The sequence below is a fragment of the Comamonas sp. 4034 genome (genome assembly GCF_050434545.1).
GTDB lineage: Bacteria > Pseudomonadota > Gammaproteobacteria > Burkholderiales > Burkholderiaceae_C > Comamonas > Comamonas odontotermitis.
Genome location: NZ_JBNDIT010000011.1, coordinates 1 through 55,963, shown reverse-complemented (window position 1 = coordinate 55,963; position 55,963 = coordinate 1). Strand labels below are relative to the sequence as shown.

Below are 55,963 nucleotides of genomic sequence, written 5' to 3'. Positions count from 1 at the left end.
CCGCTGTGGTGCTGGTCCAGCACCTGGATGACAAATTCTCGGCCGGCATGGCTGAATGGCTGGCACGTGAATCGGCGCTACCCGTACGGCTGGTCGAGGCAGGAGAGATGCCCCAGGCGGGTGTGGTTTTGCTGGCGGGCCGCAATGAACACCTGACGGTAAGCCGCCGTGGCGAACTGCAGTACTCCCCCAAGCCCGACGAGCAGATCTACCGTCCGTCGATCGACGTCTTCTTTCACAGCCTCGCCGAACAATGGCGAGGCGATGCCATCGGTGTGCTGCTGACCGGCATGGGGCGCGACGGGGCCCATGGCCTCAAGGCCATGCGCGAACGCGGCTTTGCCACCATTACCCAGGACCAGTCCAGCAGCGTGGTATGGGGCATGCCCAAGGCTGCCGTGGCCATCGATGCGGCCGCCGAAATCCTGCCTCTGGACCGCATACCCCATCGCCTGGCCGAACTATGTCGCTGGATAGCCGTAAAGAGAAATCCATGATTCACATTCCAACCCTGCCCGACAACATGTCCCTCCCGGAGCCGGACGAGTTCGCCGTCAGCGTTCTGCTGGTGGACGACCAGGCCATCATCGGGGAGGCCGTACGGCGCATGCTGACCCAGGAGGCGGGAGTCACCTTCCACTACTGCGGCGACGCGAACCAAGCCGTTGAGATGGCCGAGCGCATCCAGCCGACCGTCATCCTGCAGGACCTGGTGATGCCCGGTGTTGATGGACTGATCCTGGTGAGCCAGTATCGCAGCAACCCGAAACTGCGCGATCTCCCCATCATCGTGCTGTCGTCCAAGGAAGACCCCAAGATCAAAAGCCAGGCATTTGCGATCGGCGCCAATGACTACCTCGTCAAACTGCCCGATGCGGTCGAGCTGATCGCACGCATCCGCTACCACTCCCGCGCCTATCTGGCATTGAAGCAACGCGACCTGGCCAACCAGGCATTGCGCCTGAGCCAGCAGCAGCTGGTGGAAAGCAACCTTGCCTTGCAGCGCATGACCAAGCTCGACGGTCTGACCGGCCTGTCGAACCGCCGGCATTTCGATGAGCAACTGGACCTTGAGTGGAAGCGTGCGCGGCGAGAGCAGCTGGAGCTCTCCCTGCTGATCATCGATGTCGACTACTTCAAACCCTACAACGACAGCTTTGGCCATGTGATGGGCGACGAAGCCTTGCGCAGCGTAGCCCAGGTTCTCGCACAATCGTGCTCCCGCTCCGGTGACATGGTGGCCCGCTATGGCGGCGAAGAATTCGCCATCATCCTGCCCAATACCTCCCACGAAGGCGCCTGCTCGCTGGCCGATGGTGCACGGCGTGCCGTCCAGGCCCTGGCCATTGCCCATGTGCTGCCCGCACCCGGCGCCACACTGACCATCTCTGTCGGTGTAGCCACGATGGTGCCCGAGCAGGACACCACCGCACCCATTGCCCTGATACAGCGTGCAGACACCGGGCTGTACCAGGCCAAAGAAAAGGGGCGCAATCGCATCGGCGTGGCCTGAATGGCTTTGCGCCATGGCCTATCGATATTTGCAGCCACGGAATGCCCTGTGGCCTGGTAGCCGCCATTGCGCCGTATCAGGGCGCCCGGCGTACGATCAGCGCAGCATCGACACAGCCGCCGGTCGTCCGGCTAGATTCAATGTCGCCACCGGCGCTGGCGAGCTTGCAATCCGGACACCACGGCGCCAGACGCCCAGGCGGGCGGCCTTCAGGCGCAGGGCTTCAATGGGGTTGTGGGCGTGCAGCAGCACAAAGTCTGCATTGCAACCCGCTTCCAGCCCGTAGCCTTGCAGGCCCAGCAGTTGGGCCGGGTTCCGGGTGATCGCATCAAAGGCCTGCTGCATGCCGGTGCGGCTCGTCATCTGCGCCACATGCAGCCCCATGTGGGCCACATCCAGAGCGTCGCCACTGCCCAGGCTGTACCAGGGGTCCATCACGCAATCGTGTCCGAAGGCGACGGTCAGGCCCGCGGCCATCAGCTCAGGCACACGGGTCATGCCACGGCGCTTGGGATAGGTGTCGTGGCGGCCCTGCAAGGTGATGTTGATCATCGGATTGCTGACCACGCCCAGCTGGGCTTCTGCCATCAGCGGTATGAGCTTGCTGACGTAGTAGTTGTCCATGCTGTGCATGGAGGTGAGGTGCGAGCCGGTGACACGGCCGCGCAGGCCCAGGCGCTGCGTGTGGTAGGCCAGGGTTTCGACATGGCGGGAGTGCGGATCGTCCGATTCGTCGCAGTGCATGTCCACGCGCCTGCCCTGCTCGGCTGCCAGCTCGCACAGAATACGTACGCTCTCGGCACCATCGGCCATGGTGCGTTCAAAGTGGGGAATGCCGCCCACCACATCCACCCCCATGGCCAGGGCGCGTTTGAGGTTATCAAGCCCGCCGGGGGTGCGCAGCACGCCATCTTGCGGAAAGGCAACCAGTTGCAGGTCGATGTAGGGGGCCACGCGCTTTTGCACGTCGAGCATGGCCTCCACGGGCAGCAGGCTCGGGTCGCTGGTGTCCACATGGCTGCGGATGGCCAGCAGGCCGCGCGCCACGGCCCAGTCGCAGTAGGCCAGGGCACGCTCCACCAGCGCCTCGTGCGTGAGCTGGGGTTTGAGCTCGCCCCACAGCGCGATGCCTTCGAGCAAGGTACCGCTTTCGTTCACGCGCGGCATGCCGTAGCTGAGCGTGGCATCCATGTGAAAGTGCGGGTCGACAAAGGGCGGGGTCAGCAGCAGGCCCTGGGCGTCCACCACCTCGTGTGCAGGCGCCTGCAGGCCTTCGGTCACTTCGGTGATCTTGCCGCCCTGCACGGCGATGGACATGCGCTGCCGGCCATCGGGCAGCGTGGCATTGGTGATGAGGAGATCGAGCATTTTTTGTCCTTTTAAGGTGCGTCTTGGTGCCAAACCGGCTTCTGGCGCACAACTGGCAAGCGCTGATTGCTATGAAAACAATAGTTCAGCGCTCACCCTTGCGATAGGGTTTCATCAGCGCCTGCGGATAGGCTGCCTTGCGGGCCACCAGCACCAGGGCCAGGATGGACAGCAGGTACGGCAGCATCAGGTAAAACTGGTACGGCAGCAGCCCGTCGCCCGACTGCTGCAGTCGCAGCTGCAGCGCATCAAAAAACGCAAACAGCAGCGCCCCCAATAGTGCCTTGCCCGGCCGCCACGACGCAAACACGACCAGCGCCACGCAGATCCAGCCACGGCCATTGATCATGTTGAAGAAAAAGGCATTGAACGCCGAGAGGGTAAGGAAGGCGCCCGCCACGCCCATCAGCGCAGAGCCCGCAATGATGCCGCCACTGCGCACCGCCATCACCGGAATGCCCTGCCCTTCAGCCGCCTGCGGGTTTTCGCCCACCATGCGCACGGCCAGGCCCAGCGGTGTGCGCATCAGCACCCAGGCGAGCAACGGCACCAGCAGCAGCGCCAGCAAGGTAAGCGCCGTCTGCTCGCCCAGAATCGGTATCGGCAGCCAATCCATGGCTTCGAACGGCGTGATGGTGGGCGGCGTGTTCACCTTCGGAAAACTCACGCGGTAGCCGTAATACGACAAGGCCGTGGCCAGCATGGTGATGCCCAGACCCGAGACGTGCTGCGACAGCGCCAGCCCTACCGTCAACCATGCGTGCAGCGCGCCAAACACCATGCCAGCAAGCGCCGCCACCAGCACGCCAGTCCACAGGCCATGGCCCGCATACACCGTGAGCCAGCCGGTGAAGGCCCCCGCCACCATGATGCCTTCGATCCCCAGGTTGAGCACACCGGCCCGCTCGCACAGCAGCACCCCCAGGGTGCCCAGCAACAACGGTGTGGCGGTGCGCAGCACGGCCACCCAGAAGGCACCATTGGCCAGAATGTCCATCAAATCGCTCATGCCGCACCTCGCACTGCAATACTCTCATTTCGATAGCAAATAGCGCTTACCAGATGGGCGCCAGCGGCTGTTTTTTCTAAAAACATGGCGCTTCTCACTTTCTGCGCAGGCGGTATTGGGTCAGCAGGCTGGCCACCAGCACCGACAGCAGCGACGCAGCCACGATCACATCGGCAATCGCATTGGGCACGCCCACGGCACGGCTCATGCTGTCGGCCCCCACCAGCATGCCGGCCACAAAGATGGCAGACGCCACCACGCCCAGCGGGTGCAGTCCGGCCAGCATGGCAATCACGATGCCGCTGTAGCCGTAGCCGGGCGACATATCGAGCGTGAGATAGCTTGTGCGGCCCGCCACCTCGATGGCCCCGGCCAGGCCCGCAAGCCCGCCTGACAGCAGCGCCACCAGCACCACCGTTCGGGTGACCGGCACACCTGCAAATGCGGCAGCGCGCGGGTTGGCACCGGCTGCGCGGATATCAAACCCCGCCACCGTGCGTTGCAGCAGCAGCCACAGCGCCACCGCCAGTCCCACGGCTACCGCCAAGCCGGTGTGCAGGCGGGTCTGCGGGATGAGCTTGCCCAATTCCAGATCGCCCTGCAGCGCCACGCTTTGCGGCCAGCCCATGGCCATCGGGTCCTTCATCGGACCGTCGAGCAGATAGGCCACGAGCAGCAGCATCACAAAATTGAGCAGCAAGGTCGTCACCACCTCGTCCACGCCCAGGCGCGTTTTCATCAGGGCCGGGCCCAGCAGCAAGGCTGCACCGGCCAGAGCGGCTGCCAGCAGCATCAGCGGAAAGAGCAGGTACATCGGCAGCTCGAACCCGGTGCCCCCATGCATGCCGCCCACGGCAACAGCCGCCACCGCGCCGGCATACAACTGGCCTTCCGCGCCAATGTTGAACAGCCGCGCACGAAAGGCCACGGCAGCGGCCAGCCCCGTCAGAATCAGCGGCACGGCGCGGGTGAGCGTCTCCGACAGCGCAAACAGCGAACCAAACGCGCCCTTGAACAGCGCCGCGTACGTGGCCCCCACGGGCGCGCCCGCCCACAGCACTAAAAGGCCGCTGACCAGCAAGGTAAACAACACAGCGCCCAGCGGCGCAGCCACCATGGCAGCTTTGGAAGGGGTGGGTCTTTTTTCTAATCGCATGGCAATCTCTCACGCCTCGCGAGCAGCGGGCACACCAGCCCCCGCCATCGCCAGGCCAATGGTTTCGCGGCTCCACTCGGCGTGTGGCAGCGCGGGCGACAGGTGGCCTTCGTGCATCACGCCAATGCGGTCGCCCAGGGCCAGCACTTCGTCCAGGTCGTCCGATATCAGCAGTACGGCAGCCCCTGCATCGCGCGCAGCCAGCAGTTGCTGGTGCACAAAGCGCACGGCGCCGATGTCGAGCCCCCAGGTGGGCTGGTGCGCCACGATGAGGCGCGGAGCACCCTGCTCTCCACCTGGGCCTTGCGCCTGTGGCGCCAGCAAGGCCCGGCCCAGAATCAGCTTTTGCATATTGCCGCCCGACAGTGAGCGCGCCGGCGCATCAAGCCCTCCGCCGCGCACATCAAACTGCGTGGATACGTGCTGGGCCTGGCTACGCGCTGCGGCGCGCCTCACCCAGCCCAGGCGCGAGAACCAGCGGCTGCGCAGCCGTTCGGAGACGGCGTTTTCCCATACCGGCAGATCGCCCACCACGCCCGTGCTGTGGCGGTCTTCCGGAATGCGCGCCACGCCCTGTGCCACCAGCGCGACGGGCGACGCGGGCATCGGCCGCCCCTGGTAGCTGACCGTACCGCTGCCCGCACGGCGCATGCCGCACAGCACATCGGCCAGCGCCACCTGGCCGTTGCCCGAGACACCGGCGATGGCAACGATCTCGCCCGCCCGCAGATCGAGCGATACATCGACGAGGCGGTCACGCGCCGTGCTTTTCTTGCTGAGCACTGTGTGTACATGGCTCAGCTGGCACACGCTGGCACCTACGCTCTGCGCAGGGCGGCGCTCGGGCAGGGCCACTGCCTCGCCCACCATCCATTGTGCGAGTTGCGCCTGTGTGGTGCCTGCCGTGGGTGCCTCGGCCACCAGCTTGCCATGGCGCAGCACGGCTACGCGGTCGGCCACGCGCAGCACTTCGCCCAGCTTGTGGCTGATGAAGATGATCGACAGACCCTGGGCCACCATCTGCGCCAGGGTGGCGAACAGCGCTTCGCTCTCCTGGGGCGTAAGCACGGCAGTGGGCTCGTCCAGGATCAGAATGCGCGCGCCCCGGTACAGGGCCTTCAGAATTTCCACCCGTTGGCGCTCGCCAACCGTCAGGCCCGCCACTCGCGCATCGGGCTGCACCGGCAGCCCGAACTGCGCGGCCACCTGCACCAGTTTGGCGCGTGCCTGCGCGGTGGCCGATGCCGGGCGCAGCAGCGATTCGCTGCCCACCATGATGTTGTCGAGCACGCTCAGGTTGTCTGCCAGCGCAAAGTGCTGGTGCACCATGCCGATGCCAGCAGCCAGCGATGCACGCGGCTGCCCGGGCGGCAGGGGCTGCCCATGCACATCGATATGGCCTTCATCGGCCACATAGTGCCCGAACAGGATCGACATGAGGGTGGATTTGCCCGCCCCGTTTTCGCCCAGCAATGCCACCACTTCGCCCCGGTGCAGGGTGAGCGAGATGGCATCGTTGGCAACCAGCGGGCCGAAGCGTTTGGTGATGCCGTGCAGCTGCAGTACGGGCAGATCGGGCTGCGCGGCGGAAGATGATGAAGGCGGCATGGTGTGGGGCACGGGAGCGCCGGTTGTGCACCGCTGTGGTGCTGGGTGCAGCTCTCTGGTGTCGGTTCACCAGAATGAATGATCAAGCGGAAAAAGAATAGCTAGCAGCGCTTGCGGCTATTGGTTTTTCATTAGAAAACCAATAAAACCCAATGCAGAAAAGCGCTATGCGCTATTCTTTTGATACCAAAGCGTGCGCAGGCCGCTCCGGGGTTGGCCCGTCACGCCCTGTGCACTGCACGCCGCCTTACTTGGCGGTGGATTTGGGCTGGGAGTCGTCCACCTTCACGGTGAACTTGCCAGCCAGAATGTCGGCTTCCTTGGCCTTGACCTTGGTCACCAGATCGGCAGGCACCTTTTTCTCGAAGGTACCGAGCGGCGCGAGCGACGAGCCCTTGTATTTCATCATCGAGTACGGGCCGTAGTCTTCCGCCTTGTAGCTGCCGTCCTTGACGGCCTTGATCGCGCGGTCCACGCTCGGCTCCATATGCCACAGGGCGGATGCAACCACAGTGTCGGGGTACTTGTCCTGCGTATTGATCACGTTGCCGATGGCGAGCTTGCCCTTTTCCTTGGCGGCATCGCTCACGCCAAAGCGCTCTGCGTAGAGCACGTCGGCGCCCTTGTCGATCATGGCAAAGGTCGCTTCCTTGGCCTTGGGCGGGTCAAACCAGCTGTTGATGAAGGTAACGGTGAACTCCACCTTGGGATTGGTCTCCCTGGCGCCCGCCATGAAGGCGTGCATCAGACGGTTCACCTCGGGGATCGGAAAGCCCCCGACCATGCCGATCTTGCCGGTCTTGGTCATGCCGCCAGCAATCATGCCGGTGAGGTAGGCAGGCTCCTGGATGTAATTGTCGAACACGCTGAAGTTGGGCGTCTGGATCTTGCCGGACGAGCCAGCCACGATGGCCATCTTGGGGAAATCCTTGGCTACCTTGCGGGCAGCGGCCTCCACGCCGAACACCTCGCCAAACATCAGCTGCGCGCCGCCGGTGGCGTATTCGCGCATCACGCGCTCATAGTCGGCATTGGCCACGTTCTCGCTGGATTTGTACTCGATCTCGCCACGCGCCTCGGCCGCCTTCAGCGCATTGTGGATGCGGCTGACCCATTGCTGCTCGTAGGGCACGGTGTAGACCGCCGCCACCTTGAGCTTGGCCTGCGCCAGCGCCGCCACAGGGCTGCCCGCCACGATGGCCGCAGGAATGGCTGCCAGACACGCTTGAACAATACGACGCCTTGTACTCATACCGAAAACTCCTTGTTGTGTAGAACGTCCACGGGGTCGAACCAGTGGCCAGGCGGTTTGCAGCAAGTTCCGTACCGGATGGAAACAGGGTCCCCCAAGCGCATTCACGCATTCACTTCGAGCGGCTGGGTCTCCCAGAGAGGCCCTCAGAGCCGCAGGACCTGCGATGCCACACCAGTGGCCTTTTCAACCGCCTTTTTGCAGGCGAAAAAAAAGCCGCGCATCTTTCGATTGCTGCGACTTGGATTGTGAATGCTTGGCCCCGGGTCGTACCGAGGGGAAACGACAGCTTGCACGCTCAAAATGCGCCAACGCTTTGCGCATATACGCAAAGCGTTGGAATTCTAACCAGAGAAAATGGCAGTCAGGTTATTTTTTGCCTGGATACGTGCGCTCGGCCATGGTCTGAGGCTATTCAAACCTGCGGGAGCCCGGTTTGATCGGATCACTCAGCGCCGCAGTTTCATCACCAGCGGCAGCACCACGCTTGCCATGCGCAGCAGCTTGCGCGGGCCCAGCAGCAGACCCAGGCCCACAGCACCCACACAGACCACCGGGTGCTGGCGGCCAAAACCAATCACGCGCTCCACGATGGAGCCGTGGCTCAGGGCATAGTCAGGGCCTGCATCGCGCCTCAGGGCCAGGGCCTGTTCGCGGGCAAGGCGGCGTCCATAGAGGCGCTCGCGCTGGCCCTGGATGCGCTCCAGCACGGCCCGCGCCTCGGGTTCTGCATCCTGCAGCAGCACCAGGTCGATGTCTTTGGTTTGTTCTTTCATCCATTGCTCCAGGCTTGTTTCACTTCTCCGCCATCCAGCACTCTCCGCCGCGCTGCCCGCTCAACCATGTGCAGGCGCGCAAATGCAGCATAGGCGCATCAGATGCGGCGCTTGGCAGCTTGCCAGTCCTTTTTCAGCACGGCCTTGGTCAGCTGGAACGGGTTGGTGGCTTTCTTGGCCGTCACCACCAGAAAGACCAGCACGCCGATCCACAGCACCAGCCAGACCGCTGCCACCAGCCAGGTCACCAGCATGCGGCTCTGCGTATCCCAGAAGGAGATGATGATGGCGCCCGAGAGCACCGTCAGCGCCACGATGGTGAGGCCGGCTACCACCAGGCCCATCACCACCATCCAGAGCATGTTCCGTTTCTGCTCCTGCCATTCGATGGACAACAGGTCCAGACGGTCTTCCGCCGCGATGGCCCCTTCGGCCAGCAGCGTACGCCCCCTCGCGAGGGTGTCTTCGAGCCCCAGCAAAGACAACCAGTTCATTGATGCTCCTCGATGGAAACAGGGCGTAGGCGCCCTGCTTTTCTTATTGAATCACACTGCTGGATCGGGCCACCGCGCCTGGGCGCGGCGCCGTCCATCAGCGGCGAGAGAAGATGAAACCGATCAGGGCACCGACTGCCAGGGCGGCACCTGCCACGCGCCATGGCTCGTCGTGCGCATAGCGGTCGGCAGCCAGCGCTGCTTCCTTGGCCTGGCGGGCGGCATCCTGCGCGGCGCGTACGGCGCTGTCGCGGGCATTGCCTGCGGAGTCTTCCAGACGGGCGCGCAGGGCGCGGATCTCGGGCACGCCGTCCAGATCCTTGCTGGACAGGACGCTGCGCACGTCACCCACCAACTTTTCCAGATCAGCCTGGGCGCTTTCTACGGTGTCGGAAAACAGATTCGATTTACGCATATTCATCATCCTTTTCTTGATCAGGCTTGGGAAACCATAGCTTACGTCAATCAGGCAGAGACCCCAACATGGGTCATGTTCTTCGAGCCCCCCTGCTGCGCAAATCCATGAGAGATGCACTTCAGCCGCGCAAGCCCCACAGCAAGCATCTGCGGCATCAGCTGGCTTACATGTTACCGGAGAACACAGCCCCCACGCGCCCAGCATGCACCCGCGTAGGTGTCAGACAAGGCCTACCGACCGGCCGTGCGCCACGGTGTGTGCGCTACTGCAGCCGCTGCGCCACCGCTTTTCCGATGGCCATGCAGCTGGTGAGACCCGGCGACTCGATGCCAAACAGCTGGACCAGCCCGGCCACGCCGTGCGTGCTGGCATCCTGAATCACGAAGTCAGCCGCGGGCTCGCCCGGACCGCTGATCTTGGGGCGGATGCCTGCATAGCCTGCTGCCAGCGCACCATCCTGCAGGCCTGGCCAGTAGCGGCGTACCTCGTCATAGAACACTTCGCCACGCGCAGGATCCACCAACAGATCGTCTGCACTCTCCACCCACTGCACATCAGGGCCAAACTTGGCCTGGCCGCCCAAGTCCAGCGTCAGGTGCACGCCCAGGCCGGCTGCCTCGGGCACCGGGTAGATCAGGTGCGAAAAAGGCGCGCGGCCGCTCAGCGTGAAGTAATTGCCCTTGGCATAGTGCGCCGCAGGAATGTGCTCGGGCGCCAGGCCCTCGAACCGGCGCGCCAGGTCGGGGGCCCACAGGCCTGCCGCGTTGACCACGGTCTGCGCCAGCAGTTGGGTGCCATCCTGCGCAGTGAGCAGAATGCCTTTGTGGCCGTCCACCGTCGCATTGCATTGCGCACCGGCCAATGGGCTGTTGAACACCACCATGCCGCCCGCGTTTTCCAGATCACCCTGCAAGGCCAGCATCAGGCCATGGCTGTCGACGATGCCGGTACTGGGCGAATGCAGCGCCGCCACGCACTCCAGCGCAGGCTCCATGGCGCGGGCCTCGTCACGGGAGAGCAGCACCAGGTCGTTGACGCCATTGGCGGCGGCGTGCAGGGCAATGCTGTCCAGCTTGGCGCGCTGCGCTTCGGATGTGGCGACGATCAGCTTGCCGCAGCGCTGGTGGGCAATGCCCCGCTCTGCGCAGTACTGGTAGAGCATTTCCTTGCCCTGCACGCACAACCGCGCTTTGAGCGAGCCTTGCGGGTAGTAGATGCCTGCGTGAATCACCTCACTGTTGCGCGAACTCGTGCCGGTGCCGATGGCATCCTGCGCCTCCAGCACCAACACCTCGCGCCCGGCGAGCGCCAACTCACGCGCCACGGCCAAGCCCACCACGCCTGCGCCAACCACGACGCAATCGACAACATCCACCACAATGCACTCCTGAATTCTTTTGATGCAGGGAGCTTACAGGCAGTTGGAGCGCACGCATGCAAAAAGCGCTGTCCGGCGCTGAAAATTGCCTGCCCCGCTCACCGCTGCATGGGACTGCGGCCCTTTACCCGCAGCAGGCCAAGGCAAAGAAAAAGCCGGCAAGAACCGGCTTTTGCTATCTATTTTGATGCCATGGCGCCCATCGTGCGGGCGCCAGCAGCAGCAATCAATATTACTTTTTGTTGTTGTAGTTGGCGATGCCGTCCACAACTTCCTTGTGCGCTTCGTCCACGCCCTTCCAGCCCAGCACCTTGACCCACTTGCCCTTTTCCAGGTCCTTGTAGTGTTCGAAGAAGTGGGAGATCTGCTGCAGCACCAGATCGTGGATGTCGCTCAGGTGGTTGATCTTGTCGTAGCTGGGCAGCAGCTTTTGCGTTGGCACGGCCAGCACCTTGCCGTCCACGCCCGACTCGTCTTCCATGTGCAGGATGCCGATGGCGCGGCAAGGCACGACCACGCCGGTAGGCAGCGGGAATGGCGTCATCACCAGTACATCGACGGGGTCGCCGTCGCCAGACAGCGTCTGGGGCACATAGCCGTAGTTGACGGGGTAGTGCATGGCGGTGCCCAGGAAGCGATCCACAAACACGCAGCCCGAATCCTTGTCCACTTCATACTTGACGGGAGCGGAGTTGGCCGAGATTTCGATCACGACGTTGAAGACTTCAGGTGCCTTGGCGCCAGGGGTCAGTTTTTCGAAGGACATGCGATTCCTTATGAGTCAAATGGTTGGGTGTCTGGAGCACGCCAGCGCCGATGAGGCCACAGGCTTGCGACCCGCAGGCCAGTGGCCGCAGCGTGCAAAACCCGATGATTTTAGGTGCATTGGCTGACACCTGGCTGAAAAAAGCCCGGACGCCGATGTCAGCCCTTCGTCAAACCCGTGACAGACCCGGGCCATTCCCGGTAGGCGCCCTGCCCATCCTGCGCTAAGGTGAGAACTGTTTTGCCGCTGCGCCGCAGCGGCACCCATGCACCCCAAACGCCATGCAACTGCACTACATCGCCAACGCCTCCGTGCCCTCCCTCTCGGGCAAGACCATTGCCGTCATCGACCCGTCCGATGGCCAGCAGTACGACGAAATCCAGCGCGGCAATGCCGAGGACATCGACCACGCCGTGCAGGCCGCCCGCCTGTGCTACCAGAACGTATGGGGCAAGCTGCCGCCGGTGGAGCGCAGCCGCCTGCTGATGAAGCTGTCGGCCAAGGTGCTGGAGCACGCAGACGAGCTGGCCGCCATTGAGCAGCGCGACTGCGGCAAGCCCACCAAGCAGGCCAAGGCCGATGCGGCAGCGCTGGCACGCTACTTCGAGTTCTATGCCGGCGCCTGCGACAAGCTGCACGGCGAAACCATTCCCTACCCGCAGGAATTCAGCGTACTGACTTGGCGCGAACCCCATGGCGTGACCGGCCATATCGTGCCCTGGAACTACCCGATGCAGATCTTTGGCCGCTGCGTGGGCGGTGCGCTGGCGGCAGGCAATGTCTGCGTGGTCAAACCCTCAGAGGACGCATGCCTGAGCCTGATCCGCGTGGCCCAGCTGGCGGCCGACGTGGGCTTTCCTGCCGGCGCCATCAATATCGTCACCGGCTACGGCCACGAGGTGGGCGATGCGTTGGCCCGCCATCCCGGCGTGGACCACATCAGCTTTACCGGCAGCCCCCGCATCGGCACCCTGATCGAACAGGCCGCTGCCGAGCGCCACTGCCCCTGCACCATGGAGCTGGGCGGCAAAAGCCCGCAGATCGTGTTTGCCGATGCGGACCTGGATGCGGCCATTCCCACCATCATCAACGCCATCATCCAGAACTCGGGCCAGACCTGCTCGGCCGGATCGCGCCTGCTGGTCGAACGCAGCATCTATGAAACCCTGCTCGCTCGCCTGGCCTCTGCCTTCGAGGCCTTGCGCGTGGGCCCGGCCACGATGGACCTGGACTTGGGCCCGCTGATCCGCCAGACGCAGCAGCAGCGCGTATGGGATTTTCTGAGCGATGCCCACAATGACGGCATCTCCATCGTTGCGCAGGGCCAGATCGTGGACGATGCCCCTGAAGGCGGCTACTACCAGGCGCCCACCCTGCTGCGCGATGTGCCGGTTGACCACCGCCTCGCGCAGGAAGAGGTGTTTGGCCCGGTGCTCAGCTCGATGGCCTTCGATACCGAGGAAGAAGCCATCCAGATGGCCAATGCCACCGAGTTCGGCCTGGTTGCCGGAGTCTGGACGCGTGACGGCGGCCGCCAGTTCCGCGTGGCAAAGCGGCTGCGCAGTGGCCAGGTCTTCATCAACAACTATGGCGCCGCAGGCGGTGTGGAGCTGCCATTTGGCGGCGTCAAATCCAGCGGCCATGGCCGTGAAAAAGGATTTGAGGCGCTGTACGGCTTCACCACACTGAAGACCGTGGCCATCCGCCACGGTTGATTTGCCCGGCTAAACTGCTATCAGTTTTGACTACCTGGCGCGCACCACGCGCGCGCCAGCGGCCGAGATGCTCTCACCCGACACCTTGACGCGCCGCCAAATGCCGCAATGCAACATGGCGGCGCGATTGTTTTTACAATAGCGGCATTGCCCGGCGTGCTTCTGCCTGCTTTCTGCCTGTTGGCGGCTCTTCGCGCCGCACTGCCCCCTGTCACTTGCTGCACAGACAAGAAGCCACAGCCGGGCGCATAGTGTCTCTATCGGCAGCAGCCCCACGGCAACGCCACCCACGCCTACAAGAACATGCCGCTTTCCCCCGTTGCCAACCGTATTCCCAAGCACCTGCGCGATGTGCGCTTTCGCAGTTTCGAGCGCGAGGACGGGCTGTGGGACATCGAGGGCGAATTGCTCGACACCAAGGCCTATGACCTGGTGCTCTCGGGCGAGCGCAAGCGCAAGGCGGGAGACGCCATCCACCATATGTGGATCCGCTGCACCATCAACACCGACCTCGTGGTGCAGGCCATCGAAGTAGCCATGGACGCGCACCCGCTTGGCGACTGCCCCCAGGCCCTGCCTGCCATGCAGAACATGGTGGGCTGCAGCATGGCACGCGGCTGGCGCAAGGCCATCGAGGCCAACCTGGGCAATATTGCTGGCTGCACCCATATGCGCGAGCTGCTCTTCAACATGGCCACCGCCGCCTTCCAGAGCGTGCACAAGGCCTTTGTATCGGCCGATCCGAACCAGCCGCCACGCCACCTGGGCCAGTGTGCTGGCTGGGATTTCAACGGCAGCGGTGTTGCGGCCATCTACCCCCAGTTTGTCGGCTGGCAACCGCTGGTGCGCCAGACCTCCCTGGCCGAAGCCGCCAAAGCCCCTGCTGCAGCGGATATGCCATCCGACCCCGGCAAGGCCAAGGCCTGACGCCGCACCTGGCACACCGTTGCCCCTGCGGCTCCATGTGCGCTATTCATTTCCTGCCATAGCGCCTGTTCATGCGGGCTGGCGGACCATCGCCCCCTCTGGCCTGCGGTACCATTGGCCTATGCCCCACCCCATCATTCCGCTGCGCGATGAGCGTCAACAGCCCCTTCCTGCCACCCGTCCGATGGTTGTGGCAGGAAGCCCGGCAGGCGGAGCAGCGGGCACCCAAGGGCCGCGCGACCAGCGCCAGCGCCCGTTGCGGGATTTGCGCATCAGCGTGACAGATCGCTGCAACTTCCGCTGCAGCTACTGCATGCCCAAGGATGTGTTTGGCAAGGATTACCAGTATCTGCCGCACAGCGACCTGCTCAGCTTCGAGGAAATCACCCAGGCTGCGCGCATCTTCGTGGGCCAGGGCGTGGGCAAGCTGCGCATCACCGGCGGCGAGCCTCTGCTGCGCAAGAACCTGGAAGCGCTGATCGAACAACTGGCGGCGCTCACCACGCCCGATGGCCAGCCGGTGGACCTGACCCTGACGACCAATGGCTCCATCCTCGCGCGCAAGGCCCGCGCGCTGAAGGACGCAGGCTTGAAGCGCCTGACCGTGAGCCTTGACAGCCTGGACGACACGCTCTTTCGCCGCATGAACGACATGGATTTCCCGGTCGCCACCGTGCTGCAAGGTATTGAAGAGGCGCAGGCCGTGGGCTTTACCAATATCAAGGTGAACATGGTGGTCAAGCGCGGCGTCAATGACCACGAGGTGACCGCCATGGCGCGCTACTTCCGAGGCAGCGGTGTCACCCTGCGGTTCATCGAATTCATGGACGTGGGCGCCACCAATGGCTGGCGCATGGAAGAAGTGCTGCCGTCCGACGAGTTGCTGGAGCACCTGCAGGGTGAATTCGAGCTGCTGCCGCTGGACGCCACTACACCAGGTGAAACCGCCGTGCGCTGGGGCTATGCCGATGCCAACGGCCAGCACGATGCCAGCCTGGGCGAGATCGGCCTCATCAGCAGCGTGACGCACGCCTTCTGCCACGCCTGCAACCGCGCCCGCCTCTCCACTGAAGGGCGCCTGTTCCTGTGCCTCTTTGCCAGCGAAGGCTGGGATCTGCGCAGCCTGCTGCGCGGCGGTGCCAGCGACGAGGACATCGCCGCTGCCATCGCCCACATCTGGGGCGAGCGCAACGACAATTACAGCGAGCAACGCAGCCAGCACCCCGAAATCGCCCAGTTGCGCAAGCGGGTGGAGATGAGCTATATCGGCGGCTGACGAGGCTGCGGCAGGCAAGCCTGCCTATATTGCATCAGTGATTCACATCAGTGATTCCGGCTTTTCCCCGCGCTCGTAGACCACATGGGCGCGGCCCACGATCAGTGGGTCGAGCTTGCCGATCTGCCCTGCATCCTTCTGGGCATAGGGCAGCTTGTGCAGCACGTAGCGCAGGGCATTGAGCCGCGCGCGCTTCTTGCAGTTGCTCTTGATCACCGTCCAGGGGTTGTCAGCGGTGTCGGTCTCAAAGAACATGGCCTCTTTGGCGCGGGTGTAATCGTCCCACTTGTCGAGGCTGGCCTTGTCAATGGGACTGAGCTTCCATTGCTTGAGAGGGTGGGATTCGCGCTCCTTGAAGCGACGGCGCTGCTCTTCACGGCTGACGCTGAACCAGAACTTGATGAGGTGCACACCCGACTGCACCAGATGGCGCTCGAACTCGGGCGCCTGACGCACGAAATCCTGGTATTCACGGTCCGAGCAAAAAACCATCACCCGCTCCACGCCGGCGCGGTTGTACCAGCTGCGGTCAAACAGCACAATCTCGCCCGCCGTGGGCAGGTGCTGCACATAGCGCTGAAAGTACCATTGCCCCTGCTCGGATTCAGACGGTTTTTCCAATGCCACCACACGCGCGCCGCGTGGATTCAGATGCTCCATGAAGCGTTTGATGGCGCCACCCTTGCCTGCCGCATCACGCCCTTCAAACAGGATCACCACGCGCTCCCCCGTGGTCTTGACCCAGCCTTGCAGCTTGAGCAGTTCCACCTGCAGGTTGAATTTTTCCCTCTCGTAGACCGAGCGGCGCAACAGGTTCTTGTAGGGGTAACCGCCATCGCGCCAGCCGGGAGCCAGTTCTTCGTCAGGGTTGGTTTTGTCAATACCTTGTGCATCTGCGCCGCTGAATGCACGCCGCAAGGCTTCGCGGTCATCTGGCGAAGCGCCGTCGAGCAATGTACGCAGACTCTTTGCACGCTCTGCGGCGGATTGCCCGGACTTGTTGTCAGCAATGTGCAGCACAGCCGACACCAGCTCCTGCCGCGCTCCCGAGGTGGCCTTGCTTTCGACATGGGCAGCGATGGCCTGGCGAGTAAGTGCCGGCGGCGTATCACCGGCTGCTGCGGCCCGGACTTCGCCAGTGGCGCGGCGAGATGCGCGGGGTGGGCGGGAGTTGGTTGCCTCGCTATTGGCCTGGCCAGATACGGTTTGGCGGACGGAGGACGGTGTTCGTGCTTTACGCGCGGTCATGAGTAGACGCCTTTTGATATACATCTTCTATTAAAAGGCTGTGCCTGCACGCTGCAGTGCAGCAACAGCCACCCGATCAAACATCATGCTTAGCGGCAAAGGCTTGCCTTTGATTTGCATCAAACGTCACTGAGCACTTACACCCATAGGGTCTGCTCAATTTCAAATCTAGTTAAAGCATGATCCTTGTCACCAGTACGCAACCAGCTATCAAAATAAAAGCGATTGAATGAATTTATGTGCTCCAACAGGACCGTGCGAATCGCCACAGCCCGGTAACATGAAATTTCTTACAGGCAATTGCTGACAGGAGCGACTGGCAGGCACGGCAAGGCCGATGGCAGTGACGGCAGCGCGTACACTGAGCCAGTTCCGGTGGTCAGTGATTTCATGGCGTGCCTGAGCGCTCCTTGCCTGTTTTCTATCGCAGGCGGCAGGTGCTGCTCTCCAACCCAAAATCGCCCCCATTGCGCACCTACCCGTCACCTTCAGCTCCTTCATCATCAAAACAATGCCAGCCATCCCCTTGTCCATTCCCCGCGAACAGATCACCGGGCTGGTTTTGTCTGGCGGCCAGGGCTCGCGCATGGGCGGGGTGGACAAAGGCCTGCAACTGCTGGCGGGCAGGCCATTGGCTGGGTGGGCGGCAGAGCGGCTGGCGGCGCAGACGGGCCGGGTACTGGTCAATGCCAACCGGCATCTGCAAGCCTATGCGGCGCTGGGCCACACGGTGATCACCGATCTGGTGCCTGCCGCCTCAGCGACGGCAGACGCCCCCGCCGAACCCTACCCCGGGCCGCTTGCAGGGTTTGCAGCGGGGTTGGATGCCTGCCGCACCCCCTGGCTGTTGACGGTGGCCTGCGACACACCGTTTTTTCCGGCCGACCTGGCAGCCGAGCTGGCGCGGGCGGCTGTTCGCGATCAGGCGCTGGTTGCGATGGCCTGCACTCGCGGCCCCGATGGCCGCCTGGCCCAGCCTACGTTCTGCCTGCTGCATGCCAGCCTGGCGGCGAGCGTGCGCAGTTTTGTAGATTCCGGCGGCCGCAAGGTCCGTCAGTGGGCGGCGCAGCACCCGATGGTGATGGTCGAGTTCAACGATACAGCCGCCTTCTACAACGCCAACACGCTGCAGGAGTTGGAGATACTGGCCCGCCAATGCCCCGTTAACGGCGCAGAAGGATGATCCCAATCCGGCATGGGTATAAGGCCGATGCTCGCAATCTGCTATCAATTGAATAGTCGCAAATATGCTTACCCTGGAGACCGCATGACTTTCGCTAACCAGCATCTGGCGCAGGAGCCCAACCGCGCCGAAGTGGACACGCTGCCCGGCCACACCGTGATTGAGTTTGGCACCCCTTGGTGCCCGCACTGCCTGGGCGCACAGCCGCTGATCGAAGCGGCACTCTCCCCACGCGCCGATATCCGCCACATCAAGGTGGAGGACGGCCCGGGCAAGCCACTGGGGCGCAGCTATCGCATCAAGCTGTGGCCGACCCTGGTGGTGCTGAAAGACGGGCAGGAAGTGGCGCGCGTGGTGCGCCCCACCGATGCCGCCGCCATTGCAGCAGCCTTGGCCCCACTGGGCGCAGCGCTTGGAGCTACACCCTTCTCCAGCTAAACAGGCTTGATCGAAAAGGCGGCGCTGGGCGCTGTCGGGTCTTCGGGCGACACGCCAAAATACATGACTCCGGCGCCGTGCAGTTGCACGGTCTCGCGGCGCACCACAGTAGCGGGGCTGCTGCCAAAGGTCAGCCAGGTGCCGTAGCGGCTCAGATCGGTGAAGATCAGATTGCCGCCGCGCCAGTCGATGCGGCCATGCTGGCGAGAGACGCGGCGGTCCAGAACCACCCATTCCGAATCGGAGGAGCGTCCGATGAAAATCGGCATTTCGTGGGTTTCGAAGACCCTTTCGACCCCGCCGCTGGCCAGACGCAGCCGCACCTGCACCACGGTTTCCTGCCGCATGGGCAGCGAGGAGTCGTAGGCGGTGATCACTTCCTGGGCTTCGGTGTCACTCCACTGCACCTGGTAGAGCATGTGCTGCTCGGATTTGCCGCGCACCTCCATCCAGCCCATGGGCACAAAGGTGGTGTCGGCGCGGGAGCCTGATTCCATGGTCGACGCGCTGGCCCAGATTTCGCGGTGGCTGGCCTTTTCACACAGGCGCGAGGCCATGTTGACCGAGTCCCCGTAGCAGTCGCCCTCCATCAGCACCACCTCACCAGTGCTCATGCCCACGCGCACATGGAACTTCTGCGTCGGGGGCAGCGAATCCCATTGGCCGTAATGGCGGCGCATCAGCATGGTCATGGCGCTCACGGCCAGCCCGCTGCTGTTGAAAATGGCCAAAACCCCGTCACCCAAGGTTTTGACGACCCGCCCGCCCGCTTGCACGACGACTTGCTTGAATGCATCCGTCATGCCTGCGACCGCCCGCGCAGCCCGCTCATTGCCCAAGGTTTCGAACAAAGCAGTACTGCCCGAGATATCGATAAATACCACGGTGGCGACAGTTGTCATGGATAGTTCACGCGGATGCGGTCACCTCCTCCCTCGGAGCGCCTACACCCTCAAAGAATTGTTATTCCGCATATTACACCGCAAACCGGGGTCCATATCCAAGCTGATTCGCTCGCACAGCATCAACAAATCTATGCCGCAGGCCGTGCCTTGCGGTAAATCTGCAGCCGCCGCTGCATGGCGCGGTGCAGCAATGCGGCAATACCGCTACATATGCCCCCAATAGATCAGGGCGTCGCGCCCTTCCACGCTGAGCGAGACCTGCGCCCCGACCGGCAGCACCACCTTGGTCGGCACATGGCCAAACGGCAGGTTGGTGAAAATCGGGATGGTCACTTGGTTGCGTAGCCATTGCACCACGGTGGCCAGCTTGTAGCCTTTGTCGTGCGCATTGAGCTTGTAGTCGCTGAACTGACCGAGCACCACCGCCTTTTGCTGGGCCAGAACACCGGCATGCAGCAAGGTGATCAGCATGCGTTCGATCTTGTACGGCGTCTCTCCCACGTCTTCAATAAACAACACCCCATTCTTGATCTTGGGCAGGTACGGCGTGCCCGCCAGCGACGCCAGCATGGCCAGATTGCCGCCCCACAGTGTGGCTTTGGGAATGTAGGTTTCCGCGTCCGCAGACGGGCCCTGCACGGTACCCGCGCGCTCTGCCAGCGTGCGCCAGCCAGCGCCTTCGCCGTGGCCCATCAGCAGGTCTTCAAAGCAATCGAGCATGATGTCGTCCATGCCCTCTTCTGCGCCGATGTCGGCCACCAGCGACGGCCCGGCCCACGTCACCGCCTTGGTTCGGACATACAGGGCCATCTGCAAGGCCGTGAAGTCGCTCAGGCCCACCCATTGCGTACCGGCCTCGATGGAACGGGCAATCTGCTCATAGTCGATGCGGTGCAGCAGGCGCGAGATGCCGTAGCCGCCGCGCGTCATCATCGTCACGTCGGCGCCGCTGGCCGCTGCGCGCGCAATGGCCGCCAGGCGCGTGTCGTCGTCTCCGGCAAACCGTGTCCAGGAGTCGAGGGCCGCAGGGTCCACCTCCACCGTGTGTCCCAGCTCCTTGAGCCTTGCAACGCCGCGGCGAAAGCCCTTTTTGTCGCGTACTGCGCCTGACGGTGAATAGATGTAGATGCTGCGCGGGCCAGCGTGGTGGTTGTGGTCGCAATGGGCATGGTCGCATGGGCCGTCATGGTCAAGCGAGTGGTTGTCGTGCTGATGCATGGTGCGCGGTCGATAAAAGCTTGGCAGACAGGTCTGCCCGGATCATGGATAGAAGTTCGCAGCGCACACAATAGCGTAGCGCCGCGCTGCCAAAGGGGCCTGCCTTCAAGGCAGCAACCATAGGCTTGTTTCAAGAATGGCTCGCATTATGCGCTCAGGCCACCTGGCCCGGTTGCCAAAACGTGTTTGCGATCTGAGGCAACTGCCGCACGCAGCAAGCCTTACCGGATCTGGATCAGGCTGAAAACGCCGTGTACGCCGCTCACACCCTCCGTGATGGCGATGGCGCGGTCTCGCAGGTCTGGCGAAGGAAGGGTACCTTCCAGTGTCACCATGGCATTGCCAGTTTGCACCTGCAGCATGCGCAGATCGTCGTTTTGGGTAGCGGCCAGCGCATCACTCACAGCAGCAGATATCGCATCGTCTTCCGCCAGCACCCGCTGGCGGCTGGCGGTCTGCTCAACCGTCGCATTCACCCGTGCTCCGGAGCTGCGCAGCTTCTGGTGCAGGCCGTGCACCCATTGCGCCACCTGCTGGCCGGTGCCCATGGCATCCGCCTCGACAAGCCACCATGGCGCAGCAATGCCCAAGGCGACAGCCACGCACAGACCGGCACCCGCCAACCACAGACGAGCACGCCCGGATTGCCGTGTCGGATCAGCGTTGCGCAAACGGTGAGGCGGGGCCTTTCGGTGCGGAGGCATACAGTCAAAGAGAGCGGATCGTTAATGAAAGCGTTGAGTGTAGATTGTTGGCGATCCTGGCGGTCTTGCCCAGCCTTGTCAGCCAAATGCTGCAACTGAAACCTTGGCTACACATTTGTCCACGATTTCTTCATGCGGCCAGCCGCGGTACGGCTCGCCCCCTCGGCAGCGTCCCTGAATCCATAGAACGCTGTCGCATAAATCCACGGCTTGCGGCAGGCCTGCCCGCCATAAGGCGACAATGCGCCATGCTCGCGCCGCTGCTCTACCGACTTTTTCCGTTCCTCTCCTGGCCCCGCCCCACCCTGCAACTGCTGCGGGGCGAAGCCATGGCCGGCATCACCGTCGGCCTGATGCTGCTGCCACAGGGCGTGGCCTATGCGCATCTGGCAGGCATGCCGCTGATCACGGGGATCTATGCCTCCATCATTCCAGCGGCGGTGGCCATCCTCTTCAGCCCATCGCCGCGCCTGGGCGTGGGGCCCACGGCGCTGTCCGCCCTGCTGATCGGCGCTTCGCTCACCGGCATGGCCGAGCCGGGTTCGGCCCAATGGGTGGTGCTGGCGGCCTGGATGGCGATTCTGTCGGGCCTGGTGCAGCTGTCGCTCGGGCTGGTACGCGCGGGGTGGCTGCTCAATCTGGTGACCTCGCCGGTACTGGCCGGCTTCACCCAGGCGGCAGCCATCTTGATTCTGGCCTCGCAACTGCCCAGCCTGCTGGGCATGAAAAGCGACTGGGCCACCGTGTGGGACAACCCGTCGCTCGGGCTGTTCGACTGGCGCTCGATTCTGTTTGGCGTGTTGAGCATTGCAGGCCTGGTGCTGGCTAAAAAATGGCGGCCCGCGTTTCCGTCAGCCATTTTCGTCATTGGCATCACCGGCATCGTCAGCTGGGCAGGCGGTTTTGCGGACAAAGGCGGCGCCGTGGTAGGCCATCTGCCGTCGGGGCTGCCGCACTTTGTCTGGCCCGGCCTGCTGAGTTGGGACGAATTTGGCCTTCTGGTGATGCCCGTGCTGGTGATATCGCTGGTGAGCGCTTTGGAGACCGCTTCCAGTGCCCAGGTGGAGCACCAGCAGGCAGGTACCCGCTGGGACAGCAGCCAGGAGCTGATTGCGCAGGGCATGTCCAAGATGAGCGCAGGCCTGTTTGGCAGCTTTGCCACCAGTGCCTCCTTCTCGCGCTCGGCGGTCAACCTGCTGGCCGGGGCCAAGACGGGTTACTCCAACCTGTTTTCCATCCTGCTGGTGGTGGTCGTGGTGCTGTGGTTCATTCCTGCGCTCTACCATGTGCCGCAGTCGGCACTGGCGGCCATCGTGATGACGGCCGTCGCCAACCTGGTCAAGCCCCGGGCGATTCTGCGGCTTTTTGCGATCTCGCGCATCGAAGGCGGCATTGCCGTGGCCACCTTTGCCATCACCATCCTCACGGCGCCGCGCATCTACTGGGGCGTGCTGGCAGGCATTCTGCTGAGCTCCTGCTACTTTCTGTACAACCGGCTGCACCCGCGCATTGTGGAAGTGGGCCTGCACCCCGACGGCAGCCTGCGCGACCGCCACCTGTGGCATCTGCCGACCCTGGCGCCCGATGTGCTGGCGCTGCGCATGGATTCGGAGCTGGATTTCGCATCCGCCGCCGCGCTGGAAACCCGCGCCGCCAATGACTGGGCCCACCACCCGCAGTACAAGCAGCTGGCCCTGCTGGCCCAGCCCATGAACCAGATCGACATCACCGGCGTGGAAGCCTTTGTGCGGCTGGAGCGCATGGCCGCCAAGCGCGGCGGCCTGCTGCACATCGTGGGCATGAAGCTGCCCGTGGAGCAGCGCCTCAAGCGCGCCGGCCTGCTGCAGGACAACCCCCACCTGCGCCTGTACCGCACCGACGCCGAGTTTCTGCAGGCCCTGGCGCAACACACGGCCAATGCCACAATTGAGTATTCGATCTAAGTAAAATAGGCCTTTGGCGCCCACCTGGAGGGCGCCCTTCGCTATTAATTTGATAGATTCCCTGCCGTGCCCGACATTCTGAACATCTCCTGCTACAAGTTCGTTCCGTTGCCCGATGCGCAGCAGCTGCGCGAGCTGCTGGCCGAGCGTGCGGCGCAATGGGCGCTCAAGGGCACGGTATTGCTGGCAGAAGAAGGCATCAACTTCTTTCTGGCAGGCCCGGCCGAAGCCGTGCATGGCTGGGTGAACGCCTTGCGCACCGATGCGCGCTTTGCCGACGTGGCCCCCAAGGAGAGCTGGTCGAGCACGGTGCCTTTTCGCAAGATGCGCGTGGTGGTCAAGCCCGAAATCATCCGCATGGATTACCCGGCGATTCGCCCGGCCCATGGTCGCGCACCTGCCGTCAAGCCTGCAGACCTGCAGCGCTGGCTGGCCCAGGGGCACGATGATGCGGGCCGCCCCGTGGTGACACTCGACACACGCAACGACTATGAAGTGGATGAAGGCGCATTCACAGGTGCCATTGACTGGCGCATCCGCAAGTTCACCGAGTTTCCAGCCCAGTTGCGGGCGCACAAGGCCGATCTGGCGGGCAAGACCGTGGTGAGCTATTGCACCGGCGGCATCCGTTGCGAAAAGGCCGCAATCCTGATGCAGGACGAGGGCATCGAGAACGTCTACCAGCTCGAAGGCGGCATCCTGAAATACTTTGAGGAAACCGATGGCACCGGTTACCAGGGTAGTTGCTTTGTGTTCGACGAACGCCGTGTCGTGGATGATTCGCTACAAAAAACAGAGCTTAAAGCGCAAATCTGACGCTTGCCCTAAGCCATTTTCATGCATCACACATAAAAAACCCTTTGCATGGTGCAAAGGGCTTTCTTGTGAAGCCGCCTCAAGCTGCGGGCGGTAAATCCATGGCATCCGTCATGCCGCTCTGCGCTTGGCGTCCATGCTCCAGGCACCGGCGCCAAAGGCTGCAAAGGCCAGCAAACCGCCCACGATGGCAATGTTCTTGTTGAACAGCAGTTGCGTCACCATGCGTGCCTCGGCGGGTACCGACCAGTAGGCATGGAAGAAGAAGCTGGCCACCAGGGTGAAGAACGCCAGCGCCAGTGCGGCATAGCGCGTGCCCCAGCCCAGCAGAATGGCCAGGCCGCCCAGAATCTCGACACACAGGCCGATGCCCACGGCAATCTCGGGCATGGGCATGCCCGCAGAGGCGGCATAACCAACGGCGCCGGCAAAGCCCGTGAGCTTGCCAAAACCCGGAATCACGAAGAACCAGGCCACCAGAATACGGCCCAGCAAGGCCAGCGGATTTTGCAATGCATTCATTTAACGCTCCTCTGGCCTTGCCCACCCGCGGGCTGCGGGCGGGGGTAGCCTCGTTTCAGAGTTTGGGATGGATCAAGCTTCCAGGTCAAACACCAGCACTTCGGCATTTTTGGCCTGGTCCAGCTTCACGGCCGTTTCCTGGTCCATGTAGGCCGCATCGCCAGTGTGCAACGGCGTGCCGTTGACGGCAACCTCTCCCTTGACCACATACACATACGACTTGCGACCCGGGGCAATGGCCACCTCGGCGGTTTCCGCGCCATCGAGCAGGCCTGCGTACATACGGGCATCAGCCGTCATGGACAGCGAGCCATCGGCACCATCGGGTGACACCACCAGGCGCAGCTTGCCGCGCTTTTCGGCGTCGGGGAACGTCTTTTGCGCATAGCTCGGAGCAATGCCCGTCTTGCTGGGCTCGATCCAGATCTGCAGAAAGTGCGTTTCCGCGCCCTCGGCATGGTTGAACTCGCTGTGCTGCACGCCGGTGCCTGCGCTCATGCGCTGCACATCGCCCGGGGGCAGCCCTTCGATGTGGCCCATGCTGTCCTTGTGCGCCAGATTGCCTTCGAGCACATAGCTGATGATTTCCATGTCGCGGTGGCCATGGGTACCAAAGCCGGTACCAGGGGCAACGCGGTCTTCGTTGATCACGCGCAGATTGCCCCAGCCCATGAAGCGGGGGTCGTAGTAGCCTGCAAACGAGAAGCTGTGGTTGGAGCGGAGCCATCCATGGTCGGCATGGCCACGATCAGCAGATTTACGAACCATCAACATTTTTGATCTCCTTCTTGTGAAACACCGCTGAAATGCCGTGTTCATCACCATGTCCGTAACTGTAAAACTGCGCCATCCTCCTGTGAGACTGCGGGTTTGATGGCATCATTCAAAAAAACTGATGGTGTTTTCCCATCCGCCCCTCCCCACGCCGAAGGACCCTGACATGGCCGTACTGCGCGACCGCGATGTACTCACCCCCGACACCCTCGCACTGCTGCAACTGGTGGCCGACACCGGCAGCTTTGCCGCCGCTGCACGCAAGCTGGGCCTGGTGCCCAGCGCCCTCACCTACCGCATCCGCCAGGTGGAAGACGCCCTCGATGTGCTGCTGTTTGACCGCAGCGCTCGCCAGGCTCGCCCCACCGAAGCTGGCGAAGAGCTGCTGCGCGAAGGCGCGCGCCTGCTGCAGGAGGTGGATGCCGTCGCCAACCGCGTGCGCCGCGTGGCCACCGGTTGGGAGCCAGAGCTGCGCATTGCGGTCGACGGTGTCATCTCGCGCACCACCCTGCTGGAGCTGGTCGAGGCCTTCTACGCCATTGCGCCGCCCACACGCCTCAAGATCATCGACAGCATCCTGGCGGGCACGCTCGAATCGCTGACCAGTGGACGGGCCGACCTCGCCATTGGCATCGCGGTCGATGCGTCGAACGTGTCAGGCCTGCAACAGCTCGATCTGGGCGAGATCACCTTCCGCTACGTGGTGGCGCCACACCACCCCCTGGCCGACGAGATCCAGCCCATCAGCGACGATGTGCTGCGCCGCCATCGCATCATCGCGGTGGCCGATTCCTCGCGCAGCGGCCAAGGCCAGACCATCGGCGTGATGAGCGGCCAGGACGTGCTCACCGTCGACACCATGCAGGCCAAGCTGCAGGCCCAGCTACGCGGCATTGGCGCGGGTTTTCTGCCCGACAACATGACCCTGCCCTACCTGCGCAGCGGCCAGTTGGTGGAACGCGAGCTGATGCGCCCATTGCGCAAGATCAAGCTGCGCTATGCGTGGTGCAGCAATGCGCCGGGCAAAGCCCTGCAATGGTGGCTGGACAGGCTACAGTCGCAGGCAACGCGCGAGTCACTGCTCAACAACCACTACGTGGGATAAATCCTGACCAGAATTGCCTTCCACAACGTGTAGAGTGGATCGCTGAAAGCCCAGCTTTCGATTGCCACTGGAGTTTTTTGGAAACACTGATTCTTCCTTGTCCCGCTTGCCGAACCAGAACAGAAAGTCTCGCATGCCTTCTCGCATCCCTCCCAAGCCCAAACGATCCAAACAAACCCCAAAATCCGGCGCTCCGCGCCACTTTGCCGTCGTCGGTGCCGGCATGGCCGGTATCGCCTGCGCCCGCACGCTGCAGCAAGCGGGCCACCAGGTCACCGTGATCGAGGCACAGACCCAGGTCGGGGGCCGCATGGCCAGCCGCGATGGCAGCCACGGCAGCTTTGACCTGGGCGCGCAGTTCTTTACCGTGCGCGACCCGCGCTTCCAGCAGGCGCTGGACACCGCCCCCGGCGTCACCCGGCCCTGGAGCGTGAACGCCATCCGCACACTGGATTCGTCTGGCAAGGCCGTGGTCAGCCGGGCATCGATGGAGCCGCACCTGCTGGGCGTTCCCACCATGGACAGCCTGCTGCAGGTCTGGGCCGCGCCGCTGGCTGTGCGCCTGGGCGAGGAAGCCGTGGCTTTCGAGCGCGATGCGCTCAACCCCGATCAATGGCAGATCCGTACCGAAGACGCCGATGGCGGCGTGCATGTCTACGCCGGACTCGATGGCGTGGTGCTGGCCGTCCCCGCCCCCGAAGCCGAAGTGCTGCTGGGGGAAAGCGACCTCACCCCACCCGCAGACTGGAACCTGGGCGATGTGTATATTGCCCCCAGCTGGACCCTGCTGCTGAGCTTTGCCCACGCCGTGGACCCGGCCTTGACCAATATGGGCCCACAGTGGAATGCCGCCCGCACCGAGCACCCGCGCATCACCTGGCTGGCGCGTGAATCCTCCAAGCCCGGGCGCGGCAAGATGGAGCGCTGGACCGTGCAGGCCAGCCCCGACTGGGCCCGCAAGCATGAGAACGACGAACCCCAGCGCGTGGCCGCCAAGATGCTGCAGGCCTTCTCCGAACTCACCCGCATCCGTGCCACGCCGACGGAGATGCGCGTGGTGCAATGGGGCTACGCCAAAACCATCAACCCCCTGCCCAAGGATGCACAAGGCAAGCCACGCAGCCACCTGTGGGATGCGTCGCAGTGCGTGGGCCTGGCTGGCGACTGGTGCCTGGGTTACCGTGTGGAAGACGCCTTTGTCTCCGGGCTGGAACTGGCCCTGGCCATGCTTGGCGAAAAGGCCTGATACCTCGCCTGGTACCTCTTCCGTTATCTCCGCCTGATAGCGCTTCTCATAGCGACATCAGGCCGGTACCAGTGGACCCTGCAGCCGCTGGTACCTTTTTTTCGCCCGAGCAATCCATGCACCAGGACGGTCAGGTCTCGCTGGAGCCCAAGGCCAAATTGCCCACCGTGCGGCTTGCCAGCAGCGGATACGCGGTCTCCTGCCCCAGTTCCATCTGCTCTATCGACCAGGCCTGCTGCCATGGCGGCAGTTGGGCACAACCGTGGGCCAGGGGCGCCAAAGGCACCGCCTGCTGGTAGCGAAACAGCGTGATGTGCTGAATCTGCGGCCGGTGTCTGCCGGGAAAACGGTCTCTGGCATGGTGCTCGATCTCGTCACGCAGGCGATCCATTGCAGCGGATGGCGAAAACTGCAGATAAATGGCCTTGTCACCCACCTGAACCTGCCCCTGGTGCAGCACAAACGGCTCGTATCGCGAGGCGAGGGCCTGCAAGGCCGTGAATGTATCGGCCTCCAGCCCCAGCCATTCCTGCGGCCCGATGGCCACATGCTGCGTTCGCGCCCAGACGAGCTGAAAAATACTCAGGTGCAGCGTTGGCGCGGGCACCCGATGAAAGGTGCCCGCTGGCGCCAGCGCCTCGATCCGGTCCTGCAGCGCCACCAGCGCCTGCATCACATCCGGCGACGGCCTGACCACGATATTGATCGCAAAGGTGGGGTTGCCTATCTGGTGGTCGGGTACGGTCAAGCGGGACATGGAAGAAGCACTGAGGCCAAGGCGGTTGAAAACGCGCCATTCTAGCCAGCCGCCTTGTGACTTGCGCCCTGCGCCACGGGTTGCAGCTGCTTCCTGCACAGCGGACAAAAAAATGCCACCTCGGTTGGCAGAGGTGGCACAAGGCCGGTAGAGCATGGAGTGCTTGGACTACCGACGAGGAGGTAATGAAATGGGTATGTTTCCCCGGTTCGCGCAGTGTCAGAAGGCCGCAGGGCGCCACTTGAGCAAGCGCTTTTCCAAGCGAGTGAGGAGAAAATCCGCCCCCAGCGCAACGACAGCCAGCACGATCATGGCGGCAAATACACCGCTGGCATTGAAGGCGCCCTGCGCGGTGGAAATCAACAGGCCGATACCTTCCTTGGCGCCGAGAAACTCGCCCACCACAGCGCCCACCAGCGCAAAGCCAAAGCTCACATGCAGGCTGGCCAGAATCCACGACATGGCAGACGGAATGACGACCGACATCGTCACTTGGCGCGGCGATGCGCCCAGAATCTGGGCATTGGCAATCATGTACTTGTCTGCCTCACGCACGCCCTGGAATGCATTGGCAAACACCACAAAGAACACCATCACCACGGCCAGCGCCACCTTGGACGCCATGCCCAGGCCCAGTGCGATCACAAACACCGAGCCCAGCACCACGCGGGGAATCGAGTTGGCGATCTGGATATAGATGGAGAACACATCGGAGAGCAGCTTGTTGCGGCCCAGCACAATGCCGCAGATCACGCCGGCGATCGAGCCGATCAGAAAGCCGATCACCGTCTCCTCCAGCGTCACCAGCACCTGCTGCCATAGCGGGCCTTGCGATGTGCCGTCGCGCATCCATTCCACAATCTGGCTCCAGATCATGGATGGCATCGAGTAGAAGAACGGATCGATCCACTTCATGCGGGCAGAGACTTCCCAGCCGCCGAGCACCGCGACGAGCACCAGCAGGCGCAGCGCGATGATGACGGCCTTGCGGCGCTTGATGGCCGCCTGCGCAGCGATGGATTCCTGCGCCAGCGCGGCGTCGCTCACGGCAGCGGGGGTCTGCTCGGGCGCCGCCTGCGCGGAGGGAATGCCCTGGTTCAGAGTGAGTTCAGACATGGTGTGTTCCTTCCCTCGTATTACTGGATATGGACTTCTTCGCGCAGGTCATCCCAGATGCGCTTGGACAGGTCGATAAACTGCGGGTCGTAGCGCACCTCGCTCATGACGCGGGGGCGCGGCAGATCGATCTCGTACACACGCTTCAAGGTGGCGGGGCGTGCGGTCAGCACAAAAACGCGGTCGGCCAGGGCGATTGCCTCTTCCAGGTCATGTGTCACGAACACCACCGAGCCGCCAGAGCCCGACCACAGCCGCAGCAGCTCGTCCTGCATCAGGGTACGGGTCTGCATGTCCAGCGCCGAAAACGGCTCGTCCATCAGCAGAATCTCGGGCTGGTTGATGAAGGTCTGGGCCAGCGCCACGCGCTTGCGCATCCCGCCCGAGAGCTGGTGCGGGTAATGGTTGCCAAAATTGGCCAGTCCCACGCGGTGAATCCACTCGTCAGCCAGCTTGAGGGCCTGCTCGCGGGGCTTGCCCCGAAAGATCGGACCGGCGGCCACGTTCTCGCGCACCGATTTCCAGGGAAACACGGCATCGGCCTGAAAGACGAAGCCGATGCGCGGATCGATCTGCTCCACTTTTTTGCCCATGACCCGCACCTCACCCACCGTGGGCTGCAGCAAGCTGGTGATCAGGTTGAGCGTGGTGGATTTGCCGCTGCCCGTGGGGCCGACGATGGCGATGAACTCCCCCTTGGCCACGCGCATCGAAAAATTGCGCAGCGCCAGGGTGGCTGTGCCGTCGGGGGCGATGAAGCGCAGCGACACCTTGTCAAACTCAATCGCTGCATCCGCTTGTTGGGCGGGCGCTGCAGCACCTTGGGGCTGCAGAATGCTGGGCGGCTGCATGCTGGCAACCGCCTCTGTGGCGTAGGACATGAAATGCTCCTGGATGATGGTGAATAGGCGCGCAGCGGGCAGCACAGCACGCGCTAAAAAATGGATCTCAGCTTCCTACTTCGCGTTCAGGTAGGCGTTGGAATAGGTCTTGGCCAGGTCGATATGCGCGCTCTTCACATTCGGCTTGTAGGCCGACAGCACCTTGAGCACGGTCTCCGGGCCGCCTTCTGGCATCTTGCCGTCCTTGGTGTACATGGGCAGCGAGGCCTTGAGCGCCGCCACATACAGCTCCTTGTCGTTGCCGTAGTAGTCCTTGGGCATCTTCTCGGCAATGTCTTCGGCGCTGTGGCTGCTGATGTACTGCATCGTCCTGCCAAAGGCGCGGGCCAGCTTGGCTGCCTGCTCCTTGTGGCTTGCGGCCCACTCGTTGCGCACGTACAGGCTGGCGGCAGGGTAGAGGCCGCCCAGTGCAGCCTTGGTGCCCTCTTCGCTGCGCATGTCCACCAGCACCTGCGCGTCACCGGTCTTGAGCATTTGCGACACGGTAGGCTCGGTCGTCATGCCGGCCTGGATACGGTCCTGCTTCATGCCGGCGATGAAGGAATTGCCTGCACCCACAGGCAGCAGCGAATAATCCTTGCTGGCCACGCCCTGCTTGTCGACCAGATAGCGGGTCAGAAACTCGGTGGACGAGCCCAGGCCCGTGACGCCCAGCGTCTTGCCCTTGGCATCGGCCATGGACTTGAAACCCGCTGCCGCCGCCTTGGCAGAAACCAGCTCCACCTCGCCCGGCACCTTGCAGAACACCGCAATCGCCTCGATCTCCTTGCCCTTGGCCTGCAGATCGATGGTGTGGTCATAAAAACCCACCACGCCCTGCACGGCACCGGCAATCAGCTGGTTTTCGGCATCCACGCCTGCGGGCTGCGACTGCAATTCCACCTTCAGGCCCTCGTCCTTGAAGTAGCCCAGCGATTCGGCCAGCTTGGCGGGCAGATAGATGATCTTGTTGATGCCGCCCACCATGATGGTGACGGTATCGCTGTCAGCGGCCTGTGCGGCAGGGCTTGCCATGCAGCAGGCAGCGGCAGCTGCAATGGCAGCCAGCGCAGCACGGCGTGAAGTGTGGATGGTGGTCATGGTGCATCTCCTTGCGTTGTTGTCCGTGGTGCACCTTGGTCGGCTTGAGCGCCCGGTTGGGCGACCGCATAATGCACCGGATAGGAACAGAGTCTAGAAATGGCACCCTTTCAGTGCGCTTTCGCTGCACTGCAGCATTTTTAGTGGTTATCCCTGATCTCTTTTTTGGGTGCCTAGGGCGCCGCCGCATCTGATGAAAATTCTTCTGGTCGAAGACAACCTGGAACTCGCCCAATCCCTGGCGGAGCTGCTGCGCCAGCACGCCTTTGTGGTCGACCATGTAGACCGTGGCGACGCAGCCGACCAGTTGCTCACCCAGTCGCATTACGACCTGCTGCTGCTTGACCTGAACCTGCCGCAACTCACCGGCAAGGCCCTGCTGCGCCGGCTGCGCGAGCGCGGCGACAGCGTACCGGTGATCGTGCTGACGGCCAGCGATTCGCTCGATCAGAAGGTGCTGTGCCTGGAGATCGGCGCCGATGACTACCTCGTCAAGCCGGTGGAAGTGCGGGAGCTTTTGGCGCGCATGCAGGCCATTGCCCGGCGGCAGATGCCCGGGCGCGACAACCACGTGCGCTGCGGCAACCTGCAGCTGGACCTGCGCACGCGCCTGTTCAGCGTGGCAGGCGAAGAGCTGGCCCTGCCACCGCGCGAGCGCAGCGTGCTCGAAGCGCTGATGCTGCAAAACGGCAGCGCGCTCTCCAAACAACGGCTGATGGACGTGATCTACGGCATGGATGAAGAAGCCAGCGCCGACGCCGTCGATCTGTACGTGCACCGCCTGCGCAAGAAACTGCAGGCCAGCGACACCACCATCATGACCCTGCGCGGCGTGGGCTACCTGCTCAAGCAAAAGCTGCCAGGCGGCGAATAGATGTTGCAGAGCCTGCGCGCGCGCCTGGCCCTGTGGCTACTGCTGCCGCTGGCGGTGCTGGTGGCCCTGTGCGGCTGGTTTGCACACGAACACGCCGAAGACGCGGCCGACTACGTGCAGGACCACGACCTGCTCTCGTCGGCCAAGATCCTCGCCGACCGCCTGATCTGGGAAGACGGCGACGTGCATGCCAGCGTGCCGCCCTCAGCACTCAGCCTGTTCATGTCACCCGCGCGCGACCACGTCTATCTGAGCGTGACCGATGCGCAAGGACAGTTGCTGGCAGGACAGCAGAACTTCCCCCAGCCGCAGCAGTTGCAATTGAGCGGCAGCGACAACGCCCAGTGGTACGACGCGGTATGGCAGGGCCAGCCCATCCGCGCCGTCATCACGCGCCGCGCCATGTACGACGTGGCCGGGGCGCGGGAAATCACCATTGTGGTCGGCAAAACCACACACAGCCGCGACAACATGGTGCAGACACTGTGGTGGCCCACCATGGAATACCTGCTGTGGGCACTGGCCGTGGCCGTACTGGTGAGTGCCACCGCGTTGACCCTGGAGCTGCGCCCCCTGCTGCGCATGGCGCGCCAGCTGGCCGCACGCCCCGCCAAGGAGCTGGATTTCCACCTTGATTCACGTCAATTGCATCAGGAGCTGCGGCCGCTCGCCGACACCGTCAACCAGTTTGCGCGCACCATCCGCGCCCAGGTGGCACGGCAGCGGCAGTTCATCTCCGATGCAGCGCACCAGTTGCGCACACCGCTGGCCATCCAGGCCCATACGCTCGAACAGGCCCTGGGCCAGACGCCGGCAGCGCTGGCCGAGCTCTCCATCGCCCAGCGCCTGGCCATCCTGCAGCGGCTGCAGCGCAGCAACCAGCAATTGGTAAACGTGACCAACCAGCTCCTCACCTTGGCGCAGGCAGAGGCAGGCAGCACGACGCAGGCGGCGCAGTGGGTGGATTTGCGAGCCCTCTGCCTGCAGTGCCTGGAAGCCATGGCTCCGGCAGCCGACCAGAAACAGATCGACCTGGGGTGGGAGGAGAAAGAGGAAACCGAGGAAAGCGAGCCTGCACGCAATGCCACGCCTGCTATGGGCACCACGGCTACGACGAGCGCCCCCCCGTTTTCCTTGCTCACCACCAGCCGCCTGCTGCCCGAGTTGATTGCCAACCTGGTGGACAACGCCATCCGCTACACGCCGCCACAAGGCCAGGTCACCCTGGGATTGCACGCGCAGGCTGGCAGCCTGCTGCTGTTTGTTGAAGACAATGGCCCCGGCATTCCCGCCCAGAGCCGCGACCAGGTACTGGAGCGCTTTTACCGCCTGACCAGCGACACCCCCGGCACAGGGCTGGGCCTGGCCATCGTGCAGGAAGTGGCCCAGGCCAGCGGCGGTACCCTGCAACTGGCCGACGCCCAACAACCCTCCCCTCCCCCCTTTGGCCCAGGCCTGCGCATCAGCGTGCGCTTTGCGCGTAAGGCTGCGGGCTAGTCTCGCGCGCAGTACACTTTCGGCCCAATGAAACCTTCTGCCTACGTGGGCCGCTTTGCCCCTTCGCCCACCGGCCCGCTGCATGCGGGCTCGCTGGTGGCGGCGCTTGCTTCCTGGCTGGATGCGCGTGCGCATGGCGGGCGCTGGCTGGTGCGGATCGAAGATATTGATCCGCCGCGTTGCCCGCCGGGCATGGGGGAAGAAATCCTGCGCCAACTCCTGGCATGCGGCCTCGTTCCCGATGATCCGCCCGAGTGGCAATCGGCCCGCCACCCACTGTATGCGCAGGCACTGGCACAGTTGCAGGCCGGAGGCTGGGCTTACGCATGTGGCTGCACGCGGCGCGACATGGAGGCCGCGCTGACCGCCCTGGGCCATGTGCACGAGCGCCACGGCGAGCGCCCCTACCCCGGAACCTGCCGCGATGGTCTGCATGGCAAGGCCGCGCGCAGTTGGCGCTTTCATACCGTGCGCTACCAAAAAATCTTGGTTGAAACAGCCGCTAACGCAGATCAGATTGGCGCTGCAACTCCTTTTTTCATAGCAAACCAGCAATTGCACTGGCACGACCGGCTGCTGGGTGATCTGCGCCAGGACGTGGCCTCGACGGTCGGGGATTTTCTGGTGCAGCGTGCCGACGGCCTGTGGGCCTACCAGTTGGCGGTGGTGGTGGACGATGCCGAGCAAGGCATTACCGATGTGGTGCGCGGCGCCGATCTGGCCGACAACACGCCACGCCAGATGCTGCTGCAGCACGCACTGGGGCTGCCTACACCGCGCTATATGCATACGCCGCTGGTGCTGCAGGCCGATGGTGAAAAGCTGTCCAAACAGTACGGCGCGCCGTCCATTGCCACAGGCAACGAGGCGCAGGCCCTTGCCGCATTGCAGCAGGCCGGGCGCTTTCTGGGGCTGGAGAGCCATGTTGGCCAAAGCATCGGCCAGACGCTGGAACATTGGGTTCCGCAATGGGCGGCGCGCCATGTGGAGAAACCGGCGCCCCAACCGGTGCCCCAAGACGGATTGCGCGCTTAAATCCACCTACCGCCAACCACGCAGGCAGAAAACCTACAATACCGGGTTACGCACGCCTGTCTTGGCAGCGCCTGCAGATACATATCAATTTTTCCTCAGTTCTGACAAAGCAGGCAGACCGGCCCCATTCTCTTTGGCCCGCCGAGCCTGCCCCGCGCTCACCATGCAAGATTCTTCGACGCCAGAGGCGAATCCATCCGCCGCCGAACCCATCGTCACCAATGCAGCTGACGCCAGCAGCACGCCCGGCCACGCGCCAGCGGGTGTGGCGCACCCCAAGACGATCCGCTCCTACGTTCGCCGCGCGGGCCGCACCACCACCGGGCAGGCCAAGGCGTTTGAAGAGTTTGGCGAACGTTACGTGCTGGAATACACCGGCCAGCCGTTCGATGCACAAACCGCCTTTGGCCGCTCCGCACCCTTGATTCTCGAGATCGGCTTTGGCATGGGTGAAGCCACCGCGCACATTGCGCGGGTGCGCCCCGACGACAACTTTCTGTGCTGCGAAGTGCACGAGCCCGGTGTGGGCGCCCTGCTCAAGCGCATTGGCGAGCAGGACATCACCAATATCCGCATCTTCCAGCACGATGCGGTGGAGGTGCTCGAGAACATGCTGCAACCCGGCATGCTGGACGGCATCCACGTCTTCTTTCCCGACCCATGGCACAAGAAGAAGCACAACAAGCGCCGCCTGATTCAGCCGCCTTTCGTTGCCAAGCTGGTGGATCGCCTAAGGATCGGCGGCTATATCCACTGCGCCACCGATTGGCAACCTTACGCCGAGCAGATGCTGGAAGTGCTGTCGGCCAACCCGCAGCTGCGCAACACGGCAGAGGGCTATGCTCCGCAGCCCGATTACCGGCCGCTCACCAAGTTTGAGAACCGGGGCCTGCGCCTGGGCCACGGTGTGTGGGATCTGGTGTACCGCCGCGCGCAATAAACTGCGCAATCATCGTTTTAAGAACGTGTTTACGATCTCCTCGCGCCGCGACAGTGGCTTTGCGGGGCGCCCGGCCAGGGATGGGATGCGAGGGGCGCGCCTAACCGGGCGTCCCCAAACCCACTGTCCCTCCGGGTTGGAGTGAAATCGGGCGATTTCTTCGCGCTGGCCCTTGCTTGCACCCCGGTGCAAGCTGCGGCCCATCGCTTCGAACGCATCCCGATTGCACTCCAACGCGGCTGCGTAGAGATCGTAAACACGTTCTAAGGGCTGCTTTGCAGCCCTTTTTATTGCGCTGGCCCGTGGCGAAGATGCTGCCGGGTTGATAAACATCCATACAGCGTTTCCTGGTCAATTTGGCGCACAGCGCCCGCCCAGAAAGCGCTTTCAGCTATAAAAATAATGCGCCAAAGGGCGGCATCGCTGCCAATCGGGTAGGATGGCTGCTGGCGTTGCACAGGCTGCGCCAATGGCAGGCCGCCGCCCCTCTGTGCCGCACATCCGCGCGCACCCTTGCAAAGGCCCATCCTTTGCCCCGCGCACGGCGCGGACCCGCAATACCGGCGCCCGCCATACACCTACCCATTGACTTGATATGACTGTCTCCAGCTTTCAACTCCAACCCGTGGACACTACCATCTCGGCCGACCAGCCCGAAGCATTGCGCAGCTACGGCTGGGCTACGGCCACCCCTGGCCCCTCGCTGCTGATCTTTGGTGCCGTGCATGGCAACGAGCAGAGCGGCACGCACGCCATCCGCCGCTGGATCGAGCGCTTTGAATCCGGCCAGGCACGCCTCAAACGCGGGCGCCTCACCATGGTGCCAGTGGCAAACCCAAAGGCCTTCTTCAAGAACGAACGAGAAGGCGACCGCAATCTCAACCGCAACTTTGTGCCAACCGACAAGCCCCAGAACTTTGAAGACCATGTCGTCAATGCGCTGGCCCCCTTGCTGGAGAGCCACGATGCCCTGCTCGACCTGCATTCCTACAGCGGTGACGGCGTGCCATTTGCCATGACCGGCCCGCTCAACAACACCGGCACGCTGGAGCCCTTTGCCCGCCAGCTGGAGGAAGAAGCCTTTGCCAAGGCCGTTGGCCTGCCCACCATCGTGCAGGGCTGGCTGGAGGTGTATGACAAGGCGGTTCAGGCCAGCAATGGTGCCATCCGCGCCGAGCACGGCATTGGCACCAACGAATTCATGCGCAGCCGTGGCGGCTATGCGATCACGGTGGAATCGGGCTCGCACGCCGACCCCGAGGCCATCGAGATCGCCGACCGCTGCATTGCCGGTGTGCTGAATCTGCTGGACATGGCCGATGTGACCGTCGAGCCGGTCGCGCGCTACACCACGCACCACATGAAGGACGTCTTCATGCGCCAGCACAAGGACGACAAGATGACCCGCGAGTGGCAGAACTTCGACCCTTTCAAGACGGGCGATCTGCTGGCCACGCGCGCCGACGGCACGCAGATCCTGGCGCCATTCGATGGCTGCATGATCTTCCCGCAAAGCGATGCGGAAGTGAACCGTGAATGGTTCTACCTGGCGCTGACTGACCACGCGTAAATCTGCCCGCCATAGCACGCATACTAAGAAAGGCATGTTGCGCTTGCGCAGCATGCCTTTCTTGCTATCAATTCAGGATTAACCCGCAGATGCCGCGCCGGTGGCTGCAATGCGCCATGCCGCCTGCTAAGCTCGGCAGGATTGGAGACACCATGAGCGATATGAACAACGACACCATCCTGATTCCTGAGGCGCAATTGCATGACCTGTCGATGCGCGTGTTGCAGCACCTGGGCCTGAGCGCAGCGCACGCCAGCGCCATGACGCGCATTGTGGTTGCGGGCCAGCGCGATGCCTGCCAGTCGCACGGCGCCTACCGCATCTTGAGCGCGGCGCAGACCATCCGCACCGGCCTGGTGGACTTGCAGGCAGAGCCCATCGTGCAGCCCACACAGGGCGCGATCACGCGGGTCGACGCGCGCAAGGCTTTCTCGCCGCTGGCATTGGAAGCTGGCCTGCCGCATCTAGTGGCTGCCACGCGCCAGCTCGGCGTGGGCGCGCTGGTCATCAACCACTGCTTTCATTTCACCGCCCTGTGGCCCGAAGTGGAAATGCTCACCGCCCAGGGCCTGGCTGCACTGGTGATGACGCCCAGCCACGCCTGGGTGGCCCCCACGGGCGGCAAGCGCGGTGTGTTCGGCACCAACCCGATTGCCTTTGGCTGGCCGCGCCCGGGCCCATACCCCTATGTGTTTGACTTTGCCACCAGCGCCATCGCACGCGGCGACCTGGAGCTGCACCGCCGTGCGGGCAAGCCCCTGCCCGAAGGCGCTGGGGTGGATGTGGACGGCACACCCTCCACCGACCCGGTAGCCGTAGCCAAGGGCGCCATGCTGACATTTGGTGGCCACAAGGGATCGGCCCTGTCCACGATGGTAGAGCTGATGGCCGGTGCGCTGATTGGCGACCTCAACAGCCAGGGCTCAATGGATTTTGACGCAGGCAAAGGCGGTGTGCCCTACCACGGCCACCTGCTGCTGGCCTTTGACCCTCAGCGCTTTGCAGGCGGCGACTGGCCTGCCTCGCAGGAGCGCGCCGAGGCCATGTTTGCAGCCATTACCGACCAGGGCGCCCGCCTGCCGTCAGAGCGCCGCTTCGCCGCCCGCGCCCAGAGCGCCAAGCAAGGCATCAGCATGTCGCGTGCGCTCTACAACGACATTGAAGCCCTGCTGCAGTGACGCGGTGCTTGCGTTGATTCAAAAAGAAGAGCTGGAAGCGCGCGCGTTGATTGGAGTTTGACCGCTCAAGTCCTTAGAACCCAATATTCACAGACGCCAAAAGCTCTATTTTTGATAGCAATCGGTTGAAGACCTTTATAGCTGGAGCGCAGTTGCTTACTGCGCCAGTCGGCGCGCAATCTCCGCCACCAGCTGCTCGCCCAGCACCGCCTTGCTCGCGCGTGGCAGTTCCTGGTGGCCGTGCGCATCCACCAGCAGCAAGGCGTTGTCATCCTTGCCGAATGTGGCCGGGCCGATATTGCCCACCAGCAGCGGAATCTGTTTGCGCAGGCGCTTGGCCTCAGCATTGGCCAGCAGGTTTTCGCTTTCTGCCGCAAAGCCCACGCAGTAGAGCTGGCCGCTTTGCGCGCGCGGCAGTTGCGCCACGGTCGCCAGAATGTCGGGGTTCTCCACAAAAGCCATCTGCGGCACCTGGCCACCACTGCCGTCCTTCTTGATCTTCTGGTCCGCGGCTCGGGCCGGGCGCCAGTCCGCCACGGCTGCGGTGGCAACAAAGACATCGGCGCCATCCACATTGTTCAGCACGGCATCGAGCATGTTCTGCGCCGATTGCACATCGATGCGGCGCACGCCGCGCGGCGTGGGCACATGCACCGGACCAGCCACCAGGGTAACCTGCGCCCCGGCCGCCTGGGCGGCCCGCGCAATGGCAAAACCCATCTTGCCGCTGGAGAGGTTGGTGATGCCGCGCACCGGGTCGATCGCCTCGAAGGTGGGCCCGGCGGTGATCAGCAGTTTCTTGCCTGCAAGCGATTTGGCGGCAAAGAAGTACTGCAGCTCCTCTTCGATCTCGGCAGCTTCGAGCATGCGGCCGTCGCCGGTCTCGCCACAGGCCTGGTCGCCATTGCCCACGCCCAGCACCACGGCGCCGTCCGCCTGCACCTGGCGCAGGTTACGCTGCGTGGCCGGGTGTGCCCACATCTCGCGGTTCATGGCCGGGGCAAGGATGAGCGGCACCGTCCCCATGGGCCGCGCCAGGCACAGCAGGCTCAGCAGCTCGTCGGCCCGGCCCTGCACCAGGCGGGCGATGAAATCTGCGCTGCACGGCGCAATCACAATGGCATCGGCCTCACGGCTCAGATTGATGTGCGGCATGTTGTTGTGCTCGCGTGCATCCCACTGCGATACATAGACAGGCCGGTTGGAGAGCGCCTGCATGGTCACCGGCGTCATGAACTGGGTGGCCGATTCGGTCATCACCACCTGCACGGTGGCGCCTGCCTTGGTCAGGCGGCGGCACAGCTCGGCCGATTTGAAGGCGGCAACGCCACCGGACATGCCGAGGACAATATGTTTTCCATGGAGCTGGTTCATGCCCGCCAATGTAGCAGAGCCCCATGGCGCAGCGCCTGCCCAGCCATGCAAAGGCGCATGCCAGCACGGCCAATCCCATGCATTTTGCAGACCATTGCCAGCACCTCGCGCGCCGCCTTCGCAAGCGCCTTTATAATCAGAATTTCCCACCTCCCAAAAAGACATGACCAAATTTGTCTTCGTCACTGGCGGTGTGGTGTCTTCCCTCGGTAAGGGAATCGCCTCAGCCTCCCTTGCAGCGATTTTGGAATCGCGCGGACTCAAAGTCACCCTGATCAAGCTGGATCCCTACATCAACGTGGATCCAGGCACCATGTCCCCCTTCCAGCACGGCGAAGTGTTCGTGACTGACGACGGCGCAGAGACCGACCTGGATCTGGGCCACTATGAGCGTTTCATCGAAACGCGCATGCGCCAGTCCAACAACTTCACGACCGGCCGCATCTACCAGAGCGTGCTGGAGAAAGAACGCCGTGGTGATTACCTGGGCAAGACCGTGCAGGTCATCCCCCACATCACCAACGAAATTCAGGAATACGTCAAGCGCGGCGCCGGTATCGGCACCGACCATGCGGTGGACGTGGCAATCTGCGAGATCGGCGGCACGGTCGGCGATATCGAATCGCTGCCCTTCCTCGAAGCGGTGCGCCAGCTCTCGCTCAAGCTCGGCCCCAACAACTCGGCCTTCGTGCACCTGACCTACCTGCCCTACATTGCGGCGGCTGGCGAGCTCAAGACCAAGCCCACCCAGCACACGGTGCAGAAGCTGCGCGAAATCGGCATTCAGCCCGATGCACTGCTGTGCCGCGCGCAACACGCCGTGCCCGAGGAAGAGCGCGACAAGATCTCGCTCTTCACCAACGTGCAGTCGTGGGGCGTGATCAGCATGTGGGATGTGGACACCATCTACAAGGTGCCCCGCATGCTGCACGAGCAAGGCCTGGACGGCTTGATCTGCGACAAGTTGCGCCTGAACACACCGCCCGCCAACCTCAAGCGCTGGGACGACCTGGTGTACGAGACCGAGCACCCCAAGGGCGAGGTCTCGATTGCCATGGTCGGCAAGTATGTGGAGCTGTCGGACGCCTACAAATCGGTCAACGAAGCGCTCAAGCACGCCGGCATGCAGAACCATGTGCGCGTGAAGATCACGCACGTGGATTCCGAAACGGTGGACGACAAGGCGGCTGCCGAAATGCTCAAGAGCTACGACGGCATTCTGGTGCCCGGCGGCTTTGGCTCACGCGGTGTGGAAGGCAAGATTTCCACCGCCCGCTACGCCCGTGAGCACAAGGTGCCCTACCTGGGCATCTGCCTGGGCATGCAGGTGGCCACCATTGAATACGCACGCCATGTGGCGGGCCTGGACAATGCCAACTCTACCGAGTTCGACCGCCAGACGCCCCACCCCGTGATCGCGCTGATCACCGAGTGGAAGGATGCCGACGGCACGATCAAGACGCGTGACGAAAACTCCGACCTCGGCGGCACCATGCGCCTGGGCGCGCAATCGTCCGATGTGCAGTCGGGCAGCCTGGCCCACAGCATCTACGGCGACGTGGTGACCGAGCGCCACCGCCACCGCTACGAAGCCAACACCCAGTACCTGGACAAGCTGCGCGACGCAGGCCTGGTGATTTCCGCGCTGACCCAGCGCGAGCACCTGACCGAAATCGTCGAGCTGCCTGCCAAGGTGCACCCTTGGTACATCGGCGTGCAGTTCCACCCCGAGTTCAAGTCCACCCCATGGGCGGGCCATCCGCTGTTCAATGCCTTCATCAAGGCGGCCGTGGACCGCAAGAAGGTAGTTTCCAAGTAAAAAAGGCGCCAGTGCAATCACTGCAGGCGCCAGTCGCTATGAAAAACGAAGCATACAACAATGCACACCGTTTTTCATGGCGCACCCCCACCCCTTATCGCTGAGGAGCCCTCCATGCAATTGTGCGGATTTGACATCGGCCTCGACAAACGCTTTTTCCTGATCGCCGGCCCCTGCGTGGTCGAATCCGAACAGCTGCAGATGGATGTGGCCGGCCAGCTCCAGGAAATCACCGCGTCGCTGGGCATTCCTTTCATCTTCAAGAGCAGTTTCGACAAGGCCAACCGCTCCTCGGGCACGAGCTTTCGCGGCCCGGGCATGGAAAAGGGCCTGGAGATTCTCGCCAAGGTGAAAAAGGAGCTGAACGTTCCCATCCTCACCGATGTGCACACCGAGGCCGAAGTGCCCTACGTGGCCAGCATTGTCGATGTGCTGCAAACCCCGGCGTTCCTCTGCCGCCAGACCGACTTCATCCGTGCCTGCGCGCAGTCGGGCAAGCCGGTCAATATCAAGAAGGGCCAGTTCCTGGCGCCTCACGATATGAAGAACGTCATCGACAAGGCCCGTGCCGCCGCCAAGGAAGCAGGCCTGCCCGAGGACAGCTTTCTGGCCTGCGAGCGCGGCGCCAGCTTTGGCTACAACAACCTGGTGAGCGACATGCGCTCGCTGGCCATCATGCGCGAGACGAATGCCCCTGTGGTGTTTGACGCCACGCACAGCGTGCAGTTGCCCGGCGGCAATGGCACCAGCAGCGGCGGCATGCGCGAGATGGTGCCCGTGCTGGCCCGCGCCGCCATTGCCGTGGGCGTGGCTGGCGTGTTCATGGAAACCCATCCCGATCCCTGCAACGCACTCTCCGACGGCCCCAACGCCGTGCCCCTCAAGCACATGAAAGCGCTGTTGGAGACCCTGGTCGCACTGGACAACGTCACCAAGAAGAGTGGCTACCTCGAAAACAATTTTGGAGCATAAGCATGGCCTCTGCCTACATCATCGCGTCGGTCACCGTCACCAACCCTGAGCAGTACGAGGAATACCGCAAGTACAGCACCATCGCCATGCAAGCCTATGGCGCCGAAGTCTGCGTGCGCGGCGGCAAGGTGGAAGTGATCGAAGGCGACTGGAACCCTGGCCGCACCGTGATCCTCAAGTTCAAGGATACCGAGAGCGCACATAAGTTTTATAACTCCCCGGAATACACCAAGGCCCGCGCAGCGCGCGAAGGTGCCGCTATCATGCGCATGGTTCTGGTCGAAGGTGTATAACCGTTTGGGATGTTTTTAGCCCCCAGCGCACGTATATCGCGCGGCTGCAGCTCCTCTTTTTGCAGCAACGCAACCCGTTTTTCAATCTCTGAAAGGCTCTAAAGTGAGTGCAATTGTTGATATCGTTGGCCGCGAAATTCTGGATTCGCGTGGTAACCCCACCGTCGAATGCGATGTGCTGCTGGAATCGGGTGTGATGGGCCGTGCGGCCGTGCCGTCGGGCGCATCCACCGGCTCCCGCGAAGCCATCGAGCTGCGTGACGGCGACAAGAGCCGTTACCTGGGCAAGGGTGTGCTCAAGGCCGTGGAGCACATCAATACCGAAATCTCCGAAGCCATCCTGGGCCTGGATGCAGCCGAGCAGGCTTTCCTGGACAAGACCCTGATCGATCTGGACAACACCGACAACAAGAGCCGCCTGGGCGCCAATGCCATGCTGGCCGTGTCGATGGCTGTCGCCCGCGCCGCTGCCGAAGAGGCCGGCCTGCCGCTGTACCGCTACTTTGGCGGCATGGCCGGTGTGCAGCTGCCCGTGCCGATGATGAACGTCATCAACGGCGGCGCCCACGCCAACAACAGCCTGGACCTGCAGGAATTCATGATCGTGCCCGTGGGCGCGCCGAGCTTCCGCGAAGCGCTGCGCTGGGGCGCCGAGGTGTTCCACGCCTTGAAGAAGATCATCGACAGCCGTGGCATGCCCACTGCCGTGGGCGACGAAGGCGGTTTTGCGCCATCGGTCGAAAACCATGAAGCAGCGATCCAGCTGATTCTGGAAGCCATCGACAAGGCCGGCTACACCGCTGGCGACCAGATCGCGCTGGCCCTGGACTGCGCCGCCTCCGAGTTCTACAAGGACGGCAAGTACGTGCTCGAAGGCGAAGGCGGCATCAGCCTGACGGCCGAGCAGTGGACCGACATGCTGGCCGCCTGGTGCGACAAGTACCCCATCATTTCCATCGAAGATGGCATGCACGAAGGCGACTGGGACGGCTGGAAGGTGCTGACCGAGCGCCTGGGCAAGAAGGTGCAGCTGGTGGGCGACGACCTGTTCGTCACCAACACCAAGATCCTCAAGGAAGGCATCGACAAGGGTATCGCCAACTCGATCTTGATCAAGATCAATCAGATTGGCACCCTGAGCGAAACCTTTGCCGCCATCGAAATGGCCAAGCGCGCAGGCTACACCGCCGTGATCTCGCACCGCTCCGGCGAAACCGAGGACAGCACGATTGCCGACATCGCCGTAGGCCTGAACGCTGGCCAGATCAAGACCGGCTCGCTCAGCCGCTCGGACCGCATGGCCAAGTACAACCAGTTGCTGCGCATCGAGGAAGACCTGGGCGATGTGGCTGTGTACCCTGGCCGCGCCGCCTTTTACAATCTGCGTTAAGCTTGCGGCTTTAGCCATTGTCTATTGATCGATCTGCGTTCATGATTTCCCGCATTGTTCCCTTTGTGCTGCTGGCCATCCTGGTCAGCATCCATGCCCAGCTGTGGAGCGGCCGGGGAAGCGTCCCGTACGTCAAGGACATGAAAGAGCAGATCGCCAAGCAAAAGACCGAGAACGAGGCCGCCGAGCGCGAAAATGTGCGCCTGGAAACCGAGGTGAGCGATCTCAAGCAAGGCATGGACATGGTGGAAGCCAAGGCCCGCAATGAACTGGGCATGGTCAAACCCAATGAGGTATTTGTGCAGTACACGCGCAAGTAGAAACTCAAGCGGGATCGAATAGCGCAATCGGCTCCGGCCGCGCGCTGGCTGACATGTTCCCCTGAAGCGCCTTCCTACCGAAGGCGCTTTCTTTTTCGCCGTATCATCGCGCCCTATGTCTGCGTTTCCCAGCACCCGCACCACGCCTGTATCGCCGTCCATGGCATGCGTCCATGTGGTGGCCTGCGCCGTGGAAGACGCTTGCGCATTGGCTGCCAGCCTGCAGCATGCGCTGGGTGCAGAGGGCTGCTTTCACTTCCGCCCCGGCGCTGCAATGCAGCTCGATGCGCGCGCACTTGGCGCCACCGATGCCCTGCTGCTGCTCACCCCGCCTTTGAGCGCCAGCAATACCCAAGTGCAGCACGCACAGGACGCATTGATGCAGCTGCGCGCCGATCTGGTCAGCCAGCGCCAGCCGTTTCAGGTGCTGTTCAGCCAGGGTACGCGCCTGCTGGACGACGCACTCACCGCCTTGTGCAACTGGTTTCCCGATGCGCCTGCACTGCAGGCGCGGCGCAGTGCATTGCGGGAACACGGCAATCTGACACGATGGAGTTGGAGCTGCGAAAAATGCAGCGATCCGGAATGTGAATTCCGCCTCTTCAAGGGACTGACCAGCTCCGAAAGCCTGTGAGCAGAAGCCCGGGCCTGTTGATACCCAATGAAAAAACCACGCAATGCGTGGTTTTTTGTCAGGTACCGCGAAGCTTGCAGACCTACTGGTCCTACTGCATGCGCCTCGAAGCTGGCGGGTCGTTGCCGGGTTCGGTAAACAGATGCGCAGTATCCACTGCATCAAACCGGTACTGCTGGCCGCAGAACTCGCAGCCCACCTCGATCAGGCCCTGCTCCTCCAGAATGCTATCCACCTCTTCCTGCCCCAGGTTGCGCAGCATGCCCACCACACGGTCACGGTTGCAGGTACAGGCAAAGTGCGGGCCGCCTTCGCCGTCTTCCGGCACAAAGCGCAGCAGCTTCTCTTCCCAGAAGAGGCGATGCAGAATGGTTTCCACATCGAGGTTCAGCAATTCGTCGCGCGTCAGGCTGGCCGCCAGGTGGGCGATGCGGTTGTATTCCTCATTCTGGTCAATCTGGTCGTCGTCTTCGGTGTTCAGGCTACCGGCCGCCAGATTGGCTTCGCCCTTGATCGGCATGCGCTGCACCATCAGGCCCGCCGCCACCTGCTCGTTCGCAGCAAGAACCAGCACGGTGTCCAGCTGTTCGGACTGGCGCATGTACTGCTGCAGGATGGCAGCGAGGCTGTCCACCGGTTCGCCATCCAGGTTCACCAGCGGCACCACACCCTGGTAGGCTTGCTGGCCAGGGAGCTTCTCCTTGGGGTCGAGCGTGATCGCGCAACGGCCCTTGCCATGCACGTTGACCATATCGGTCAAGCTCGCGTCGGTGGACACCTCGCCGCTGATGGTCACAGTGGAGCGCACGCTCAGATTGGACTGCACCTCGGTCACCGCCAGCTTGACGGGGCCATCTCCGGAGATCTGAAACACCAGCGCGCCGTTGAACTTGATGTTGGACTGCATCAGCACACCGGCAGCCGTCATCTCGCCCAGCAGCTCCTGCACCGGCAGCGGATAGGCACCGGATGTGGTGTTGGCCGCGCGGCGCTTCAGGATCTCCTGCCAGGCTTCCGTCAGGCGCACGACCGCGCCACGCACGGGCAGGCCATCAAACAAAAATTTATGCAGTTCAGACACTCGTGATTCCCATCCTTGGTTCGCCGCGTGCATCCTGCGGTGCCCGGGCGATGGTTTGGAACATGCTTGCGACCTCTGTGCAGCCGCGTGGCGCGGAGATCGCAAACATATTCTTATTCCGGTAATTTTCGCAGACCCGCCGCAAAGCGGCTGGCATTGGCCATATATCCCTGCGCGCTGCGCTTCAAGCCTTCCATCTGCTCTTCGGTCAATTGGCGCACCACCTTGGCCGGGTTGCCGACGATCAGGCTGCCATCGGGAAACTCCTTGTTCTCGGTGACCAGTGCCCCCGCGCCCACGAGACAGCGCCTGCCGATCCTGGCGCCATTGAGCACGATGGCCCCCATGCCAATCAATGACTCGTCGCCAATCGTGCAGCCATGCAGGATGACGTTGTGGCCGATGGTGACGTGGCGGCCGATATCCAGCGGCTTGCCCTTGTCGGTGTGCAGCACGCTGCCATCCTGGATGTTGGAGCCCTCTCCCACCCGGATCAGGTCGTTGTCGCCACGCAGAATGGCACCAAACCACACGCTGCTGTCCGCCGCGAGATGCACCCGTCCAATGACCTGCGCGCTGTCGGCCACCCAGGCTCCGGCATCCACTTCGGGCTGCACGCCATCCAATTCATACTTCGCCATCATGTCTCCTGTTTTTGCTCTGAAACGCCCCTTGCCTGCAACGGCCGATGCGCTGCATCTGCGGGCTGATCCATAATTGTAGGGATGGAATTACGTCAAAGCGCCCTGCATGCCCTGTGCGTGCGCGATCCCGAAGAAAAATCTGCACTGGCGCTTGCCCTGCATGCGCAAAGCGCTTCAATATCCATAGCAATCGATGCGCAGTTGACAGCTCCGCCTGCGGCAGATTTGCCCGGCCACCCCGCCAAGCCCGAACTCAAGCCCCACACGGCAGTCGCGCGTCGCTCGCCCGCAACCCCTGAAGGGCGCGCCATCCTTCTGCATGCGATCGCACATATCGAGTTCAACGCCATCAACCTGGCACTCGATGCCATCTGGCGTTTTCCTGGCATGCCGCGCCAGTACTACCTGGACTGGCTGCAGGTTGCAGCAGAGGAAGCCAAGCACTTTCGCCTGCTGCGCGCCCATCTGCAGAAGTGGGGAGCCGACTATGGCGACTTTCCCGCACACCAGGGCCTGTGGACCATGTGCGAGAAAACCGCTGGCGATATCGTCGCTCGCATGGCTCTGGTGCCTCGCACCCTGGAAGCCCGTGGCTTGGATGCAACACCCCAGATCCAGTCCAAATTGCAACAAACCGGTGCGCCCGACGCCCTGGAAGCCGTGGCCATTCTGGACATCATTCTGCGTGAAGAGGTAGGCCATGTTGCCATCGGCAACCATTGGTACCGGCATGTCTGCGCAGCCCAGGGACTCAACCCGGAAGCCCATTACAGCGATCTGGTGGCCCGCTACGAAGCTCCTCGCCCCAAACCGCCCATCAATCTGGCAGCACGCAGCCAGGCCGGATTCAGCCCGGCAGAACTGGCCTGGCTGGAAGCACAGTTGTAACAAATAGGCGTTCATTCCTTTGTGGCAGAACGCGCAACTTGCTACAAAAACCTGTGCTTCTCATTCAATCTGTGTCAGTGCTTGCGCACAATATGGACGAAAATACTTCCAACCCCGAGACATAACGAATTGCGGATACCGCCTGCGCCGCCAACTTCCCAAGGCATCTCGCACAGACGGATATTCAGCTGTACATGCAACATACGAGCGCGCCATCCCCAGCCTCCGGTCCAGCGGCAGTCGCCATGGATTTCACCTCTCCAGCCCCCCCTATCGCATGGCAGTCCATTCGCGATGCCAATGGCATGCAAGTGGGGCACGAGATATTCAACCGTTCCCGCACAGCGTCCACCCACACCATCGACTCGGACCTGTCGCTCGCCCACTCGGTGCTCTCGCACCTCAAGCCCGCAGCGCTGCTCGATGATGGCCTTCTGTTTCTCAACACCACTTACGAGAGCCTGCGCAGCCCGCATCTCGATCTGCTGCCCTCGGACAAGGTAGTCCTGGAGATTCCTTCATTGGGCCATGCAGCATCCAGCGAAGTGGAAGCCCGCCGCCCCGCGCTTGCGGCGCTGCGCGACAAGGGTTTTGCGCTGGCCTTCAACCACTCGGTACTCGACTCCGCATATGCGCCCTGGCATGACCTGGTCAACTACCTGAAGATCGATTTTTCCGTGCTGGCTGCCGAGCGCGCCGTGCTGATGATCCGCTGGGGCCGGCGCATCCCGGGCGTCACCCTGATTGCCGACAAGATCGAGTCTGCCTCCCAGTTGCAGCTGGCGCAGGAAAACCAGGTGGACCTGCTGCAAGGCTATGCCGTGCGGCGGCCAGAGCCTGTGCCTGCACGCGTGGTGCTGCCCACCGTGAGGGAAGCCCGTGCCCTGAGGGCCCAACTGAAGGCCAACGCCGAGCCAGAAGCACTCACCCAGTTTCTGCAAGCCCAGCCCACGCTGCTTTTCAACCTGCTGCGCATGGCACAGTCGCAGGAGCTGTCCAAGCGGCACATCTACACTTCGCTTCCCCAGTTGCTCGCCAGTCTGCGTGCCGAGCAATTGCATGCCTGGTCAGGCATGCTGGACGCGGTTGCGCAGAGCAATGCACCACGCCCGCCCGATTGCATCGCCCTGTACCAGGAACATGCCATGGCACTCACTGCCGCAGCCGCCACGGCGTGGCCCGATGTGCCACATGACAGTCTGGTCCTGATTGCCCACTCCCTGCTGCTCGGCAAGCAATTGGGGCTGACGCTGCAGCAGGCCGTAGACCAGTTGCTGCCGCCACCGCTCGCTACCCCGGTACTCGCCCTGGAGTCGCAGTGGCAGGATCTGCTGCAAACCTATACATCCCCCGATTGACCTGGTCATACTGGTCTCGCCCCCAAAGCATTAGCGGCAATAAAAAACCCGGCTCGCCATCTGCGCAGCCGGGTTTTTCATGGGTGCCAGCACCTGTCTGGTTCAGCCCCTTCGTTTTTTAGCTGACCATCAGGCATCCAGATGCTCTTCATGCGCGCGTTCGCGGATGAAGAACGAGGCGATGAGGCCCAGCGTCACGCCGAACATCACATAGAAGGCGGGCGACATCGTCGAACCCGTCGTCTTGATCAGCCAGGTGACGATGAACTGCGCGAACCCGCCAAACACCATCACTGCAATGTTGTAGGCCATGGACATGCCCACCGAGCGTACGTGGGCGGGGAATAATTCGGCCATCACCGTGCTGAACACACCAAAGAACACCGAAACAAAAACGCACACCACCACCTGTACGGTCATCAGCTTCGCAATCGTCGGGCCATCGGTAAGCCACGCGTACAGCGGGTACAGCACCAGCAGGTAGCCAATGAGGGAGCCGATCATCAGCGGCCGGCGGCCGACGCGGTCCGACCATGCGCCCATGAACGGCATCAGCACCACCATCATCGCAGCGCCCACCATCTGCACCATGAACGTGTCATGCAACGGCAGCTTGAGGGTGACCGTGGAGTACGTCACCAGATAGGTGAAGGTGATGTAGATCGACACCGTGGCGGTCACCACCAGGCCCATGCCCACCAGGGTTTCGCGCGCGTGGGTGCGCAGCATCTCCAGCACGCCCACCTGCTTGATGGTGCCAGCCTTCTGCGCTGCCTGCAGCTTCAAGAAGGTTTCCGGCTCTTCCACATGGCGGCGGATGTAGATCGCCACCGGCACGATCAGCAGGCCCACGGCAAACGGAATGCGCCAGGCCCAGCCCATGAGTTGCTCATGGCTGAAAACATCAGTGATCAAGGTACCTACGGCGGCACCGATCAGCAAGGCAGCCATCTGCCCCGTCATCTGCCAGGAGCCGTAGAAGCCACGCTTGCCCTTGGGTGCCAGCTCGATCAGCAGGGCCGTCGAGGTACCGAACTCGCCCCCCGCCGCAAAGCCTTGCAGCAGGCGCGCCAGCACGATGAAGATCGGCGCCCAGACGCCAACACCCTGGTAGGTCGGCGCAAAGGTGATCAGTGCAATCGCCACCGCCATGATGGCCGTCACCATCACCATGGCCGCCTTGCGGCCCTTGCGGTCGCCATACAGGCCCAGCAGGATGCCGCCCACCGGACGCATGAAAAAGCCCACGCCGAACACCGCCGTAGTCATTAGGATCTTGTTGAGGTCGTCGCTCGGGTCGTTCGGATTGCTCGGGAAGAACAGCTTGGCCACGATGGGCGTCATGAAGGCGAAGACGAGAAAGTCATACCATTCCAGCGCATTGCCAATGACAGCGGCCAGAATATTTCTCTTGGATACAGCAGTAGATTGCACGCAGAAGTCCTAAAAACACAAGTCGCAGTCGGCGCGAGCGCAGCCGTTGCAGTTCACGAAAAAGGGCTTGGTTCTGCGCGTGGCTTTGCGTTTTCCGATCCATCGATTACGCCGATGCCTCTGGAAGGCTGCACTGTGGCGACACAGCGCGCGCCCCTACGCAAGGCAGGCGACGAAATCATGGGATCGGGAAATGAATCAAAGCAAACCAGGCGTGCGAGCAGAAGTACCGGCAAATCCACGAGACGAGCCACGCAGCAGCGGCGATCATGCAGAAAATGCATGAGACGCCATCAAGACCCGTATGAAATTGTAGTTGTACTATGCAATCACTGCTGTCGAAAACCGGACATCCGGCGGCAAAACGCGGGTAAGCACGGAAATACGAGCCCGCACATACCCAACGACTGGGAATGGCTGCCAGAAGAACCGGCCTGCGCCCGGCCTCCGGCGGCGCAATGGCACGTTGGCGCAAGCATGCAGCGAGAAGTCGGCCTCAGCGCCGGTCTGCCAAGGCATGGGCGATGGTGCCCAGATCGACATATTCCAGCTCGCTGCCAATCGGCACGCCTCGGGCCAGGCGCGTGAAGCCCACGCCACGGCGCTGCAGGGCTTCGCCCAGCACATGCGCGGTGGCTTCCCCTTCTGCCGTGAAGTTGGTGGCAAGAATCACTTCCTGCACTACGCCATCGCTGGCCCGCTCCAGCAATTGCTGCAGGCCGATGTCGCGTGGGCCGATGCCATCGAGCGGCGACAAGCGCCCCATCAGCACGTAGTACAGGCCCTTGTACGCTCCCGTGCGCTCCAGCGCCGCCTGGTCGGCGGGCGTTTCCACCACGCACAGGCGGGCCGCATCGCGCCCCGCATCCAGGCAGGTTTCGCAGATGGCGTTTTCCGTGAAGGTGTGGCAGCGCTCGCAATGGCGCACGCGGGTGCTGGCCTCATGCAATGCACGGGAGAGCAACTCGGCGCCTTCGCGGTCATTCTGCAGAAGATGGAATGCCATGCGCGATGCCGATTTGACGCCCACCCCGGGCAGGCGGCGCAGCGCTTGCACCAGGGCTTCAAGGGTGCTGGTATCAGACATGGCAAATTCCAAAAGAAAAAGCACCGCAACGCTTATCTAGCGCGCGGTGCATGCTATCAAAATAATCAGAATGGAAACTTCATGCCACCTGGGAGACCGGGCATGCCCGCAGTGATCTTGCCCATCTTTTCGTTGCTGGTCTCTTCCGCCTTGCGAACGGCCGCATTGAAGGCGGCAGCCACCAGGTCTTCCAGCATGTCCTTGTCATCGGACAACAGGCTCGGGTCAATCGTCACGCGCTTGACATCATGCTTGCAGGTCATCAGCACCTTGACCAGGCCCGCACCCGACTCGCCTTCGACTTCGATATTGGCCAGCTCGTCCTGGGCCTTTTTCAGGTTGTCCTGCATGGCCTGGGCCTGCTTCATCAAACCTGCGAGTTGTCCTTTGTTGAACATGAAAGATCCTTCTATTTGAAACTCTGCGGCACGCGAATCACTTGCACGCGGCCCAACACATCATCATAGGGGCTGAATGCTGCCTGGCACTATTTTCGCGCCAAATTGCTGTATCAGAGACTGGACATAGGGGTCATTGCGCACCACATCCTCAGCCGCGCGCTGGCGCGCCTGCTGTGCATGCGCCTTGCGCCGGGCCGGGCAGTCTTCCACCGCCCCCACACTCATCTCGATCCTGCCCACGAGGCCCGCTGCCACCAGTGCGGTGCGCAAGCGCTCCACCGTACCGGGCTGCGCCAGCGTCTCCAGATCCACCCGCAGCCACCAGCAATCGGCTTCGCGCCTGATGAGCTGCGAGCGCAGTGCCAGTTGGCGCGCCACGGCGGTAATCGCCTCGGTCTCGATCAGCTTGAGCACGGTCTCGTTCCAGAAACCGCCTTCTGGCGTATCGGCAAACTCCGGCGGCACCCGGCCCAGGTTATCGCCAAAGCTGGCGGGGCGGTCGTAATCGCTTGCCTGGTGCGCCTGCACAGGCAAGGCAATCAAGCCGGGCTGCGCAGGTGGCTCATCGGCCGCCCGCACGTCAGGCAGGGTGGGTGCAGATCCGGAAGGCGCGGCATCATCCAGGTAGGCTTCATCCGGCACGTCGTCAAAATACGGTGCATCGTCGGCGTCCACCGGCGCCACAGGTATCGCGTCCTCGTCGTCATCGCCCTCTTCCGGCGGCAGCGCTTCGTCGTCCGCGGCGACAGGCGGCTCGGCAGGGTGAGAGCGCGCAGGAATCAGGTCTTCCGCAGTGCGTACCGGCAGCCGCACGGCATCGACGGAGGTGCTGGCAGGTGTAACCGCAGATGCAAGGACAGGCGCTGCATCGGGCGCGACGGGCTGTTCCACCACGGAAGCGGGGCTGGCCTGCGCGGTTGGTGCGGCAGGCATGGCGGATGCGAGCGGAGCGGGGGCAGCAGGCATTACCGAGGCTGCAACAAAGGCCTGCGCAGGCTCCTCCGGCTTCGGCTGGGTCATAGCCGGTGCTGCGACAGGCTCTGCAGCCACGGGCGCTGCCTCCTGCACAGCCACGGGTGCGGGTGCGGACACAGATGCCGTTGGCTCTACATTTTTGATAGCTGGCTGCGCTTGCTGTACGGGCGCTACTGGTGGTTTTGGTTGTGGTGCGGCGGCAGCAACCGTGCTATTCAGAGTTTTTTTTTCAGCCGCGCCCGCAGGCTTGAAGGCCAGCAGACGCAGCAGCGCCATGGTCAGCGCTGCATATTCGTCAGGCGCCAGCCCCAGCTCGGCCCGTCCATGCAAGGCAATGCTGTAGAGCAGCTGGGTTTCGTCTGCAGGCATCAATTGCGCAAGACGCAGAACCTCCTGCTGCTCGGCATCGTCATTCGCAACGGCAGCCTGGGCCTTCTCGGGCACAGCCTGCAGCACGGCCATGCGCTGCAGCTGCACGCCCATGTCTTCCAGCGTGGATGCGGCTGACAGCCCCTGGTGGCGCAACTGATCAACGGTTGCCACCACCTCCGCACCATCACCGCGCGCCAACGCATCAATCAGGCGGAACACATGGCTGCTGTCGACCGCGCCCAGCATCTGGCGCACACCCGTTTCCTGCAACTGGCCGCCGGCGAAGGCAATGGCCTGGTCGGTCAGGCTGAGCGCATCGCGCATGGAACCACGCGCTGCGCGCGACAGAAGACGCAGCGCCTGGGTCTCGGCCGGGATATTCTCGTTGGCCAGCACGCGCCCCAGATGCTCCTGCACCGTTTCAGGCGCCATGGGCCGCAGGTTGAACTGCAGGCAGCGCGAGAGCACGGTCACCGGCACCTTTTGCGGATCGGTGGTCGCCAGCACGAACTTCAGGTACTCGGGCGGCTCCTCCAGCGTCTTCAGCATGGCATTGAAGGCGGTATTGGTGAGCATGTGCACTTCATCGATCATGAAGACCTTGAAGCGCCCTTGCACGGGTTTGTAGACTGCCTGCTCCAGCAGGCCTTGCACTTCATCCACGCCACGGTTGGAGGCGGCGTCAAGCTCCGTGTAATCAGGAAAGCGGCCACTGTCGATCTCGACGCAGGCCGGGCACACGCCGCACGGGGTTGCCGTGATGCCACCCGTGCCATCGGCCCCCGTGCAATTGAGCGACTTGGCCAGGATCCGCGAGACCGTCGTCTTGCCCACCCCACGCGTTCCCGTGAACAAATAGGCATGGTGCAAGCGCTGCTGGGTGAGGGCATTGGTCAATGCCTGCACCACATGCTCCTGGCCCACCATTTCAGAGAAATTCCGTGGACGGTATTTGCGGGCGAGAACGAGATAGGACATAGGCAGGCATTCTACGGGCAGTCGGAGGCCTCGCCAGCCCCGCACTGTTTTGTGCAACCGACAACCGGCCAGACCTGCACCGTCATCACGCATCAGGCATCGTTCTTTGGCCTTTCAAGCCAAAAGCCTCCATTTCTTTCGGTACAATGCACCCCTGACGGGCCTCCCCGCATGGGGAAGCGGCCAACCGGGTCAGGTGGGGAACCAAGCAGCCCTAACTGTGGATCCAGTGCCGGGGGTAAGGCTCGTCACCTTCGCTGAAAACCTCTTTGCAATCAAGAAGTTAGCCTCAGCCAAGGCTCTTTTCTGCCATATGTGACACACGAGTGTGACACTTTGTCCAACCAGACATGTGTTTTTCGCATTCATGGCAGCACTTCCAGGCCTCAACCTCAGAGGCGGCATTTACCAGCTCAGAACGACCATTCCGATTGCCCTTAGAACAAGGTTTGGGCGCGACCGCATCCGCAAGAGTCTTGGCACATCTGACAGGCCGGAGGCAGAGCTGCTCGCCACCATCGAAAGAGCAAGGCTTCTGGCTTTGTTCGCTGCCGCCAAGAAGACCTCCGGCGACGTGACCACCATCTCCGAGCAGACCCGAAAGGTCTTGGAGCCACTGCAAGGCATCCTCATCCCGGCAGAGGCGAATACAGGAGTCACAGGAAGCACGTACACGAGCGCAAACGCCTCACCCCTACCTCTACCCCTCCAGCCACCAAGAAAACGGCTGCCGTGGGCTCTCAAGCAGGCCCAGCCCTGTTCGCAGAGATGCCCACGCTCAGTGAGCTGTACAAGCGCTGGCTGAGGGCCAAGAAGCGCGCACGGTCATCCGAACAAGCCTGCCGGCTTGCCATCGACACCTGCGAGAAGGCATTGGGACGCCTTCCCATCAACCAATTGAGCAGAGCACATGGAGACGCTTTCAGGTCGTGGCTGCTTGACCAACCCATCTCCGCAAAGACAGGAGCCTCTTTCGAGGTCTGTGCCAAGACCCACGCTCACAGAGATGCAGTGCACCAGAAAATACTGGACAGAGACGGGGCAATGGTGCTCGACTGAAAGAGGAGCCAACGCCAGTCACTCAGCCATGGGCTCGTGCCCAGACCCTCGTCCAATACAGCCAACCAAGCCCACATTGCAGAATGGCTTTGTTGCACAAATCCGGGCCGCAGCGGTAGTAGGCTCGGATGATGAGTGAGACGAACTGGGGTCGGCGCAAGTACCGCACCACAAACT

Annotated in this window: 55 protein-coding genes and 1 other RNA gene (1 of these 56 cut by a window edge); 28 read left to right on the top strand and 28 right to left on the bottom strand. The window is 62.8% G+C overall.

Annotated elements, in window-relative coordinates; genetic code table 11:
* Together cheB and ABIE32_RS13260 are read left to right on the top strand one after the other, a co-directional pair.
* Nucleotides 1-497, top strand: partial view of a chemotaxis-specific protein-glutamate methyltransferase CheB gene (gene cheB, locus ABIE32_RS13265; protein ID WP_429016784.1) — the 3' portion only. Its footprint begins 511 nt before the window's first position; 497 of the gene's 1,008 nt are visible here — the last part of the coding sequence; its start codon lies off the left edge, out of view; its stop codon occupies nucleotides 495-497.
* On the top strand, nucleotides 494-1,513 hold the full coding sequence (locus tag ABIE32_RS13260; RefSeq protein WP_396022780.1) for a diguanylate cyclase: 1,020 nt from the start codon (nucleotides 494-496) through the stop codon (nucleotides 1,511-1,513). Before cheB ends, ABIE32_RS13260 begins: the two co-directional genes overlap by 4 nt.
* A gap of 96 nt (nucleotides 1,514-1,609) precedes the next feature.
* Here ABIE32_RS13260 and ABIE32_RS13255 read toward each other — a convergent pair whose 3' ends face one another.
* The 9 genes from ABIE32_RS13255 to ABIE32_RS13215 form a co-directional block, all read right to left on the bottom strand.
* Nucleotides 1,610-2,881 carry an amidohydrolase family protein gene (locus ABIE32_RS13255; protein WP_429016782.1) on the bottom strand — a complete coding sequence of 424 codons (1,272 nt, stop codon included), beginning with the start codon at nucleotides 2,879-2,881 and terminating at the stop codon, nucleotides 1,610-1,612.
* Nucleotides 2,882-2,966: 85 nt separating this feature from the next.
* The gene (locus tag ABIE32_RS13250) at nucleotides 2,967-3,890 is read right to left on the bottom strand and encodes an ABC transporter permease (RefSeq protein ID WP_429016779.1); all 924 of its coding nucleotides are present in this window, start codon (nucleotides 3,888-3,890) and stop codon (nucleotides 2,967-2,969) included.
* Nucleotides 3,891-3,984: 94 nt separating this feature from the next.
* The gene (locus tag ABIE32_RS13245; RefSeq protein ID WP_429016777.1) at nucleotides 3,985-5,046 is read right to left on the bottom strand and encodes an ABC transporter permease; all 1,062 of its coding nucleotides are present in this window, start codon (nucleotides 5,044-5,046) and stop codon (nucleotides 3,985-3,987) included.
* A 9-nt stretch (nucleotides 5,047-5,055) separates the two neighbouring features.
* Entirely contained in the window at nucleotides 5,056-6,654 is a 1,599-nt protein-coding gene (locus ABIE32_RS13240) for an ABC transporter ATP-binding protein (protein ID WP_429016775.1), read from the bottom strand.
* 247 nt (nucleotides 6,655-6,901) lie between these two features.
* On the bottom strand, nucleotides 6,902-7,906 hold the full coding sequence (locus ABIE32_RS13235; RefSeq protein WP_429016773.1) for a BMP family protein: 1,005 nt from the start codon (nucleotides 7,904-7,906) through the stop codon (nucleotides 6,902-6,904).
* Between the two features lie 449 nt (nucleotides 7,907-8,355).
* Nucleotides 8,356-8,682: a hypothetical protein gene (locus tag ABIE32_RS13230; RefSeq protein WP_224152310.1), complete on the bottom strand. Its 327-nt coding sequence runs from the start codon at nucleotides 8,680-8,682 to the stop codon at nucleotides 8,356-8,358.
* Nucleotides 8,683-8,780: 98 nt separating this feature from the next.
* On the bottom strand, nucleotides 8,781-9,176 hold the full coding sequence (locus ABIE32_RS13225; protein WP_224152309.1) for a phage holin family protein: 396 nt from the start codon (nucleotides 9,174-9,176) through the stop codon (nucleotides 8,781-8,783).
* Nucleotides 9,177-9,273: 97 nt separating this feature from the next.
* Nucleotides 9,274-9,591: a DUF883 family protein gene (locus ABIE32_RS13220; RefSeq protein WP_224152308.1), complete on the bottom strand. Its 318-nt coding sequence runs from the start codon at nucleotides 9,589-9,591 to the stop codon at nucleotides 9,274-9,276.
* Between the two features lie 265 nt (nucleotides 9,592-9,856).
* Nucleotides 9,857-10,972, bottom strand: coding sequence for an NAD(P)/FAD-dependent oxidoreductase (locus ABIE32_RS13215; protein WP_429016769.1), 1,116 nt, complete (start codon nucleotides 10,970-10,972; stop codon nucleotides 9,857-9,859).
* A 56-nt stretch (nucleotides 10,973-11,028) separates the two neighbouring features.
* Between ABIE32_RS13215 and ABIE32_RS13210 the strand changes: the two genes are divergently transcribed.
* A complete protein-coding gene (locus tag ABIE32_RS13210) occupies nucleotides 11,029-11,160 on the top strand; it encodes a hypothetical protein (RefSeq protein ID WP_429016767.1) in 132 nt (43 codons plus the stop codon).
* Between the two features lie 44 nt (nucleotides 11,161-11,204).
* Here ABIE32_RS13210 and ppa read toward each other — a convergent pair whose 3' ends face one another.
* On the bottom strand, nucleotides 11,205-11,738 hold the full coding sequence (gene ppa, locus ABIE32_RS13205; RefSeq protein WP_224152306.1) for an inorganic diphosphatase: 534 nt from the start codon (nucleotides 11,736-11,738) through the stop codon (nucleotides 11,205-11,207).
* Between the two features lie 281 nt (nucleotides 11,739-12,019).
* Here ppa and ABIE32_RS13200 point away from each other — a divergent pair, with 281 nt between their 5' ends.
* The 3 genes from ABIE32_RS13200 to moaA all read left to right on the top strand — a co-directional run bounded on the left by ABIE32_RS13200 (nucleotide 12,020) and on the right by moaA (nucleotide 15,656).
* Nucleotides 12,020-13,453: an aldehyde dehydrogenase family protein gene (locus tag ABIE32_RS13200; protein WP_429016765.1), complete on the top strand. Its 1,434-nt coding sequence runs from the start codon at nucleotides 12,020-12,022 to the stop codon at nucleotides 13,451-13,453.
* A 303-nt stretch (nucleotides 13,454-13,756) separates the two neighbouring features.
* Nucleotides 13,757-14,380 carry a DUF2889 domain-containing protein gene (locus tag ABIE32_RS13195; protein WP_429016763.1) on the top strand — a complete coding sequence of 208 codons (624 nt, stop codon included), beginning with the start codon at nucleotides 13,757-13,759 and terminating at the stop codon, nucleotides 14,378-14,380.
* Between the two features lie 121 nt (nucleotides 14,381-14,501).
* A complete protein-coding gene (gene moaA, locus ABIE32_RS13190; RefSeq protein ID WP_429016762.1) occupies nucleotides 14,502-15,656 on the top strand; it encodes a GTP 3',8-cyclase MoaA in 1,155 nt (384 codons plus the stop codon).
* 42 nt (nucleotides 15,657-15,698) lie between these two features.
* Here the strand turns inward: moaA and ppk2 are convergent, their stop codons facing one another.
* Together ppk2 and ABIE32_RS13180 are read right to left on the bottom strand one after the other, a co-directional pair.
* On the bottom strand, nucleotides 15,699-16,904 hold the full coding sequence (ppk2, locus tag ABIE32_RS13185; RefSeq protein ID WP_429016761.1) for a polyphosphate kinase 2: 1,206 nt from the start codon (nucleotides 16,902-16,904) through the stop codon (nucleotides 15,699-15,701).
* 210 nt (nucleotides 16,905-17,114) lie between these two features.
* On the bottom strand, nucleotides 17,115-17,426 hold the full coding sequence (locus tag ABIE32_RS13180) for a hypothetical protein (RefSeq protein WP_429016759.1): 312 nt from the start codon (nucleotides 17,424-17,426) through the stop codon (nucleotides 17,115-17,117).
* Between ABIE32_RS13180 and mobA the strand changes: the two genes are divergently transcribed.
* Entirely contained in the window at nucleotides 17,416-18,087 is a 672-nt protein-coding gene (gene mobA, locus ABIE32_RS13175; protein WP_429016757.1) for a molybdenum cofactor guanylyltransferase MobA, read from the top strand. The two genes, ABIE32_RS13180 and mobA, sit on opposite strands and share 11 nt — an antisense overlap.
* Before the next feature lie 84 nt (nucleotides 18,088-18,171).
* Nucleotides 18,172-18,525, top strand: a complete 354-nt coding sequence (locus ABIE32_RS13170) for a thioredoxin family protein (RefSeq protein WP_429016756.1) — start codon at nucleotides 18,172-18,174, stop codon at nucleotides 18,523-18,525.
* On the opposite strand, the gene ABIE32_RS13165 is transcribed toward ABIE32_RS13170, so the two are convergent.
* From ABIE32_RS13165 to ABIE32_RS13155, 3 genes are all read right to left on the bottom strand, one after another.
* Nucleotides 18,522-19,427: an adenylate/guanylate cyclase domain-containing protein gene (locus ABIE32_RS13165; protein ID WP_429016753.1), complete on the bottom strand. Its 906-nt coding sequence runs from the start codon at nucleotides 19,425-19,427 to the stop codon at nucleotides 18,522-18,524. The genes ABIE32_RS13170 and ABIE32_RS13165 overlap by 4 nt on opposite strands.
* Before the next feature lie 207 nt (nucleotides 19,428-19,634).
* Entirely contained in the window at nucleotides 19,635-20,648 is a 1,014-nt protein-coding gene (locus tag ABIE32_RS13160; RefSeq protein ID WP_429016750.1) for an LD-carboxypeptidase, read from the bottom strand.
* A 221-nt stretch (nucleotides 20,649-20,869) separates the two neighbouring features.
* Entirely contained in the window at nucleotides 20,870-21,352 is a 483-nt protein-coding gene (locus ABIE32_RS13155; protein WP_429016747.1) for a BON domain-containing protein, read from the bottom strand.
* Between the two features lie 248 nt (nucleotides 21,353-21,600).
* Between ABIE32_RS13155 and ABIE32_RS13150 the strand changes: the two genes are divergently transcribed.
* Entirely contained in the window at nucleotides 21,601-23,295 is a 1,695-nt protein-coding gene (locus tag ABIE32_RS13150) for a SulP family inorganic anion transporter (RefSeq protein WP_429016746.1), read from the top strand.
* 66 nt (nucleotides 23,296-23,361) lie between these two features.
* Entirely contained in the window at nucleotides 23,362-24,111 is a 750-nt protein-coding gene (locus ABIE32_RS13145; RefSeq protein ID WP_429016744.1) for a sulfurtransferase, read from the top strand.
* Nucleotides 24,112-24,222: 111 nt separating this feature from the next.
* Here the strand turns inward: ABIE32_RS13145 and ABIE32_RS13140 are convergent, their stop codons facing one another.
* Nucleotides 24,223-24,633: a DoxX family protein gene (locus ABIE32_RS13140; protein WP_429016741.1), complete on the bottom strand. Its 411-nt coding sequence runs from the start codon at nucleotides 24,631-24,633 to the stop codon at nucleotides 24,223-24,225.
* A 72-nt stretch (nucleotides 24,634-24,705) separates the two neighbouring features.
* Complete coding sequence (locus ABIE32_RS13135; protein WP_395025374.1) at nucleotides 24,706-25,407, bottom strand: pirin family protein; 702 nt, start codon at nucleotides 25,405-25,407, stop codon at nucleotides 24,706-24,708.
* Nucleotides 25,408-25,573: 166 nt separating this feature from the next.
* Between ABIE32_RS13135 and ABIE32_RS13130 the strand changes: the two genes are divergently transcribed.
* Both ABIE32_RS13130 and ABIE32_RS13125 read left to right on the top strand, forming a co-directional pair.
* Nucleotides 25,574-26,512, top strand: coding sequence for a LysR family transcriptional regulator (locus tag ABIE32_RS13130; protein ID WP_395025376.1), 939 nt, complete (start codon nucleotides 25,574-25,576; stop codon nucleotides 26,510-26,512).
* 133 nt (nucleotides 26,513-26,645) lie between these two features.
* A complete protein-coding gene (locus ABIE32_RS13125) occupies nucleotides 26,646-27,758 on the top strand; it encodes an NAD(P)/FAD-dependent oxidoreductase (protein ID WP_429016738.1) in 1,113 nt (370 codons plus the stop codon).
* Nucleotides 27,759-27,888: 130 nt separating this feature from the next.
* Here the strand turns inward: ABIE32_RS13125 and ABIE32_RS13120 are convergent, their stop codons facing one another.
* The 4 genes from ABIE32_RS13120 to ABIE32_RS13105 all read right to left on the bottom strand — a co-directional run bounded on the left by ABIE32_RS13120 (nucleotide 27,889) and on the right by ABIE32_RS13105 (nucleotide 31,613).
* Nucleotides 27,889-28,515, bottom strand: a complete 627-nt coding sequence (locus ABIE32_RS13120; protein ID WP_429016736.1) for a 2'-5' RNA ligase family protein — start codon at nucleotides 28,513-28,515, stop codon at nucleotides 27,889-27,891.
* A 219-nt stretch (nucleotides 28,516-28,734) separates the two neighbouring features.
* Nucleotides 28,735-29,631 (bottom strand): ABC transporter permease, encoded by an 897-nt coding sequence (locus tag ABIE32_RS13115; RefSeq protein ID WP_224152288.1) that lies wholly within the window; start codon nucleotides 29,629-29,631, stop codon nucleotides 28,735-28,737.
* 20 nt (nucleotides 29,632-29,651) lie between these two features.
* Nucleotides 29,652-30,482, bottom strand: coding sequence for an ABC transporter ATP-binding protein (locus ABIE32_RS13110; RefSeq protein ID WP_224152622.1), 831 nt, complete (start codon nucleotides 30,480-30,482; stop codon nucleotides 29,652-29,654).
* A 105-nt stretch (nucleotides 30,483-30,587) separates the two neighbouring features.
* Entirely contained in the window at nucleotides 30,588-31,613 is a 1,026-nt protein-coding gene (locus ABIE32_RS13105; protein WP_429016733.1) for an ABC transporter substrate-binding protein, read from the bottom strand.
* A gap of 193 nt (nucleotides 31,614-31,806) precedes the next feature.
* On the opposite strand from ABIE32_RS13105, the gene ABIE32_RS13100 reads away from it, so the two are divergent.
* From ABIE32_RS13100 to ABIE32_RS13075, 6 genes are all read left to right on the top strand, one after another.
* Entirely contained in the window at nucleotides 31,807-32,487 is a 681-nt protein-coding gene (locus ABIE32_RS13100) for a response regulator transcription factor (RefSeq protein WP_224152287.1), read from the top strand.
* The gene (locus ABIE32_RS13095) at nucleotides 32,488-33,984 is read left to right on the top strand and encodes a sensor histidine kinase (protein WP_429016729.1); all 1,497 of its coding nucleotides are present in this window, start codon (nucleotides 32,488-32,490) and stop codon (nucleotides 33,982-33,984) included.
* Between the two features lie 27 nt (nucleotides 33,985-34,011).
* A complete protein-coding gene (gene gluQRS, locus ABIE32_RS13090; protein WP_429016726.1) occupies nucleotides 34,012-35,019 on the top strand; it encodes a tRNA glutamyl-Q(34) synthetase GluQRS in 1,008 nt (335 codons plus the stop codon).
* A gap of 163 nt (nucleotides 35,020-35,182) precedes the next feature.
* The gene (gene trmB, locus ABIE32_RS13085; protein ID WP_429016724.1) at nucleotides 35,183-35,959 is read left to right on the top strand and encodes a tRNA (guanosine(46)-N7)-methyltransferase TrmB; all 777 of its coding nucleotides are present in this window, start codon (nucleotides 35,183-35,185) and stop codon (nucleotides 35,957-35,959) included.
* 625 nt (nucleotides 35,960-36,584) lie between these two features.
* Nucleotides 36,585-37,529 (top strand): succinylglutamate desuccinylase, encoded by a 945-nt coding sequence (locus ABIE32_RS13080; RefSeq protein WP_429016721.1) that lies wholly within the window; start codon nucleotides 36,585-36,587, stop codon nucleotides 37,527-37,529.
* Between the two features lie 161 nt (nucleotides 37,530-37,690).
* A complete protein-coding gene (locus ABIE32_RS13075; protein ID WP_377779451.1) occupies nucleotides 37,691-38,707 on the top strand; it encodes an Ldh family oxidoreductase in 1,017 nt (338 codons plus the stop codon).
* Between the two features lie 156 nt (nucleotides 38,708-38,863).
* Here the strand turns inward: ABIE32_RS13075 and coaBC are convergent, their stop codons facing one another.
* Nucleotides 38,864-40,081: a bifunctional phosphopantothenoylcysteine decarboxylase/phosphopantothenate--cysteine ligase CoaBC gene (gene coaBC / locus ABIE32_RS13070; protein WP_429016719.1), complete on the bottom strand. Its 1,218-nt coding sequence runs from the start codon at nucleotides 40,079-40,081 to the stop codon at nucleotides 38,864-38,866.
* A 163-nt stretch (nucleotides 40,082-40,244) separates the two neighbouring features.
* Here coaBC and ABIE32_RS13065 point away from each other — a divergent pair, with 163 nt between their 5' ends.
* From ABIE32_RS13065 to ABIE32_RS13040, 6 genes are all read left to right on the top strand, one after another.
* Entirely contained in the window at nucleotides 40,245-41,900 is a 1,656-nt protein-coding gene (locus tag ABIE32_RS13065) for a CTP synthase (RefSeq protein WP_224152280.1), read from the top strand.
* Between the two features lie 114 nt (nucleotides 41,901-42,014).
* Nucleotides 42,015-42,872: a 3-deoxy-8-phosphooctulonate synthase gene (gene kdsA, locus ABIE32_RS13060; protein WP_224152279.1), complete on the top strand. Its 858-nt coding sequence runs from the start codon at nucleotides 42,015-42,017 to the stop codon at nucleotides 42,870-42,872.
* A gap of 2 nt (nucleotides 42,873-42,874) precedes the next feature.
* On the top strand, nucleotides 42,875-43,165 hold the full coding sequence (locus ABIE32_RS13055) for a DUF1330 domain-containing protein (protein WP_224152278.1): 291 nt from the start codon (nucleotides 42,875-42,877) through the stop codon (nucleotides 43,163-43,165).
* A gap of 103 nt (nucleotides 43,166-43,268) precedes the next feature.
* Nucleotides 43,269-44,555 carry a phosphopyruvate hydratase gene (gene eno / locus ABIE32_RS13050; protein ID WP_184709289.1) on the top strand — a complete coding sequence of 429 codons (1,287 nt, stop codon included), beginning with the start codon at nucleotides 43,269-43,271 and terminating at the stop codon, nucleotides 44,553-44,555.
* Nucleotides 44,556-44,596: 41 nt separating this feature from the next.
* A complete protein-coding gene (locus ABIE32_RS13045; protein WP_224152276.1) occupies nucleotides 44,597-44,875 on the top strand; it encodes an FtsB family cell division protein in 279 nt (92 codons plus the stop codon).
* Nucleotides 44,876-44,990: 115 nt separating this feature from the next.
* Entirely contained in the window at nucleotides 44,991-45,509 is a 519-nt protein-coding gene (locus ABIE32_RS13040) for a hypothetical protein (RefSeq protein ID WP_429016715.1), read from the top strand.
* A gap of 91 nt (nucleotides 45,510-45,600) precedes the next feature.
* Here the strand turns inward: ABIE32_RS13040 and ABIE32_RS13035 are convergent, their stop codons facing one another.
* Nucleotides 45,601-46,590 carry an Hsp33 family molecular chaperone HslO gene (locus ABIE32_RS13035; protein ID WP_429016713.1) on the bottom strand — a complete coding sequence of 330 codons (990 nt, stop codon included), beginning with the start codon at nucleotides 46,588-46,590 and terminating at the stop codon, nucleotides 45,601-45,603.
* Between the two features lie 113 nt (nucleotides 46,591-46,703).
* Nucleotides 46,704-47,231 carry a gamma carbonic anhydrase family protein gene (locus ABIE32_RS13030; RefSeq protein ID WP_429016711.1) on the bottom strand — a complete coding sequence of 176 codons (528 nt, stop codon included), beginning with the start codon at nucleotides 47,229-47,231 and terminating at the stop codon, nucleotides 46,704-46,706.
* An 84-nt stretch (nucleotides 47,232-47,315) separates the two neighbouring features.
* Between ABIE32_RS13030 and ABIE32_RS13025 the strand changes: the two genes are divergently transcribed.
* The gene (locus ABIE32_RS13025) at nucleotides 47,316-48,122 is read left to right on the top strand and encodes a ferritin-like domain-containing protein (protein ID WP_429016709.1); all 807 of its coding nucleotides are present in this window, start codon (nucleotides 47,316-47,318) and stop codon (nucleotides 48,120-48,122) included.
* 245 nt (nucleotides 48,123-48,367) lie between these two features.
* On the top strand, nucleotides 48,368-49,480 hold the full coding sequence (locus tag ABIE32_RS13020) for a hypothetical protein (RefSeq protein WP_429016708.1): 1,113 nt from the start codon (nucleotides 48,368-48,370) through the stop codon (nucleotides 49,478-49,480).
* Nucleotides 49,481-49,609: 129 nt separating this feature from the next.
* Here ABIE32_RS13020 and ABIE32_RS13015 read toward each other — a convergent pair whose 3' ends face one another.
* The 4 genes from ABIE32_RS13015 to dnaX all read right to left on the bottom strand — a co-directional run bounded on the left by ABIE32_RS13015 (nucleotide 49,610) and on the right by dnaX (nucleotide 54,727).
* Entirely contained in the window at nucleotides 49,610-50,914 is a 1,305-nt protein-coding gene (locus tag ABIE32_RS13015) for an MFS transporter (protein WP_224152271.1), read from the bottom strand.
* A 496-nt stretch (nucleotides 50,915-51,410) separates the two neighbouring features.
* Nucleotides 51,411-52,001, bottom strand: a complete 591-nt coding sequence (gene recR, locus ABIE32_RS13010; RefSeq protein ID WP_377779431.1) for a recombination mediator RecR — start codon at nucleotides 51,999-52,001, stop codon at nucleotides 51,411-51,413.
* A gap of 65 nt (nucleotides 52,002-52,066) precedes the next feature.
* Nucleotides 52,067-52,399: a YbaB/EbfC family nucleoid-associated protein gene (locus ABIE32_RS13005; protein WP_184709307.1), complete on the bottom strand. Its 333-nt coding sequence runs from the start codon at nucleotides 52,397-52,399 to the stop codon at nucleotides 52,067-52,069.
* A gap of 63 nt (nucleotides 52,400-52,462) precedes the next feature.
* Nucleotides 52,463-54,727, bottom strand: coding sequence for a DNA polymerase III subunit gamma/tau (gene dnaX / locus ABIE32_RS13000; RefSeq protein WP_429016706.1), 2,265 nt, complete (start codon nucleotides 54,725-54,727; stop codon nucleotides 52,463-52,465).
* A gap of 156 nt (nucleotides 54,728-54,883) precedes the next feature.
* Between dnaX and ffs the strand changes: the two genes are divergently transcribed.
* An RNA gene (ffs, locus tag ABIE32_RS12995) (signal recognition particle sRNA small type) lies at nucleotides 54,884-54,980 on the top strand.
* A 114-nt stretch (nucleotides 54,981-55,094) separates the two neighbouring features.
* Entirely contained in the window at nucleotides 55,095-55,532 is a 438-nt protein-coding gene (locus ABIE32_RS12990) for a DUF6538 domain-containing protein (RefSeq protein ID WP_429016704.1), read from the top strand.
* The last annotated feature ends 431 nt before the right edge of the window (nucleotides 55,533-55,963 follow it).

Bases quoted from the DNA above. Each gene is read 5' to 3' on its own strand.
- gluQRS (WP_429016726.1), top strand. From the start codon at position 34,012: ATGAAACCTTCTGCCTACGTGGGCCGCTTTGCCCCTTCGCCCACCGGC.
- ABIE32_RS13225 (WP_224152309.1), bottom strand. From the start codon at position 9,176: ATGAACTGGTTGTCTTTGCTGGGGCTCGAAGACACCCTCGCGAGGGGG.
- ABIE32_RS13155 (WP_429016747.1), bottom strand. From the start codon at position 21,352: ATGCCTCCGCACCGAAAGGCCCCGCCTCACCGTTTGCGCAACGCTGAT.
- ABIE32_RS13120 (WP_429016736.1), bottom strand. From the start codon at position 28,515: ATGTCCCGCTTGACCGTACCCGACCACCAGATAGGCAACCCCACCTTT.
- ABIE32_RS13255 (WP_429016782.1), bottom strand. From the start codon at position 2,881: ATGCTCGATCTCCTCATCACCAATGCCACGCTGCCCGATGGCCGGCAG.
- ABIE32_RS13140 (WP_429016741.1), bottom strand. From the start codon at position 24,633: ATGAATGCATTGCAAAATCCGCTGGCCTTGCTGGGCCGTATTCTGGTG.
- trmB (WP_429016724.1), top strand. From the start codon at position 35,183: ATGCAAGATTCTTCGACGCCAGAGGCGAATCCATCCGCCGCCGAACCC.
- ABIE32_RS13130 (WP_395025376.1), top strand. From the start codon at position 25,574: ATGGCCGTACTGCGCGACCGCGATGTACTCACCCCCGACACCCTCGCA.
- ABIE32_RS13005 (WP_184709307.1), bottom strand. From the start codon at position 52,399: ATGTTCAACAAAGGACAACTCGCAGGTTTGATGAAGCAGGCCCAGGCC.
- ABIE32_RS13135 (WP_395025374.1), bottom strand. From the start codon at position 25,407: ATGTTGATGGTTCGTAAATCTGCTGATCGTGGCCATGCCGACCATGGA.
- ABIE32_RS13260 (WP_396022780.1), top strand. From the start codon at position 494: ATGATTCACATTCCAACCCTGCCCGACAACATGTCCCTCCCGGAGCCG.
- ABIE32_RS13170 (WP_429016756.1), top strand. From the start codon at position 18,172: ATGACTTTCGCTAACCAGCATCTGGCGCAGGAGCCCAACCGCGCCGAA.
- ABIE32_RS13180 (WP_429016759.1), bottom strand. From the start codon at position 17,426: ATGGCTGGCATTGTTTTGATGATGAAGGAGCTGAAGGTGACGGGTAGG.
- ABIE32_RS13210 (WP_429016767.1), top strand. From the start codon at position 11,029: ATGCAAAAAGCGCTGTCCGGCGCTGAAAATTGCCTGCCCCGCTCACCG.
- ABIE32_RS13150 (WP_429016746.1), top strand. From the start codon at position 21,601: ATGCTCGCGCCGCTGCTCTACCGACTTTTTCCGTTCCTCTCCTGGCCC.
- ppk2 (WP_429016761.1), bottom strand. From the start codon at position 16,904: ATGACCGCGCGTAAAGCACGAACACCGTCCTCCGTCCGCCAAACCGTA.
- ABIE32_RS13075 (WP_377779451.1), top strand. From the start codon at position 37,691: ATGAACAACGACACCATCCTGATTCCTGAGGCGCAATTGCATGACCTG.
- ABIE32_RS13105 (WP_429016733.1), bottom strand. From the start codon at position 31,613: ATGACCACCATCCACACTTCACGCCGTGCTGCGCTGGCTGCCATTGCA.
- ABIE32_RS13045 (WP_224152276.1), top strand. From the start codon at position 44,597: ATGATTTCCCGCATTGTTCCCTTTGTGCTGCTGGCCATCCTGGTCAGC.
- dnaX (WP_429016706.1), bottom strand. From the start codon at position 54,727: ATGTCCTATCTCGTTCTCGCCCGCAAATACCGTCCACGGAATTTCTCT.
- kdsA (WP_224152279.1), top strand. From the start codon at position 42,015: ATGCAATTGTGCGGATTTGACATCGGCCTCGACAAACGCTTTTTCCTG.
- ABIE32_RS13200 (WP_429016765.1), top strand. From the start codon at position 12,020: ATGCAACTGCACTACATCGCCAACGCCTCCGTGCCCTCCCTCTCGGGC.
- ABIE32_RS13025 (WP_429016709.1), top strand. From the start codon at position 47,316: ATGGAATTACGTCAAAGCGCCCTGCATGCCCTGTGCGTGCGCGATCCC.
- ABIE32_RS12990 (WP_429016704.1), top strand. From the start codon at position 55,095: ATGGCAGCACTTCCAGGCCTCAACCTCAGAGGCGGCATTTACCAGCTC.
- ABIE32_RS13250 (WP_429016779.1), bottom strand. From the start codon at position 3,890: ATGAGCGATTTGATGGACATTCTGGCCAATGGTGCCTTCTGGGTGGCC.
- ABIE32_RS13235 (WP_429016773.1), bottom strand. From the start codon at position 7,906: ATGAGTACAAGGCGTCGTATTGTTCAAGCGTGTCTGGCAGCCATTCCT.
- ABIE32_RS13040 (WP_429016715.1), top strand. From the start codon at position 44,991: ATGTCTGCGTTTCCCAGCACCCGCACCACGCCTGTATCGCCGTCCATG.
- ABIE32_RS13160 (WP_429016750.1), bottom strand. From the start codon at position 20,648: ATGCATCAGCACGACAACCACTCGCTTGACCATGACGGCCCATGCGAC.
- ABIE32_RS13055 (WP_224152278.1), top strand. From the start codon at position 42,875: ATGGCCTCTGCCTACATCATCGCGTCGGTCACCGTCACCAACCCTGAG.
- ABIE32_RS13230 (WP_224152310.1), bottom strand. From the start codon at position 8,682: ATGAAAGAACAAACCAAAGACATCGACCTGGTGCTGCTGCAGGATGCA.
- ABIE32_RS13115 (WP_224152288.1), bottom strand. From the start codon at position 29,631: ATGTCTGAACTCACTCTGAACCAGGGCATTCCCTCCGCGCAGGCGGCG.
- ABIE32_RS13125 (WP_429016738.1), top strand. From the start codon at position 26,646: ATGCCTTCTCGCATCCCTCCCAAGCCCAAACGATCCAAACAAACCCCA.
- ABIE32_RS13195 (WP_429016763.1), top strand. From the start codon at position 13,757: ATGCCGCTTTCCCCCGTTGCCAACCGTATTCCCAAGCACCTGCGCGAT.
- moaA (WP_429016762.1), top strand. From the start codon at position 14,502: ATGCCCCACCCCATCATTCCGCTGCGCGATGAGCGTCAACAGCCCCTT.
- coaBC (WP_429016719.1), bottom strand. From the start codon at position 40,081: ATGAACCAGCTCCATGGAAAACATATTGTCCTCGGCATGTCCGGTGGC.
- ABIE32_RS13165 (WP_429016753.1), bottom strand. From the start codon at position 19,427: ATGACAACTGTCGCCACCGTGGTATTTATCGATATCTCGGGCAGTACT.
- ppa (WP_224152306.1), bottom strand. From the start codon at position 11,738: ATGTCCTTCGAAAAACTGACCCCTGGCGCCAAGGCACCTGAAGTCTTC.
- ABIE32_RS13220 (WP_224152308.1), bottom strand. From the start codon at position 9,591: ATGCGTAAATCGAATCTGTTTTCCGACACCGTAGAAAGCGCCCAGGCT.
- ABIE32_RS13020 (WP_429016708.1), top strand. From the start codon at position 48,368: ATGGATTTCACCTCTCCAGCCCCCCCTATCGCATGGCAGTCCATTCGC.
- ABIE32_RS13240 (WP_429016775.1), bottom strand. From the start codon at position 6,654: ATGCCGCCTTCATCATCTTCCGCCGCGCAGCCCGATCTGCCCGTACTG.
- mobA (WP_429016757.1), top strand. From the start codon at position 17,416: ATGCCAGCCATCCCCTTGTCCATTCCCCGCGAACAGATCACCGGGCTG.
- ABIE32_RS13100 (WP_224152287.1), top strand. From the start codon at position 31,807: ATGAAAATTCTTCTGGTCGAAGACAACCTGGAACTCGCCCAATCCCTG.
- ABIE32_RS13110 (WP_224152622.1), bottom strand. From the start codon at position 30,482: ATGCAGCCGCCCAGCATTCTGCAGCCCCAAGGTGCTGCAGCGCCCGCC.
- recR (WP_377779431.1), bottom strand. From the start codon at position 52,001: ATGTCTGATACCAGCACCCTTGAAGCCCTGGTGCAAGCGCTGCGCCGC.
- ABIE32_RS13030 (WP_429016711.1), bottom strand. From the start codon at position 47,231: ATGGCGAAGTATGAATTGGATGGCGTGCAGCCCGAAGTGGATGCCGGA.
- ABIE32_RS13095 (WP_429016729.1), top strand. From the start codon at position 32,488: ATGTTGCAGAGCCTGCGCGCGCGCCTGGCCCTGTGGCTACTGCTGCCG.
- ABIE32_RS13245 (WP_429016777.1), bottom strand. From the start codon at position 5,046: ATGCGATTAGAAAAAAGACCCACCCCTTCCAAAGCTGCCATGGTGGCT.
- ABIE32_RS13065 (WP_224152280.1), top strand. From the start codon at position 40,245: ATGACCAAATTTGTCTTCGTCACTGGCGGTGTGGTGTCTTCCCTCGGT.